This window comes from Nocardia sp. GCM10030253, assembly GCF_042675075.1.
Classification (GTDB): domain Bacteria; phylum Actinomycetota; class Actinomycetes; order Mycobacteriales; family Mycobacteriaceae; genus Nocardia.
This window is the reverse complement of the sequence record NZ_JBHTDL010000012.1, coordinates 113,089-168,602: the sequence shown is the minus strand read 5'-3', so window position 1 is coordinate 168,602 and position 55,514 is coordinate 113,089. Positions and strand designations below refer to the sequence as shown.

The 55,514-nt window shown below is 66.1% G+C and carries 56 protein-coding genes and 4 tRNA genes (2 of these 60 only partly in view); 36 read left to right on the top strand and 24 right to left on the bottom strand.

The features are described 5' to 3' along the window. From ACFQZZ_RS27055 to ACFQZZ_RS27045, 3 genes are all read left to right on the top strand, one after another. On the top strand, positions 1-479 hold the 3' portion of the coding sequence (locus ACFQZZ_RS27055) for a hypothetical protein (protein WP_378686393.1). Its footprint begins 352 nt before the window's first position; only the last 479 of its 831 coding nucleotides appear in the window; its start codon lies beyond the left edge, outside the window; it ends in the stop codon at positions 477-479. A 200-nt stretch (positions 480-679) separates the two neighbouring features. Continuing rightward, positions 680-1,630 (top strand): ATP-binding cassette domain-containing protein, encoded by a 951-nt coding sequence (locus tag ACFQZZ_RS27050; RefSeq protein ID WP_378686391.1) that lies wholly within the window; start codon positions 680-682, stop codon positions 1,628-1,630. Further along, complete coding sequence (locus ACFQZZ_RS27045) at positions 1,627-2,418, top strand: ABC transporter permease (protein WP_378686389.1); 792 nt, start codon at positions 1,627-1,629, stop codon at positions 2,416-2,418. Before ACFQZZ_RS27050 ends, ACFQZZ_RS27045 begins: the two co-directional genes overlap by 4 nt. Positions 2,419-2,431: 13 nt before the next feature. On the opposite strand, the gene ACFQZZ_RS27040 is transcribed toward ACFQZZ_RS27045, so the two are convergent. After that, positions 2,432-5,584 (bottom strand): BTAD domain-containing putative transcriptional regulator, encoded by a 3,153-nt coding sequence (locus ACFQZZ_RS27040; protein ID WP_378686387.1) that lies wholly within the window; start codon positions 5,582-5,584, stop codon positions 2,432-2,434. 62 nt (positions 5,585-5,646) lie between these two features. Then, on the bottom strand, positions 5,647-6,423 hold the full coding sequence (locus ACFQZZ_RS27035) for a hypothetical protein (RefSeq protein WP_378686386.1): 777 nt from the start codon (positions 6,421-6,423) through the stop codon (positions 5,647-5,649). A 170-nt stretch (positions 6,424-6,593) separates the two neighbouring features. Between ACFQZZ_RS27035 and ACFQZZ_RS27030 the strand changes: the two genes are divergently transcribed. Continuing rightward, positions 6,594-7,202 (top strand): hypothetical protein, encoded by a 609-nt coding sequence (locus ACFQZZ_RS27030; RefSeq protein WP_378686384.1) that lies wholly within the window; start codon positions 6,594-6,596, stop codon positions 7,200-7,202. 103 nt (positions 7,203-7,305) lie between these two features. Here ACFQZZ_RS27030 and ACFQZZ_RS27025 read toward each other — a convergent pair whose 3' ends face one another. Both ACFQZZ_RS27025 and ACFQZZ_RS27020 read right to left on the bottom strand, forming a co-directional pair. Beyond that, the gene (locus ACFQZZ_RS27025; RefSeq protein ID WP_378686383.1) at positions 7,306-7,515 is read right to left on the bottom strand and encodes a hypothetical protein; all 210 of its coding nucleotides are present in this window, start codon (positions 7,513-7,515) and stop codon (positions 7,306-7,308) included. 144 nt (positions 7,516-7,659) lie between these two features. Beyond that, positions 7,660-7,869 carry a BldC family transcriptional regulator gene (locus ACFQZZ_RS27020; RefSeq protein WP_378686382.1) on the bottom strand — a complete coding sequence of 70 codons (210 nt, stop codon included), beginning with the start codon at positions 7,867-7,869 and terminating at the stop codon, positions 7,660-7,662. 180 nt (positions 7,870-8,049) lie between these two features. On the opposite strand from ACFQZZ_RS27020, the gene ACFQZZ_RS27015 reads away from it, so the two are divergent. The 5 genes from ACFQZZ_RS27015 (at position 8,050) to ACFQZZ_RS26995 (ending at position 10,901) form a co-directional block, all read left to right on the top strand. Continuing rightward, positions 8,050-8,406, top strand: a complete 357-nt coding sequence (locus tag ACFQZZ_RS27015) for a DUF4229 domain-containing protein (protein ID WP_378686380.1) — start codon at positions 8,050-8,052, stop codon at positions 8,404-8,406. Next, on the top strand, positions 8,403-9,488 hold the full coding sequence (locus ACFQZZ_RS27010) for a PLP-dependent cysteine synthase family protein (RefSeq protein WP_378686378.1): 1,086 nt from the start codon (positions 8,403-8,405) through the stop codon (positions 9,486-9,488). The genes ACFQZZ_RS27015 and ACFQZZ_RS27010 overlap by 4 nt, the downstream gene beginning before the upstream one ends. A gap of 146 nt (positions 9,489-9,634) precedes the next feature. After that, positions 9,635-9,856 carry a helix-turn-helix domain-containing protein gene (locus ACFQZZ_RS27005; protein WP_328406601.1) on the top strand — a complete coding sequence of 74 codons (222 nt, stop codon included), beginning with the start codon at positions 9,635-9,637 and terminating at the stop codon, positions 9,854-9,856. Further along, positions 9,856-10,440: a Clp protease N-terminal domain-containing protein gene (locus ACFQZZ_RS27000; RefSeq protein ID WP_378686376.1), complete on the top strand. Its 585-nt coding sequence runs from the start codon at positions 9,856-9,858 to the stop codon at positions 10,438-10,440. The genes ACFQZZ_RS27005 and ACFQZZ_RS27000 overlap by 1 nt, the downstream gene beginning before the upstream one ends. Before the next feature lie 77 nt (positions 10,441-10,517). Then, positions 10,518-10,901 carry a phage holin family protein gene (locus ACFQZZ_RS26995; RefSeq protein ID WP_378686374.1) on the top strand — a complete coding sequence of 128 codons (384 nt, stop codon included), beginning with the start codon at positions 10,518-10,520 and terminating at the stop codon, positions 10,899-10,901. Between the two features lie 66 nt (positions 10,902-10,967). Here ACFQZZ_RS26995 and ACFQZZ_RS26990 read toward each other — a convergent pair whose 3' ends face one another. Then, a complete protein-coding gene (locus tag ACFQZZ_RS26990; RefSeq protein ID WP_378686372.1) occupies positions 10,968-11,840 on the bottom strand; it encodes a 1,4-dihydroxy-2-naphthoate polyprenyltransferase in 873 nt (290 codons plus the stop codon). Positions 11,841-11,918: 78 nt separating this feature from the next. Further along, the gene (locus tag ACFQZZ_RS26985; protein WP_378686371.1) at positions 11,919-12,374 is read right to left on the bottom strand and encodes an SRPBCC family protein; all 456 of its coding nucleotides are present in this window, start codon (positions 12,372-12,374) and stop codon (positions 11,919-11,921) included. A gap of 158 nt (positions 12,375-12,532) precedes the next feature. Here ACFQZZ_RS26985 and ACFQZZ_RS26980 point away from each other — a divergent pair, with 158 nt between their 5' ends. Then, the gene (locus ACFQZZ_RS26980; RefSeq protein ID WP_378686369.1) at positions 12,533-15,916 is read left to right on the top strand and encodes a BTAD domain-containing putative transcriptional regulator; all 3,384 of its coding nucleotides are present in this window, start codon (positions 12,533-12,535) and stop codon (positions 15,914-15,916) included. Positions 15,917-15,977: 61 nt separating this feature from the next. Here the strand turns inward: ACFQZZ_RS26980 and ACFQZZ_RS26975 are convergent, their stop codons facing one another. From ACFQZZ_RS26975 to ACFQZZ_RS26955, 5 genes are all read right to left on the bottom strand, one after another. Beyond that, positions 15,978-16,817, bottom strand: a complete 840-nt coding sequence (locus ACFQZZ_RS26975; protein WP_378686368.1) for an ABC transporter permease — start codon at positions 16,815-16,817, stop codon at positions 15,978-15,980. Further along, entirely contained in the window at positions 16,814-17,803 is a 990-nt protein-coding gene (locus ACFQZZ_RS26970; protein WP_378686366.1) for an ATP-binding cassette domain-containing protein, read from the bottom strand. The genes ACFQZZ_RS26975 and ACFQZZ_RS26970 overlap by 4 nt, the downstream gene beginning before the upstream one ends. A gap of 78 nt (positions 17,804-17,881) precedes the next feature. Further along, positions 17,882-19,018: an o-succinylbenzoate--CoA ligase gene (gene menE, locus ACFQZZ_RS26965; RefSeq protein WP_378687109.1), complete on the bottom strand. Its 1,137-nt coding sequence runs from the start codon at positions 19,016-19,018 to the stop codon at positions 17,882-17,884. A 361-nt stretch (positions 19,019-19,379) separates the two neighbouring features. Beyond that, positions 19,380-19,772 carry a VOC family protein gene (locus ACFQZZ_RS26960; RefSeq protein ID WP_378686364.1) on the bottom strand — a complete coding sequence of 131 codons (393 nt, stop codon included), beginning with the start codon at positions 19,770-19,772 and terminating at the stop codon, positions 19,380-19,382. Between the two features lie 46 nt (positions 19,773-19,818). Next, positions 19,819-20,712, bottom strand: coding sequence for a 1,4-dihydroxy-2-naphthoyl-CoA synthase (locus tag ACFQZZ_RS26955; RefSeq protein ID WP_328406592.1), 894 nt, complete (start codon positions 20,710-20,712; stop codon positions 19,819-19,821). Positions 20,713-20,826: 114 nt separating this feature from the next. Between ACFQZZ_RS26955 and ACFQZZ_RS26950 the strand changes: the two genes are divergently transcribed. The 3 genes from ACFQZZ_RS26950 to menD all read left to right on the top strand — a co-directional run bounded on the left by ACFQZZ_RS26950 (position 20,827) and on the right by menD (position 23,820). Then, on the top strand, positions 20,827-21,483 hold the full coding sequence (locus tag ACFQZZ_RS26950; RefSeq protein WP_378686362.1) for a PaaI family thioesterase: 657 nt from the start codon (positions 20,827-20,829) through the stop codon (positions 21,481-21,483). Positions 21,484-21,558: 75 nt separating this feature from the next. Then, positions 21,559-22,005 carry a DUF6918 family protein gene (locus tag ACFQZZ_RS26945; RefSeq protein ID WP_378686360.1) on the top strand — a complete coding sequence of 149 codons (447 nt, stop codon included), beginning with the start codon at positions 21,559-21,561 and terminating at the stop codon, positions 22,003-22,005. A 171-nt stretch (positions 22,006-22,176) separates the two neighbouring features. Further along, a complete protein-coding gene (gene menD / locus ACFQZZ_RS26940) occupies positions 22,177-23,820 on the top strand; it encodes a 2-succinyl-5-enolpyruvyl-6-hydroxy-3-cyclohexene-1-carboxylic-acid synthase (protein WP_378686358.1) in 1,644 nt (547 codons plus the stop codon). 33 nt (positions 23,821-23,853) lie between these two features. On the opposite strand, the gene ACFQZZ_RS26935 is transcribed toward menD, so the two are convergent. From ACFQZZ_RS26935 to ACFQZZ_RS26925, 3 genes are all read right to left on the bottom strand, one after another. After that, positions 23,854-24,078 (bottom strand): hypothetical protein, encoded by a 225-nt coding sequence (locus tag ACFQZZ_RS26935; RefSeq protein ID WP_378686356.1) that lies wholly within the window; start codon positions 24,076-24,078, stop codon positions 23,854-23,856. A 108-nt stretch (positions 24,079-24,186) separates the two neighbouring features. Then, entirely contained in the window at positions 24,187-24,423 is a 237-nt protein-coding gene (locus ACFQZZ_RS26930) for a hypothetical protein (RefSeq protein ID WP_378686355.1), read from the bottom strand. 96 nt (positions 24,424-24,519) lie between these two features. Next, complete coding sequence (locus ACFQZZ_RS26925; RefSeq protein WP_378686353.1) at positions 24,520-25,140, bottom strand: TetR/AcrR family transcriptional regulator; 621 nt, start codon at positions 25,138-25,140, stop codon at positions 24,520-24,522. Positions 25,141-25,222: 82 nt separating this feature from the next. Here ACFQZZ_RS26925 and ACFQZZ_RS26920 point away from each other — a divergent pair, with 82 nt between their 5' ends. Next, positions 25,223-26,257: an aldo/keto reductase gene (locus tag ACFQZZ_RS26920; protein WP_378686351.1), complete on the top strand. Its 1,035-nt coding sequence runs from the start codon at positions 25,223-25,225 to the stop codon at positions 26,255-26,257. Positions 26,258-26,314: 57 nt separating this feature from the next. Here ACFQZZ_RS26920 and ACFQZZ_RS26915 read toward each other — a convergent pair whose 3' ends face one another. From ACFQZZ_RS26915 to ACFQZZ_RS26900, 4 genes are all read right to left on the bottom strand, one after another. Next, entirely contained in the window at positions 26,315-30,604 is a 4,290-nt protein-coding gene (locus ACFQZZ_RS26915) for a molybdopterin-dependent oxidoreductase (RefSeq protein WP_378686350.1), read from the bottom strand. 246 nt (positions 30,605-30,850) lie between these two features. Further along, positions 30,851-31,561 carry a demethylmenaquinone methyltransferase gene (locus ACFQZZ_RS26910; protein WP_378686349.1) on the bottom strand — a complete coding sequence of 237 codons (711 nt, stop codon included), beginning with the start codon at positions 31,559-31,561 and terminating at the stop codon, positions 30,851-30,853. A gap of 88 nt (positions 31,562-31,649) precedes the next feature. Next, complete coding sequence (locus tag ACFQZZ_RS26905; protein ID WP_378687107.1) at positions 31,650-32,792, bottom strand: glycosyltransferase family 4 protein; 1,143 nt, start codon at positions 32,790-32,792, stop codon at positions 31,650-31,652. Positions 32,793-32,888: 96 nt separating this feature from the next. Beyond that, positions 32,889-33,317: a DUF3592 domain-containing protein gene (locus ACFQZZ_RS26900; RefSeq protein WP_378687105.1), complete on the bottom strand. Its 429-nt coding sequence runs from the start codon at positions 33,315-33,317 to the stop codon at positions 32,889-32,891. Positions 33,318-33,390: 73 nt separating this feature from the next. On the opposite strand from ACFQZZ_RS26900, the gene ACFQZZ_RS26895 reads away from it, so the two are divergent. Next, on the top strand, positions 33,391-33,897 hold the full coding sequence (locus tag ACFQZZ_RS26895) for a DUF2505 domain-containing protein (protein ID WP_378686347.1): 507 nt from the start codon (positions 33,391-33,393) through the stop codon (positions 33,895-33,897). A gap of 65 nt (positions 33,898-33,962) precedes the next feature. On the opposite strand, the gene ACFQZZ_RS26890 is transcribed toward ACFQZZ_RS26895, so the two are convergent. From ACFQZZ_RS26890 to ACFQZZ_RS26880, 3 genes are read right to left on the bottom strand one after another with little or no spacing between them, the layout of a single operon-like run. Continuing rightward, positions 33,963-34,400: a VOC family protein gene (locus tag ACFQZZ_RS26890; RefSeq protein ID WP_378686346.1), complete on the bottom strand. Its 438-nt coding sequence runs from the start codon at positions 34,398-34,400 to the stop codon at positions 33,963-33,965. Between the two features lie 56 nt (positions 34,401-34,456). Further along, entirely contained in the window at positions 34,457-34,870 is a 414-nt protein-coding gene (locus tag ACFQZZ_RS26885) for a helix-turn-helix transcriptional regulator (protein WP_378686344.1), read from the bottom strand. 4 nt (positions 34,871-34,874) lie between these two features. Then, positions 34,875-36,176, bottom strand: coding sequence for a geranylgeranyl reductase family protein (locus tag ACFQZZ_RS26880; protein ID WP_378686343.1), 1,302 nt, complete (start codon positions 36,174-36,176; stop codon positions 34,875-34,877). Between the two features lie 206 nt (positions 36,177-36,382). Here ACFQZZ_RS26880 and ACFQZZ_RS26875 point away from each other — a divergent pair, with 206 nt between their 5' ends. Together ACFQZZ_RS26875 and htpX are read left to right on the top strand one after the other, a co-directional pair. Further along, a complete protein-coding gene (locus tag ACFQZZ_RS26875; RefSeq protein ID WP_378686342.1) occupies positions 36,383-37,405 on the top strand; it encodes a polyprenyl synthetase family protein in 1,023 nt (340 codons plus the stop codon). 219 nt (positions 37,406-37,624) lie between these two features. Next, positions 37,625-38,500 (top strand): zinc metalloprotease HtpX, encoded by an 876-nt coding sequence (gene htpX, locus ACFQZZ_RS26870; RefSeq protein ID WP_378686340.1) that lies wholly within the window; start codon positions 37,625-37,627, stop codon positions 38,498-38,500. Between the two features lie 26 nt (positions 38,501-38,526). Here htpX and ACFQZZ_RS26865 read toward each other — a convergent pair whose 3' ends face one another. Next, complete coding sequence (locus ACFQZZ_RS26865; protein ID WP_378686338.1) at positions 38,527-38,997, bottom strand: MarR family winged helix-turn-helix transcriptional regulator; 471 nt, start codon at positions 38,995-38,997, stop codon at positions 38,527-38,529. A 123-nt stretch (positions 38,998-39,120) separates the two neighbouring features. Here ACFQZZ_RS26865 and ACFQZZ_RS26860 point away from each other — a divergent pair, with 123 nt between their 5' ends. Continuing rightward, complete coding sequence (locus ACFQZZ_RS26860) at positions 39,121-40,137, top strand: nitroreductase/quinone reductase family protein (protein ID WP_378686336.1); 1,017 nt, start codon at positions 39,121-39,123, stop codon at positions 40,135-40,137. Here the strand turns inward: ACFQZZ_RS26860 and ACFQZZ_RS26855 are convergent, their stop codons facing one another. Then, positions 40,138-40,629: a YajQ family cyclic di-GMP-binding protein gene (locus ACFQZZ_RS26855; protein ID WP_378686335.1), complete on the bottom strand. Its 492-nt coding sequence runs from the start codon at positions 40,627-40,629 to the stop codon at positions 40,138-40,140. It lies immediately after the preceding gene. A 170-nt stretch (positions 40,630-40,799) separates the two neighbouring features. On the opposite strand from ACFQZZ_RS26855, the gene ACFQZZ_RS26850 reads away from it, so the two are divergent. From ACFQZZ_RS26850 to rplA, 10 genes are all read left to right on the top strand, one after another. Further along, a tRNA-Tyr gene (locus ACFQZZ_RS26850) sits at positions 40,800-40,882 on the top strand. 211 nt (positions 40,883-41,093) lie between these two features. Then, positions 41,094-41,166: transfer RNA gene (locus ACFQZZ_RS26845), tRNA-Thr, on the top strand. A gap of 71 nt (positions 41,167-41,237) precedes the next feature. Beyond that, positions 41,238-41,313, top strand: a tRNA-Met gene (locus ACFQZZ_RS26840). Between the two features lie 42 nt (positions 41,314-41,355). Then, entirely contained in the window at positions 41,356-41,526 is a 171-nt protein-coding gene (rpmG, locus tag ACFQZZ_RS26835) for a 50S ribosomal protein L33 (RefSeq protein ID WP_378686333.1), read from the top strand. A 268-nt stretch (positions 41,527-41,794) separates the two neighbouring features. Further along, positions 41,795-42,862 (top strand): fused (3R)-hydroxyacyl-ACP dehydratase subunits HadA/HadB, encoded by a 1,068-nt coding sequence (locus tag ACFQZZ_RS26830; RefSeq protein ID WP_378687103.1) that lies wholly within the window; start codon positions 41,795-41,797, stop codon positions 42,860-42,862. Between the two features lie 237 nt (positions 42,863-43,099). Then, positions 43,100-43,172 (top strand) — tRNA-Trp (locus tag ACFQZZ_RS26825). 29 nt (positions 43,173-43,201) lie between these two features. Beyond that, positions 43,202-43,591, top strand: coding sequence for a preprotein translocase subunit SecE (gene secE, locus ACFQZZ_RS26820; protein WP_378686331.1), 390 nt, complete (start codon positions 43,202-43,204; stop codon positions 43,589-43,591). A 150-nt stretch (positions 43,592-43,741) separates the two neighbouring features. Continuing rightward, complete coding sequence (gene nusG, locus ACFQZZ_RS26815; RefSeq protein ID WP_378687101.1) at positions 43,742-44,539, top strand: transcription termination/antitermination protein NusG; 798 nt, start codon at positions 43,742-43,744, stop codon at positions 44,537-44,539. Between the two features lie 53 nt (positions 44,540-44,592). Next, the gene (gene rplK / locus ACFQZZ_RS26810; protein ID WP_328406571.1) at positions 44,593-45,027 is read left to right on the top strand and encodes a 50S ribosomal protein L11; all 435 of its coding nucleotides are present in this window, start codon (positions 44,593-44,595) and stop codon (positions 45,025-45,027) included. 82 nt (positions 45,028-45,109) lie between these two features. Then, entirely contained in the window at positions 45,110-45,823 is a 714-nt protein-coding gene (gene rplA / locus ACFQZZ_RS26805) for a 50S ribosomal protein L1 (RefSeq protein WP_328406570.1), read from the top strand. A gap of 170 nt (positions 45,824-45,993) precedes the next feature. Here the strand turns inward: rplA and ACFQZZ_RS26800 are convergent, their stop codons facing one another. Further along, positions 45,994-47,616, bottom strand: coding sequence for an MFS transporter (locus ACFQZZ_RS26800; RefSeq protein WP_378686329.1), 1,623 nt, complete (start codon positions 47,614-47,616; stop codon positions 45,994-45,996). A gap of 441 nt (positions 47,617-48,057) precedes the next feature. Here ACFQZZ_RS26800 and rplJ point away from each other — a divergent pair, with 441 nt between their 5' ends. From rplJ to ACFQZZ_RS26760, 8 genes are all read left to right on the top strand, one after another. Beyond that, positions 48,058-48,603 (top strand): 50S ribosomal protein L10, encoded by a 546-nt coding sequence (gene rplJ, locus ACFQZZ_RS26795; RefSeq protein WP_378686327.1) that lies wholly within the window; start codon positions 48,058-48,060, stop codon positions 48,601-48,603. 65 nt (positions 48,604-48,668) lie between these two features. After that, complete coding sequence (gene rplL / locus ACFQZZ_RS26790) at positions 48,669-49,043, top strand: 50S ribosomal protein L7/L12 (RefSeq protein WP_378686325.1); 375 nt, start codon at positions 48,669-48,671, stop codon at positions 49,041-49,043. A gap of 276 nt (positions 49,044-49,319) precedes the next feature. Beyond that, a complete protein-coding gene (locus ACFQZZ_RS26785) occupies positions 49,320-50,396 on the top strand; it encodes an ABC transporter ATP-binding protein (protein ID WP_378686323.1) in 1,077 nt (358 codons plus the stop codon). Positions 50,397-50,428: 32 nt separating this feature from the next. Beyond that, positions 50,429-51,202 carry an MlaE family ABC transporter permease gene (locus ACFQZZ_RS26780; protein WP_378686321.1) on the top strand — a complete coding sequence of 258 codons (774 nt, stop codon included), beginning with the start codon at positions 50,429-50,431 and terminating at the stop codon, positions 51,200-51,202. A gap of 69 nt (positions 51,203-51,271) precedes the next feature. Beyond that, positions 51,272-52,072: an MlaE family ABC transporter permease gene (locus ACFQZZ_RS26775; protein WP_378687099.1), complete on the top strand. Its 801-nt coding sequence runs from the start codon at positions 51,272-51,274 to the stop codon at positions 52,070-52,072. 72 nt (positions 52,073-52,144) lie between these two features. Continuing rightward, on the top strand, positions 52,145-53,485 hold the full coding sequence (locus ACFQZZ_RS26770; protein WP_378686319.1) for an MCE family protein: 1,341 nt from the start codon (positions 52,145-52,147) through the stop codon (positions 53,483-53,485). Then, on the top strand, positions 53,482-54,558 hold the full coding sequence (locus tag ACFQZZ_RS26765; RefSeq protein WP_378686317.1) for an MCE family protein: 1,077 nt from the start codon (positions 53,482-53,484) through the stop codon (positions 54,556-54,558). The genes ACFQZZ_RS26770 and ACFQZZ_RS26765 overlap by 4 nt, the downstream gene beginning before the upstream one ends. Continuing rightward, positions 54,559-55,514: the 5' portion of an MCE family protein gene (locus tag ACFQZZ_RS26760; RefSeq protein WP_378686315.1), read on the top strand. The gene runs 64 nt beyond the window's last position; the window shows 956 of its 1,020 coding nt (coding positions 1-956); it begins with the start codon at positions 54,559-54,561; its stop codon lies off the right edge, out of view. It abuts the gene before it with no gap.

The following is a 55,514-nucleotide window of genomic DNA, read 5'->3' as shown; positions in this document are numbered from 1 at the left end:
TTCCGTCCGGAAAATTCGGGGAATGGAGCCACATCGTTCCCGTCGGCGGCGGGAGACTCTTCTTTTACAACGTCCAGAGCGGGGGAGCTGCAACGGGCGAGATCGATGGCTCGGGTGACTACACCAATCTGAAGGACTTTCCGCCCGGACACTTCGGGCCCTGGTGGCTTATCACGCCCGTCGGTGGCGGCCGGCTCTTCTTCTACAACGGGTACCTGGAACCTTGGGCCGCGTTCGGTGAAATCGACGCTGCCGGCGACTACACCAACCTGAAGGACTTTCCGCCCGGACAATTCGGGCACTGGACCCATGTTGTTTCCGTCGACGGCAACCGACTCTTCTTCTACAACAATGGCAACTCTGATCAGCAGCTACGGGGGGCTGGCGCATCCGGCGAGCTCGATGCCGCCGGTGACTATGTCAATCTGCGGGACTTCCCTCCCGGACACTTCGGGAAATGGCACTTGATCGTGGGCTGAGAATCGTCATGTTGCCGGCCGATTGGCTGGGGCACGGGCGTTGGGTTCTCGGGGTTGCACTCTTCCGGGTTTCACCGGGCCCGGTTCGCGGTGCTGACCAGCGCAACCTCATGAAACCGTGATGCAACCGCGGTGAATCCGGGGGCCCGCACTCTTTATCTCGACAGCGACCACAGGGTCGCGGATTCGAGGAGAGAGACATGATGACCAGCCCCCGCCCACCGGCGATCACGGCGACCGCACTGCGCAAGTCCTATGGTGATCACCAGGTGCTCGACGGCATAGATCTGAATGTGCCCGCCGGGACGATCTTTTCGCTGCTCGGCCCGAACGGTGCCGGGAAAACCACCACGGTGCAGATCCTTTCGACATTGATCGGCGCCGACGAGGGCGAACTGCGGGTCGCAGGCCACGACGTCACCCGGGAACCCGATGCGGTCCGCGCCGCCATCGGCGTCACCGGTCAGTTCGCCGCGGTGGACAACCTCCTCACCGGCGAGGAGAACCTGGCCATGATGGCGACACTGCACCATCTCGGCCGGGCCGAGCGCAAACTCCGAATCGCCACGCTGATCGAGCAATTCGACCTGGTGGACGCCGCGAAGAAACCGGCATCGACCTACTCCGGCGGCATGCGCCGCCGGCTCGACATCGCGATGGGCCTGGTCGGCGACCCGCAGGTGCTCTTCCTCGACGAGCCGACCACCGGGCTCGACCCGCGTAGTCGGCGCGCGGTCTGGCGGTTGGTCCGCGAGCTGGTCGCGGGCGGCACCACCGTCTTCCTCACCACGCAGTATCTGGAGGAGGCCGACCAGCTGGCCGACCGGATCGCGCTGATCGATGGCGGCAAGGTGGTCGCCGAAGGCACCCCGGAGGAGCTCAAGCGCCTGGTCCCGGGCGGCCACATCAACCTGCGGTTCACCGAGCCACGTGCCCTTGACCTCGCCGCGCAGATGTTCGGCGAGGTCGCCCGCGACGAGGACGAGCTGACGCTGCAGGTGCCGAGCGATGGCGGCGTCGACTCGCTGCACGCCCTGCTGGACAAGCTGAAGGCCGCGTCGATCCAGGCGGCCGAACTCTCTGTACACACCCCCGATCTCGATGATGTTTTCCTCGCCCTCACCGGCAAGCCGAAGGAGTCCGTGCGATGAGCACCACCATGAAGTACGCCGTGACCGACTCGATGATGATGGTGCGTCGCAGCCTGCTGCACATCGTGCGCTATCCGTCGATGACCTTGCCGCTGATCATCTCGCCGGTCGTGTTCCTACTGCTGTTCGTCTATGTCTTCGGCGGAACCCTCGGCGCCGGACTCGGTAGCTCGGGAGGTCGCGCCGACTACGTCAACTACGTGACCCCTGGCATCCTGCTGCTGACCGTGGCGGGTGCGGCGACGGCCACCGCGGTGTCGGTCTGCACCGATATGACCCAGGGCATCGTGGCGAGGTTCCGCACCATGGCCATCTTCCGGCCATCCCTGCTGACCGGGCATGTCATCGGCAGCGTGGTGCAGTCCCTGCTCAGCGTCGCGACGGTCATCGCGGTCGCCGTGGTCATCGGCTTCCGCCCCACCGCGAACCCGGCCGAATGGCTTGCCGCGGTGGGCATCCTGTCCCTGCTGATCATGGCGATCACCTGGGTCGCCGTCCTCATGGGCCTGGTCAGCGACAGCGTGGAGACCGCGAGCAACTTGCCGATGCTGCTCATGCTGCTGCCCTTCTTCGGCAGCGGGTTCGTCCCCACCGACTCGATGCCGACCTGGCTGGGCTGGATCGCGGAGCATCAGCCGTTCACCCCCGTCATGGAGTCGCTGCGCGGCCTGCTGATGGGCACGGCGATCGGCAACAGCGCGTGGATCGCTATCGCCTGGTGCCTGGCCATCACCGCCGCGAGCTTCTTCGGCGCGAAGCGGCTGCTGAACCGCGAGCCCGGCCGCTAAGCGGCTGTGCTCATCAGGCCACCCGCTTCCGCAGTGCGGCAAGGGCTGCGGAACGCAAGCCGAATACGTCCAGGGCGGCGTATGTCGAGACACCCTCGGCATACGCCGCCTCGTCCGCGTTTTCGGCGCACTCCCTGGCTCGCTTACTGGACATAGTCGGATGGATCTGCCGCGGCGGATCGAACCGTTCGGCCAGTGCGATCAGGCGGGCGCCGTCCGCAGCCAGGCCGCGGTTGATATCCACCATGGCCAATGCCAAAAGAACTGCGCCACAGGCCGTCAGCTCCGCCAGATAGCCGCCCGGCTGGGTCGCCGGATGTTCCAGTAACGCTGTCACCTGCCAGGGCAGGTCCTCGACGAGATCGGCGACCAGATCCAGCCGGCCGTGGTAGGCGTGTGCTAGGACCATCGCCGACCGAGCCTCCAACGCCCACACCTGCACACCGCGCGGGTCGGGACGGTAGAAGGGATGTGAGGTGCTCACCACGAGCTCGGCAATCTCCCGCCAGCGCCGCAGGCCATCGTCGATATCGCCGCGGGCGAGCCGAATCTCGGCATCGGCGATCACCTTGTATGGCTGCGCGAACGGGTCGGTAGGGTCCGCAACCTGCGCCAACCACTGCTCGGCGCCCTCGATATCCCCGAGTTGCAGGGACGCCATGACCAGTCCGACGATCAGATCGACGCGATCCGGCCTCGGCCCGTGGTCCACGAGCTGCCGCAGCGCTCGTTCCACCTGCTGCCGCGCCAACTCCCCCTGCTCCGACAGCAGCGCGAGTTTGCCGATCCGGCAACGCGCCTGGAACTGCATCCAAGTGTTCGACGTGCGCTCGAAGGCCGCGAGCATCCGCCGGGTGGCCGCGAGCGCCCCATCGCGGTCACCTGTCTGCTCCGCGCGGAAACTCGCTACGAGGTGGGCAACGCCGGCAAGCAGCGGTTGATCGCTGGCGCACAACCGATCCAGCGCGGCGGAGTCGGGACCGAGCAGCTCGGGTCCAGCGCGGAAAATCACCGCAACGGCGCGCACCAGCGTGTCCGGCGGCGCCGCGGGCAGGCGGCGCAACACGAGCATCGATCGCAGCTCGAAACCACTCTGGGTGACGGCACTCAACGCGCAGACGGTCGCCGCCGTTCGGGTTACCTCCACATAGGCGGGGTCGGGCCGGTAGTGCGAGAGCACCCAGGCACATTCACCCACCAGCTCCGCGATCCGCGCGTAGTGGGATCCGACGTACCACCAGGGACCCAACGCCGCCCAGGTGGCGGCAACCGTCGGCCCGTCCGACCGATCCAGCCCGTGCCGCAGGGCTCGCACCAGGTTGTCCTGCTCGGCGCGCACGGGGTTCTTCTCCCCTTGGTCGGTGAAGGCGGTCTCGTTGGCGCCGACACCGAATTCGCGTGCCCAGGCGAGGAACCCGGCCAACGCACGGTCGTCCTCACCCGCCTCGGCCCGCCGGGCCGCGCCGAAATCCCTTACGGTCTCCAGCATCCGGAACCGGGTGCCCGAGCCGACCTCGGTGACCTGGATCAACGAATGGTCGACCAGATGCTCGAGCATCTCCAATGTCTCGTCCAGACGTCCTGCTTCGCCCGAGTCGTCGCCGAGCAGTCGGTTCGCGGCCCCGGCAGTGAATCCGTTGGGAAAGACGGATAACAACCGCATCGCCGCCTGCGCGTGCTCGTCGAGCAGGTTCCAGCTCCAATCGACCACCGCGTGCAGCGTCCGATGACGTTGTGGCGCATCGCGGGAGCCGCTGCGCAGCAGCGCGAACCGGTCAACCAATCGGCCCGAGATCTCGGCGACCGACATCACCCGTAACCGCGCCGCCGCCAGCTCGATGGCCAATGGCAGCCCGTCCAGCTGGGCGCACAGTGCCGCCACCTCGCCCGGCGGCAACGCCACGTCCGGCCGCACCGCGCGGGCGCGCTGTCCGAACAACTCGGCCGCTGTCGCAGGCGCCAGTTCGGGAAGGAGATGGACCGCCTCCGAGGTCAATCCCAGCGGCGCCCGGCTGGTAACGAGGACGCGCAGGTCTGCCGTCAGTGACACCAGCGGACCGACCAGTGCGCTGACTCCCTCGAGGACTTGCTCGCAGTTGTCCAGTATCAGCAGAGCGGGACCGGATCCCAACGACTTGGCGATGGCGGAGATGACGCTGTTGCCAGTCCACGGCCCGGCCTGCGACGCATCACCTGCCCCCAGCGCACCGGCCACCTCGGCGGCGACCATGCCGTCGTCCTCGACACCGGCGAGCGGGACCAAGTGCACCATCCGCTGCTCGGCCAGCCTGCCGACGGCATGGGCCATGCGAGTCTTGCCCAGGCCGCCGGGGCCGACGAGGGAAACGACCCGCGCGGACCGCAACAGCGTGGTCACCGCCGCGATGTCTGTCTCGCGGCCGAGCAACGGGTTCGGATCGTGCAGGATGCCGTGGCGCACCACGGGTTCGTTCGCCCGCAGCAGCTGTTTGTGGATCGTCTGGAGCGCGGGACCCGGATCCGCGCCGAGCTCGTCGCGCAGCGCCCGCCGGTAGTCGTCGTAGCGGGCGAGCGCGGCAGCCGGACCCGCGGTGTCGGCCTCGGCCCGCAATAGCTCGGCCAGCACCTCCTCGTTGCGTGGCTCGCCCGCCGCGGCCTCGGTCAGCGGCCCGACTGCCTGGGCGTACCTGCCCAACCGGGACAACGCCAGCGCGAACACGATCAGCAGGGTTCGGTACGCGGGCTGCTTGGCAATGCGCAACTCGGACAACGGATCCGCGCCCGACGTGTACTCGACGACCCCGTTCCACAGCGCGAGTCCCGCCTCCGCCTGGCCAAGGGCCGCAACGTGGTCGCTTGCCCTGGCATGGCGTTCTGCTGCCGCCGCGTGCACTTCCAGCGCGGTCGCGTCGACCTGCTCCGGACTCAGCGTCAGCCGATAACCGGTAGGCGTGCTCGCGATAAGATCGGCTCCCAGCTGCGATCGCGTCCGCGACACCAGCACCTGCAAAGCCTTGGCCGGATTCTCGGGCGGGTCCTCCGGCCACACCCCCGCGATCAGCCGCGCGGCGCTGGACCCGCTGCGTAAATCCATTGCCAGCAGGGCGAGCAACCCGCGCGTTCGTGCCCCGCTGATCTCCCGATCACGCAGCGTCACTCCCGACAACAAGGTCATCTCGATACCCACTCGCACACCGTAGTCGTCGGTGCGGTGGGTGGCTCCTCGGGCAAATCCGGACGTGCGCGTCCTCAGAGACTCGCTACGCAGACGACGAACTTGCGCTCTTGGTAGACGATTCCGCTGTCACCCTTCGAGCAGGTGTTGACGTCGATGGTGTTCGGCTTGATTTCCACGACTCGGGCTCCGTGCGGGGTGCCTCGCGTGGCGCAGTCGATGCGCTTCGGGTCGTGGGGGGTGAGTTCCATGCAGCCGCCTACCACCCAGTCGATGTCCAGGCAGAGTGTGGACTCCGGTGTTTGTTGGTGGGTGCGGTCGGCGTCGCTCGCACAATGAGCGGCCCTGTCGATGATCTTGTAGGTGGAACTCCCACTGCCGCAGGCTGCCTTACCGAGGATTGGGGTGTCGCCTGCACTGGTGAATTCCACGCAGTCACCCGCATTGAATTGCAGCCGGATGATCTGTTTGCCGGTCGCGCCGCGAGCTCCGGCGGTGGTGGGCGGCGGCGGTGTCGGCAGCGACTCTTCGGTCGTCGTCGGTGACTCCGACGTGGTTGCCGTGCTGTTGCTCTCGTTGGCCTGTTCCTTGACGTCGGCCTTCGGGCCGTTCATCGATAGCGCGATCACGCCGACTAGGACTGCTGACATCGCGGTCGCAGTAACGAAGGCCGTCAGAATGACAGCGGCACGGATGCGTTGGCGCGACACGGGGATCCTCCAGAGCTGTTGCGCTTCGAACTTACCCCACCCGAGGTTCGAAGTTATGAAACTTCCTGTTTGCAGATCACGCAATGCATACACTATGTGGTCGGTGCGCGTCGAGTCGTTGTCCGGCAGCGCATTTCGCACAGCCCGCTGTCGTCGCCCCGCCCCGGTTCCAGGTCATATGACCAGGTCACAATAGGGCAACGATGGCCCGTGGGGTGCATGTATGTTGCCATGTCTGGCAACAAGATACTGTCGCTGTACACGTCATCCGGCCGCACGAGCCGGAGGTCTCGTGAGAAGGAAACACCTGAATGAAGCTCGGCATGTTCGCCGCCACGGCTGTTTTAGCTGTCGCTGCTGTGGGAATCACCGCGGGAACCGTTAATGCGAAGCCTGCGGAGGTCGTCAAAGAGATTTCGGCGTCAGGCGTCGAGCAGGGAATCGGCTACCGCACTGTGGTCTCCGACGTCGCCGGAGTGATCACCACGGCTGTCGACGGCGGGACATTCGAAGTCATCGACAGTGGCGCCAAAGTAGCGCTCAAGTCTGCCAGTGGCGCCGTGGTCACCGAAGTGCCGCTGACCTTCGATATATCCGGAAGCCGGATGTCGGTGGCACACGAGATCAGCGACAACGGTCGGAAGCTCGCACTCACGCCGCAGGTGGACGCCAAGAATATCGGCGAGATGCAGCCCATCAGCTCCATGGCCCGGCTCGTCACCGAACTCAACAAGAACGTCGTCGGAGTGGTCGCCGGAGGCGTGCTCGGTGGACTCATCGGGGCCGTGGTCGGCCTCGGCTTCTTCAGCATCATCACCGGCCCGATCGGCCTGCTGGTCGGCGCGATCGCGGGTGGCTACGTCATGGGTGGGCAGTCGTTCTTGGATGCCATGAACGCAGTCGTCAGGGGCGAGCCCTGATCGATCTCGGCCCGACGCGCCAGATGTGTCGAGCTATGTGAAGTAGCGTTCGAGAGTGACGTACATCACTCCTGAAGCGATGGGTCACTAGGCCGGAAACGCCTCAGCGCTCGGTAGAACCCGAGTCGCCGTCGCGGTGCTGGCGCGACAGCCGCCAGAGGAAATCGGGGTCGTCATCGGGACCCATGATGTGTTTGCGCTGTGGTGACCGCACAGGTGGGGTGGTCGGACCTGCCGACCTCTCCGGACCGAACGCCTTCCAGCACAACACCGCGACCGCCGCGACCGCGATGAGTGCCAACAGGTACGTCACGTCGCTCACCTCCTGATATCGAGGGTAGCCGCGTACGCAGTCTTCGGACACTGGAGACACGAAATTGTTGAGACGGCCTTGCACGGGCCCCCTGAACGGCGGGCCCGCGCGGGCCTACGGGTCAGCGCGCGGTGACCGCTTTATTCAGCGAGCAGTCGCCTCTGTAGTGAGGGACCTGAGTAGCTGCAGAACTTCGGACTCACGGAACCGGCGATGTCCGCCCGGGGTGCGTAGCGACCCGAGACGCCCGGCGTGGGCCCAGCGGGTGACGGTCTTCGGATCGACGTGGAACATGGCGGCCACTTGGCCTGGCGTCAGCAGGGTGTCCTGGCCGCCGACGGTAAGCGCAGTCATAGCAAACCTCTCCGTTCTCGACAGTTCCCTCATCAGTGGCGCCATCGTTGCACTGCGACCCCTATGTAGTCGAACCACCTACAGTTGGTAAAGGGGAAGTAATAGACAAATCGGATACGCCGCCCTCTCGGCCCGAGGTCTCGCCCAAGGCGGCCGAGAGCTTCGCATAGGCTGATCGACGTGAGTGACGCAACTCCTCCGGAACGTGCAACCGGACAGCAAACCGCAGGCGCGGGCCGGCGGCTGGCCCGCAACCTGGCGTTCTACACCCTCGCCAGGCTCGGCTTGGTCGTCGTCATCACGGTGGTGATCATCGTCGTCGCCCGGCTGGTGTCGGTGGATATTCCACTGGTGGTCGCGGCCCTGTTCGCGCTGCTCATCGCGATGCCGCTGTCGCTGACGTTGTTCAAAAAGCTGCGCACCCGCGTCAACGAGGACATCGCGGTGGTGGACGAGAAGCGTCGGCAGGACAAGGCGCAGTTGCGGGCCAGGTTGCGCGGCGAGAAACCGGACGGAGACGGGGGAGCGTCCGCATGAAGCAGTGCGACCGCAGCATCCCGCGCGACTGGGTCGACAACGCGGTGCGGCTGATCGACGCGGACACCCAGCGCAGCGCCGACACCCATCTGCTGCGCTATCCGCTGCCCGGCGAATGGAACGTCCAGCTGTATCTGAAGGACGAATCCACCCACATCACCGGCAGTCTCAAGCACCGGCTCGCCAGATCTCTTTTCCTGTACGCGATTTGCAACGGCTGGGTCACCGATGGCACCACGGTGGTGGAGGCGTCGTCCGGTTCGACCGCGGTCAGCGAGGCGTATTTCGCGAAGCTGCTCGGCCTGGACTTTGTCGCGGTGATGCCCGCGAGCACCTCGCCGCAGAAGATCGCGCTCATCGAAGCTCAGGGCGGCCGTTGCCATTTCGTGCAGCGACCGCCGGACATGTACACCGAGGCGGCCCGGCTTGCCGCCGAATGCGGTGGCCACTACATGGACCAGTTCACCCACGCCGAGCGGGCGACCGACTGGCGCGGCAACAACAACATTGCCGAATCCGTCTTCGAGCAGATGGCTTTGGAGACCCACCCGGTGCCGGACTGGATCGTCGTCGGCGCGGGCACCGGCGGCACCAGCGCCACCATCGGCCGCTATATCCGCTACCGCAGGCATGCGACGAAGCTGGCCGTTGTCGACCCGGAGAACTCCGCCTTCTACGGCGGCTACGAAACCGGTGACGCGGGCTACGAGACCGGAATGTCTTCGCGTATAGAGGGAATCGGCCGTCCTCGGGTCGAGCCGTCGTTCGTCGGCCAAGTGGTCGACCGCATGATCGAGGTTCCCGATATCGGGTCCATCGCGGCCGCACGGCACGCGAGCGGCGTAATCGGCCGCCGCGTCGGCGGTTCCACCGGTACGAACCTGTGGGGTGCGTTCGCGCTCATCGCCGAGATGATCGCCGCGGGCCGTCCCGGCAGCGTGGTGACGCTGCTCTGCGACGGCGGAGATCGTTATGCCGGAACGTACTTCAACGATGACTGGGTCGCGGCGCAGGGGATGAGCCTGACCGAACCCGCGTCGATCCTGGACAAGTTCCACAGCACCGGCACCTGGGTCGGTTAGCGGCACCTCCGTCCGTCTGTTTTCACCCCGTCGTCCCGGCTCCCGGGGCAGCGGGGTGTTTGTTTTCTCCAGTGGCGAACGGCCGTCCTCGATCTGTCGTCAATTTTTGTTGACAGACTTCGCCATCGTCAATAAAAATTGACGACATGACTGAAGCAACCACATTGGCGGCCGCCGCGGGCAGCCCCGACCCCAAGGTCGGGCTACGCGCGGTGCTCGCACTGCGTCGGCTGCTCGAGCGTCTGGAAGCGATCCAAGTGGCCAATGCCAGGGGACAGGGCTGGTCATGGCAGCAGATCGCGGAGGCGCTCGAGGTCAGCAAGCAGGCGGTCCATCACAAACACTCTCGGAGAGGCGGGAACCGCTGATGTTCGAACGGTTCAGCAAGACGGCGAAAACGACCATCGTCATGGCTCAGGAGGACGCGCGGGAACTGCGGTCGTCGAACATCGAAGTCGAGCATGTGCTGCTCGGCCTGCTGTCGCAGGGCGAACAAGAGTTGAAAACACTGCTGGCCGACGCCGGAATCACCCATGAGGGCGTGCTGGAGAGTCTGGCTCAGGCGGGCAAGGGACAGCCCCTCGGCGAAGAGGACGCCGAGGCATTGCGCTCCATCGGCATCGATCTCGACGCGGTGCGGGAGAGTCTGGAGGCCAACTTCGGCGAGGACGCGCTAGACCGGGCGGCACCGGAGCAAGAGCGCCGTGGACCGTTCGGCTGGGGTCGCGGCGGCAACTTCGGGCACATCCCCTTCGCTCGCGACGCGAAGAAGGTCGTGGAACTGTCACTGCGGGAAGCGCTCGCACGCAAGGAAAAGACCATCGAGTCCGCCCATCTGCTGCTCGCGATCCTGCGCGCCCCCAATGCCACCACCGCCCGCCTGCTCGGCGGCTCCGAGGCGATCGCCGAGCTGCGCCCGAAGGTGCACGCCCTGCTCGATCGCGCCGCCTGACCCGGTGCGCGGGTGCTGCCACCATGATTCGTGTTTTGTGGCAGCACGCGCGCACCGGTCGGGCCTAGCATTGGGCCATGCAGCTACTGATTCGGTTGATCATCAACGGCGTTGCCATCTGGCTGGCCGCCTTATGGGTCGACAAGATCGAGATCCTAAGTCCCGACAACAGTACGGCGCAGAAGGTCATCACCGTGCTGGTGATCGCCGCGATCTTCACCGTGATAAACGCACTCGTCAAGCCGATCGTCAAATTACTGTCGCTGCCGCTGGTGATCGTGACCCTCGGCCTGTTCCTGCTGGTGATCAACGCACTGATGCTGTGGATCACCGCGAAGATCACCGAAATCACCGAGTACGGCCTGCGCGTCGACGGCTTCTGGGCCGCGGTCTGGGGCGGCGTCATCATCTCGGTGGTCAACTGGGTACTGGGAATCCTGGTCCCGGACGGCGACGATTAGGCCGGTGGGCTGAACCCTCGCCGAAGGCTGGGCGCGGCCGGGCACGCACGGAGACGAGGTCGCCGCCTAGGCCGCGATCCCAAGGGCGAGAGCGGTTGCCGCGGACCAGACGAGCAGCGCGAGGCCCGAATCGCGGAGGGCGGGAATGAGTTCCAGCCCGCCCTTGCCGGAGCGGACCGGGGCGTTGGCGCGCACCGCGAGCGGGATCGCGACCAGGCCGACCAGCGCCCACGGTGTCCTTGCCACCAGGATCACGGTGGCAAGGAACGGGATCGCCAGCATGGCCAGGTGCAGGGTGCGGGTGCGCGGGTCGCCCAGTTTGACCGCCAGCGTCACCTTCCCGGATTCGGTGTCGGTCGGGATATCGCGCAGGTTGTTCGCGACCAGCACCGCGCTGGAGAACGACCCGACGGCGACGGCGAGCACCACACCGGCCCAGTCGATCTTGTCGGCCTGCACGAACTGGGTGCCGAGCACACCGATCAGACCGAAGAATACGAAGACCGCGATCTCGCCGAAGCCGCTGTAGCCGTAGGGCTTGCTGCCGCCGGTGTAGTACCACGCGCCCGCCAGGCAGGCGGCGCCGACAAGGATCAGCCACCACGCCGTCAGCGCGACCAGCACCAGACCGAACACCGCGCCGATGGCGAGGCTGATGATCGCGGCGTTCTTGACCGCGGCGGGGGAGGCGAGCTTCTGTCCGACCAGTCGCAGCGGACCGACCCGTACGTCATCGGTGCCACGGATGCCGTCGGAGTAGTCGTTGGCGTAGTTCACCCCGATGATCAGCGCCAGCGAAACCAGCAGCGCGAGAACCGCTTTCCACCACACCGCGCCATCGATGGACGCGGCGGCGCCGGTTCCGGCAAGGACAGGGGCGATCGCGTTCGGCAGGGTACGGGGCCGTGCGCCCTCGATCCATTGCGCTGCAGTAGCCATGCTCGCAGCCTAATGTGCGGCCCAGGCCGCCGCCTGACCAGCGGGGGCGTTTCCGGCTGCCGAGGTCGCTCGGTCCGCCTACGTCTCGGCGACCGCCTTCAGCCGACCGAGCCCCTTCTCGAAGTCTTTGCCGATCATGTTGTCGATCGGGAACACCTTCCCGACGATCCCCATCAGGCCCTGGTGCTGACCGGTCATCCGCCACACCACCTCGGTGCCACCCTCGACCGGGTTCAGCATGAAGGTGGTCTGGTTGGTGGCTTTGAACGGCTTCTCGAAGGCGAGACGGATGCCGATTTCGCGATCGTCGCTAGAGGTGATCTCCATGCTGCCGCGCCCGGCTTTGCGGTTGCCGTCCCAGGCATACTTGGCGCCGACACCGGCGTCCGCCCCGGTATAGCTCCGCTGCAGCTGCGGATCGATGTCTTCCCACGGCGACCACTTGGTCCACTCGTGGAAATTGTCGATCAGACCATGAATACGCGAAGGCTCAGCCGTGATCACGGCCTGCCGAACTATTTCGAACTCAGCCATGCGCTCAGCGTATGCGACCGACCCGCCGGAACGAGGAAAAACGCATGTCAGCCTGGTCGGCACCGCTCGCATACGATAACGCCGGGATGTTTTCGGATCAGAGCGGCCCGAATGGCCGAAGTCCAAGCTCGACGACGCCCGCAGGCGAATCTGTCGTAGTGGGCCTGCTGGGCGAAATCGCGCTACGCCGAGACGGCGCACTGACGGCACTACCAGGAGCCAGATCGCGGCTGCTGCTCGCGGCACTGGCCTTGCGCCCGGGCCGCAGCCGCAGCGCACAGGCACTGATCGATGACGTGTGGGGCGAGCAGCCGCCGCGCGCCCCGATGAACGCGCTGCACACCCAGGTGTCGAGGTTGCGGTCCGCATTGCCGGACGCGGCGCTGGAGATCGGCCCGGCGGGCTACCGGCTCACACTGACCGCGGCGCAGGTCGATCTGACGTTGGCGGACGAACTGGTGCGCGAGGCCCGCCGCAGACAAGCCGACGGCGACGGCGACGCTTGCCTGGATGCGGTGGCGCGGGCCAGATCGCTGTGGCGCGGGGAGCCCGGCGCCGACCTGCCCGCGGGCGAGGTCTCCGACGAGCTGCGAGCCGTGGCCGCGCATCGACTGTCCGAACTGGCGGCCATCGAGGTCGCGGCACGGGTCGCGGGTGGTGATCTCGATGGCGCGGTGGCGATCACCCGGCGAACCACCGCGGCCAACCCGTTGGACGAGGCTGCCCATGCCACCTTGATGCGGCTGCTCGCGGCGGCGGGGCGGCCGAACGAAGCCTTGGATGTATTCGCCTCGATCCGGGGACGGCTGATCGAAGAACTCGGCGCCGACCCGGGACCGGCACTGGTGGAACTGAATACGGCCATCCTGCGCGGTGATCCGGTGTCCGGCCGCGCGCCGCGGCCGGATCAGGCGGGTAATTCGGCGGTATCGCGGGTGCGGGATTCAGCTGAGCCGGTGCCGGTTTGGGTGGCGGCCCCACCGCCGAGTGTGCTCGCGCCCATCGGGCTGCGCGCGGCCCCCAACGTGCTGCTCGGTCGTGCCGCCGACCTGGACGCGCTGGCGGAATTGCTGCACCGGTCCCGGGTGACGACGGTGCTCGGTCCTGGCGGCACCGGAAAGACCAGAGTCGCCAACGAACTGGGTGCTCGAGTGGCGCGCGCCGAGTCCGTGATTCTGGTGGAGCTGGCCTCGGTCCGGGCCGATCCGAGCGCCGACGCCGATCCGAGGGCCGATATCGAGGCCGCGATCAGCACAACGCTCGGCCTGGGTGAGATCGTCCGTGAGTCGACGCTGATGCGTCCCGCGCGCCCGGTGGATGCCGGTCGCAGGCTTAGGGACGCGCTCTCGGCTCGCCCGATGCTGTTGATACTGGACAACTGTGAGCACCTGATCGATGCGGTGGCCGAGGTGGTCGCCGATCTGGTCGGCAGCTGTGACCAGCTCAGCGTGCTCACCACCAGCCGGGCGCCGCTGGCGATCACCGCAGAAACGGTATATCCGTTGGCGCCCTTGGCGATCGATGCGGCCGGATCGCCTGCCACCGATCTTTTTATGGCGAGAGCTCGCGCAGTGCGGCCGACAGTGCGGTTGGATCCGGACGCGGTCGCCCGGCTGTGCGCCACGCTGGACGGCTTGCCGCTGGCGATCGAACTGGCGGCCGCCCGAGTGCGGACCATGAGTGTCGAGGAGATCGAAACCCGGCTGGAGCATCGATTCGCCTTGCTGCGCAGTGGCGATCGCTCGTCCCCGGAACGGCACCGCACCCTGCACGCTGTGATCGCGTGGAGCTGGAACTTGCTCGAAGAGCCGCAACAGGTTGCCCTGCGCAGGCTGTGCCGGTTCCCGGCCGGGTTCACGCTCGCGGCCGCGGAGGTGGTGGCGGGTGGCGTTGATGTCGACGACGTGCCGACGGCCGTCGACGGGCTGGTGAGTCAGTCGCTGCTCACCGTGCTGGACGACGACGAAGGCTTGATCGGAACGCGTTATCGGATGTTGGAGACGGTCCGTGAATTCGGCGAGGAACAGCTCGCGCTGACCGGATCCGATGCAGTGGCCGGGATTCCGAGCGCGATCGACGATCGCCCGCTGGTGATGGATCGAATGTCGCGCTGGGCTCGTGACTTCTCGATCACGCAGGCGCAGCGGTACCAGTCCGACGAGCAGGTCTCCACGGTGCTGTCGGTCGCCGCGGACCTGGACAATCTGGTTGCGGTGCTGCGCTATGCGCTCGAGCGCAGGGACGCCCGCACCGTATACCGGGTGTTCCCGGTGGTAGCGACGCTCTGGGTGATGCGCGGCGCCCATATGGAGCTGAGTGGTTGGGCGCGCCGGGTTATTACTCTCGCGCCCGAACCGGGGCCGGTGCGCGGCAAGGTCGCCGACCTGCAGATGCTCGCGCATCTGGTGAGCGGTCTGCACATAGCGTACGTGGGCAACGACCTGCGTCGATTGGGGACCGCCCGGGCGCGGATACGGCGATTGCTCAGCACCGCTGTCGATCTCAATGGCAGAATGCGATTTCTCGGCGCAGTGGCCTGCGCGGATTCCTCCGGTTCGGGGACGGCCAGATTGTTCGCCGATGCCGCGCGGTCGACGGACTCGGAGGTCCGCGCCGCGGCGTTCTTCATGCGCGCGAATGTGCGGGAGAACGCGGGCCAGGTCCATGGCTCTACCCGGGATGCGTTGGCCGCCTTGCGCATCATGGAGGACAGCGACATCTGGGGAACGGCGATGATCACCCAGCATCTCGGTCAACTCGCGGGGCAGACCGCGCGCTACGCCGATTCGGTGGGGTACTACCGCCGGGCCGCGGATCTCTTGCGGGAGCTGCGCGCTCACGAGGAAGCCGTGGAGATGCGCAGCTTCCTCGCGGTGTCGCTGATCGGCACGGGCAGGCTTGGGGAGGCCAGACAGGAACTCGGGTTTGCTCTCGGGTTTTCGGAGGGTGATCCGGCATTTGGTTCGCCGATCGACGACCCGAGTATCCGACGTAACCACCGCTTGGCGCCCGTGGTCTCCGGGATAGCGGAACTGGAATTGGCGGAGGGCGATATCGACGCCGGCCTACGACATTACCGTCGGGCGCTTGACCTCTATGGTTGGCCGGACGAGGAACCGGCGCCGGGACCGGGCATTTTGATGACCGCGAGCTCGGCGGTCGATGCCCATGTCTTGCACGGGCGACCGGAGTCGGCGGCGGATCTTGTCGGTATCCTGACCCGTCACGCGGCGGGCCGACTCGGTCAGTTCTACGACCTGCCGCAGATCGGCGCGGTAGCCAATGCGGTCGGTTCGTACCATCTTGCGACCGGGCAGGATGTGCGTGTCGGCCTGGAATTGCTCGTGCTGTCCACCAAAGTCGTCGCGCGGCAGGACAATCCTTCGGCGGAATTGCACCGCCACTTTCAACTGCACCGGGCTGCGATCGGGGACGAGCGGATAGACGCAGCGCTCGGCCGGGTGGTCGGACTGCGGCGGCGCGCCGCGGCGGAGCGGATCCTGCGACTGTTGCGCGAATTGTCCGGCATCGCCGACGATTGAGAATGCCGAAGTCGCGGTGGGTGACTTATCGTCTCCCACCGCGACATTCAGTGTGCGGCGGTCACGCTCTGCGCATGTAGGCCTTGATGCTCAGCGGGGCGAAGATCGCCACCACAACCACCGCGCCGACCAGCGAGTAGACCAGGTCGCTGCCATAGACGTTGCCGTTCATCAGCGCTCGGGCCGCGTTCACCATGTAGTACACGGGGTTCACGTGGTTGATCGCCTGCAACCAGCCCGGCATCGTGCTTGTCAGCGCGAAGGCGCCGGACATGAAGGTCAGCGGGAACATCACCATCATCGAGATGCCCTGCACGCCTGCGGCACTCTTGCCGGTGACACCGACAAGAGCCCAGATCCAGCTGACCGCGAACGAGCAGATCACGATGACCAGACCGGCGACCACGACGCCGACGACGCCCCCCTCGGGGCGGTAGCCGATGGCAAGGCCGACCAGGATGGTCAGGGTGGTCGCCAGAGCGTAGCGCACCATGTCCGCGATCAGTGCGCCCGCCAACGGCGAGATACGGGCGATGGGAAGGGATTTGAATCGATCGAAGACCCCCTTGTCCATGTCCTCACGCAACTGGGTGCCGGTCACGACCGAGGTCAGGATTACGGTCTGCACCAGGATGCCGGGGATGAGGGTAGGCAGATAGTTCGACACGCTGCCGCCGATGGCGCCGCCGAAGATGTACGCGAACAGCGCGGTGAACAGGATCGGCTGAATCGTCACATCGAAGAGCTGCTCGGGGTTGTGCTTGATCTTGAGGATGCCGCGGTAGGCCATCGTCAGCGACGTCGACGCGGTCTGCCGGAGGCTGATTTTATTGCTGACCTCGGGGATCGAGGTGGGCGCCGCATGCCGCGCGGCGGGGCTCGGTGCGGTAATGGTGGTCATGCCGCGCTCCGTTCTGCATCGCTGTCGTCGTCGGCCGGATGGCCGGTGATGGTGAGGAAGACCTCGTCGAGACTGGGCTTACTGACAGTGATTTCGTCGACCGCGATCTCCCACTCGCGCAGGCGAATCAGCAGATCGGCCGTCATCCCGGCGTCTGCGAGCGGTGCCGTGAGCCGGCCGGCCTCCGGCGTGATCTGCGCCTCGGCACCGAGGAAGTCGCCGACGATGCGGCGGGCCTCTTCGAGCTGAGCCCGATCGACCAGGGTCAAGTGCAGCGCGGACCCGCCGACCGACGCCTTGAGCTCGTCGGCGGTGCCGTCGGCGATCACCCTGCCGTGGTCGATGACGGCGATCCGGTCGGCCAGCTGATCGGCCTCGTCGAGGTACTGCGTGGTGAGCAGCACCGTCGCGCCCGCGCGGACCAGGCGGCGGATGGTCTCCCACATCTGGGCGCGGGTGCGCGGGTCGAGGCCGGTGGTCGGCTCGTCGAGAAACAGCAGCGGCGGCGTCGCGATCAGGCTTGCGGCCAGATCGAGGCGTCGGCGCATGCCGCCGGAGAAGTTCTTCAGCGGCTTGTTCGCCGCCTCGATGAGGTCGAACTCCTCGAGCAGTTCGGCGGCCTTGCGGCGGGAGTCGATCCGGCTCAGGCCGAGTAGGCGGGAAAAGAGGATCAGGTTCTCGGTGGCCGAGAGGTCTTCGTCGACCGAGGCGTACTGCCCGGTGACGCCGACGAGGGAACGGACGGCCGTCGGTTCTGCAACGACGTCATGGCCGAAGATGCGGGCGCTGCCGCCGTCCGGCCGCAGCAGGGTGGCCAGCATCTTGATGGTGGTGGTCTTGCCTGCGCCGTTCGGTCCGAGCACGCCGTATACCGAGCCCTGCGGAACCGCCAGGCTCACACCGTCGACGGCGCGCTGTTCCCCGAACACCTTGACCAGGCCGTCCGCCTCTACGGCGAGCGCTGAAGTTGGTGCGAAAGAAGTCATGCGTAAGACTTTGGGGGCCCGGTCTTGCATGGCCCTTGCACGACGATGTCGTGCGCACTTGCAGCGGCATGCGTCGCCCTACTGGTGCGTCGACTCCGCCAGCAGATATTCGCGGAGCTTGGTCCGATTCGGCTTGCCCGGTCCGATCAGCGGCAGCTCGTCCAGCAGTGCCAATTCGCGGGGAGCCGCGATGGAGTCCAGCTCACGCACGACGTGCTCGCGCAGTTCCTCCAGAGTCGGCGTGGCTCCCGCGGCAGGTACGACCACGACGGCGACGCGTTGCCCGAGCCGTTCGTCCGGCAGGCCGAGCACCACGCATTCGCTGATCGAGGGATGTGTCCCGAGCACGGCCTCCACCACCTGCGGAATCACCAGCAGGCCGCCGGTCATGATCGCCTCGTCGAGGCGGCCGCTGACGCTGAGCACGCCGTCGTCGAAGGTGCCTGCGTCCTCGGTGCGGAACCAGCCCGGCTCTGCGAACGCGGGGTGATCCGGCTGGTTGCGGTAGCCCGCGGCGATCATGGCTCCGCCGAGCAGCACGCGGCCGTCCTCGATGCGTACCTGGGTGCCCGCGAGCGGAACACCGTCGTACACGCATCCGCCGCAGGTTTCGCTCATGCCGTAGGTGCGAACGACGTTGATACCGGCGGCTTTCGCGCGCTCGTAGAGCGGCAGCGGGGTCGCCGCGCCGCCGACGAGCACCGCGTCCAGTTCGGCCAATGCGGCGGCGGCGGTGGGTGTGTCGAGCGCTTTGACCAGTTGGGTCGGCACCAGCGCGGTGTACCGGCGTGGCCCGCGCATGCTGGAGACGGCGCCCGCCAATGCTTCGGGCAGGAACCCGCCGGAGACGTCGAGGACAGTGGGTTCGGTGCCCGCCTGGATGCTGCGCAGCAGCACCTGGATGCCCGCGATGTGGTGGGTCGGCAGGGCAAGCAGCCAGCTGCCCGGCCCACCCAGCCGGTCGTGCGTAGCCGCGCCGCTGGCGAGCAACGCGGACGCGCCGAGCATGGCGCCCTTCGGCACACCGGTGGTGCCCGAGGTGGTCACCACGAGTGCGACGCCGTCCTCGATCGGCTCGCCGGGCGACAGCGCGTCACTGAGCCGCTGGGCCTCGCGGCGATCACTGGTGGGAATCGGCAACCACGCGGGGCCGTTCCCTTCCAACGCTTCTCGCAAATGTGGCAGCACGTCGCCGACACGAGATCCGGTCGGCATCGGCAAAGTCCGCAAGGTAATCACGACCCCACCTCGCCGACGCTCGGTTCCGTCGTGCCCAGAGGCGCTGTGCCCATGGCTCGCTCGCTCCGCTCCCTCACGAGTCTGATCGTGTCATGCCCGCGACGCCACACGCGGAACGGGTCGGTTTGCTGGATCGACGCGCAAGGGGTGCGATCGCTGCGCGGGAAAGGGGTTCGGGTACGCCTGGCATCGAGACTGCGATTCTCTCGTCGGACGGGGTACACAGCGGCGGCGCCCGGACATCGGCGGTCGGGCAGCCATCCGAGCGCTATCGTCCTCGCCGGGCTCGGCATTGGCAACTCGGGCCACCGGTCTCCTGCCGCGCCCTATGCGGTCCTCAGTCCGGTGACCAGCGCGAATCACGCCGGATCGGATGCTCGGCAGGCACCTCGACCAGCACGATCGGCACCCCGTCCGGGTCGTGCACCCACATTTCGATCAGGCCCCACGGCTCGCGGACCGGCGGGCGTTCGATCGGGATCCCCTTCAGCGCAAGCTCGGCGGCGGCATCGGAGATATCGCGGACCTGCAGCCAGATCGCGCCGCTGAAGGTGGTCGATTTCCCGGATCCGCCGTGCGCCGCCACCTCTACCAGCGACTGTCCAGCGAAGAAAACCGTGCCGCCCGGGTACTCCCTGGCAATGGCCAGCTCGAGGCCATCCCGATAGAACGCGAGCGTTGCCGCGTGGTCGGCCGGGCGCAGGATTATCCGGCTGCTCAGAATGTCCATTTCACCCTATCTGTCCTATTAGTCCGATAAGCGCGACCGGTGGTGGTCAGAAGTACCAGGGGTACGGCGTCCAGTCCGGCTTCCGCTTTTCCAGGAACGCATCGCGGCCCTCGACGGCCTCGTCGGTCATGTAGGCCATGCGGGTGGCTTCACCGGCGAAGAGCTGCTGGCCGACCAGGCCGTCGTCGAGCAGGTTGAAGGCGTATTTCAGCATGCGCTGGGCCTGCGGGGATTTGCCGTTGATATCGGCAGTCCATTCCAGTGCAACGTTTTCCAGCTCGGCGTGATCGACGACCTTGTTCACCGCACCCATCTGATGCATTTCCTCGGCGGTGTACGGGCGGCCGAGGAAGAAGATCTCTCGCGCGAATTTCTGACCGACCATTTTTGCCAGATAGGCGCTGCCGTAACCGCCGTCGAAGCTGCCGACATCGGCGTCGGTCTGCTTGAACTGGGCATGCTCGCGACTGGCCAGCGTCAGGTCACAGACCACGTGCAGACTGTGCCCTCCGCCCGCGGCCCAGCCGTTGACCAGGGCGATAACCACTTTCGGCATGAAACGGATCAGCCGCTGCACCTCGAGGATGTGCAGCCGGCCCGCGCGGGCCTGGTCCACCGTGTCGGCGGTTTCGCCGCTGGCGTACTGGTAACCGTTACGGCCGCGGATGCGCTGGTCGCCGCCGGAGCAGAAGGCCCAGACGCCGTCCTTCGGGGCAGGTCCGTTACCGGTGATCAGCACAGCGCCGACGTCCGGGGTCATCCTGGCGTGGTCGAGCGCGCGATAGAGCTCGTCGACCGTGTTCGGCCGGAACGCATTGCGCACCTCCGGGCGATCGAACGCGACGCGGACCGTGCCCTGTTCGATATGCCGGTGGTAGGTGATGTCGGTCAGATTCTCGAACCCAGGAACGGGCCGCCACAGCTTCGGATTGAACGTCACGTCAGTGATTATTGCCCCCGCCCCCGCGCTCGGTGCCAGCGACTTCCCACGCCGGGAGTCCGGTCACCGGATTCTTCGACTTGACGGTGTAAAACGACGCGTTACCGTGCAGGTATGAGCGAGCGAGTGAAACCGGTTATCGACCGGAGCGCGGTGGACGAATCCCGGTACGAGAAGCACGGGGGCTTCCCCAAGGTCTCCCGCGCGCAGATCGGGGCCAATTTCGGGCCGTTCGTCGAGGCGATGCGCACGCTGCAGGATCTGGCCGTCTCCGTCGACGCGACCGACGAAGTCTTCGGCGAAGCACTCCGACAGGCGCGGCAGCTGATCGATCTGCTGGAACCGCATCGCGCACCGGAACTCCAGGGGCCAGCGGGCCGCGCGGTCGAATTGCCAGGGCGCGGCAGCCTTTTGCTGCTGCCGTGGCAGGTGGCCGAGGCCGGACCCGACGGCATCCGGATGACCGGCGAGTTTCGCCGCTTCCATCTCGGCGGCAACGGCGCGGCACACGGGGGCGTGCTGCCGCTGCTGTTCGACGACCTGCTCGGCATGATCGTGCACTACGCGGGCCGGCCGATAAGCCGAACCGCATATCTGCACGTCAACTACCGGAAAATCACTCCACTGGAGACGCCGCTGACCGTGCGTGGCCGGGTCGATCGGATCGAGGGACGCAAGACTTTCATCACCGCGGAGCTGCTCGATGAGCAGGGCGAGGTGCTCGCGGATTGTGAAGGACTCATGGTGCAGTTGCTGCCGTGGCAGCCTTGAGCCGTGTGACCTTACGCACCAGTGCGTATAGTTGCCAGCGCTCGTTCATCGACATCGATCCGGAGGAACCTGAAAGTGGTTGCTGCACTGTCTGAATCCCTGCTCGACGACGCCAAGCGTACGGCCTTCCTTGCCGACGCCAAGGAGGTTCTGGACGCCGAGGTGTCGGACAAGGGTGGTGCGTCTGGCCTGGCAGTCAAGGGTGGCTACGCGGCGGTCAAGAAGATCAGCCCGTCCATCGTGCCTGATGCGCTGGAGTCGTTGGCGCCCAAGCTCGTCGCGCAATTGGAGCCGTTCTGGCAGGAGTACACGGCCACCGGTTCCGGCAAGTTCGCCGATCTGTTGGTCGCCAAGTCCGACGAGGTCGCCGAGGCGTTGCTCACGGTCACCGACGAGCGTGCCGACTCCTCGACCCGGCCCGCGCTGAAGAAGGTCTACTCTTCGATGCGTTCCTCGGCGAAGAAGAACGTCATCGAGGCCCTGCCTCGGCTCGGCGATCTGGTTCAGAAGCACGCCAACTGATTTCGGCGACGCGCGTCGCACTCCACGGGCGGTGACGCCGATCACGGGGTGTGCACGCATCTGCGCCGCCCGCGTCCGGTGGTGGACGCGGGCGGCGAAAACCCCACTCGAACACACGTGTGTGAGCAGGGTGACGGAGACGTCAGGGCAACTGTCTGAGAGGCTGGAGTCGTGAATCCGTCTACAGCACAAGCGCAGGTGGTCGTCGACGAACTCGCGCGCGGGGGTGTGCGAGACGTTGTTCTGTGTCCTGGGTCGCGCAACGCGCCGCTGGCCTTCGCGCTCCAGGCGGCCGATGCGGCGGGCCGGCTCCGGCTGCACATGCGCATCGACGAACGGACCGCCGGATTCCTCGCGGTCGGACTCGCGGTCGCGAGCAGGCTGCCGGTGCCGGTTGTGATGACTTCGGGAACCGCGGTGGCCAATCTCGGTCCGGCGGTGCTCGAGGCCAACTACGCACGGGTGCCCCTGGTGGTGCTCAGCGCCAACCGGCCCTACGAGATGCTCGGCTCCGGCGCCAACCAGACGGTGGAACAGCTCGGCCTGTTCGGTAGCCAGGTCCGCGCCACCATCAGCCTGGGCCTGGCCGAGGACGAGTCAGCCGCCGCCGACTGCGCGCCCTACGGGCACCAGAACAGCCTGTGGCGCTCGGCGGTATGTCGTGTCCTCGCCGCGGCCCGTGGCACCCGCTCCGGCAATGCGGGCCCGGTGCATTTCGATATCCCGCTGCGTGAGCCGCTGGTGCCCGATCTCGCGCCGGGTGAGTCCGCGCCCGAGGGCCGCGCGGCCGGACGCGCCTGGACGCTCACCCAGTACGCGACGCTCGACGTGCCGCTGGACATCGACCTGACTCCCGACACCGTCGTCATCTCCGGACACGGCGCCGGGCTGCGACCGGAACTGGCCGCGCTGCCGACCGTCGCCGAGCCGACCGCCCCCATGCACGGCCCCGCACTGCACCCGCTCGCGCTGCCGCTGCTGAAGCCGCAACAGGCCATCATCACCGGGCGGCCGACCCTGCACCGACAGGTCGCGCGGGTGCTCGCCGACCCGGATGTCACCGTGTTCGCCTTGACCACCGGACCACGCTGGCCCGATGTCTCAGGCAATGTCGTCGGCACCGGCACGCGCGCGCTGGTCACGGGCACACCGCGCCCTGAATGGCTGGCGCACTGCCGGGAACTCGACGCGCGGGCGAACGAAGTGGTGCGTGCCGAACTCGCCGTGCACCCGAAGCCGACCGGCCTGCATGTGGCCGCGGTGGTGATGGACGCGCTGCGCGAGGGCGATCAGCTACTGCTCGGCGCGTCCAACCCGGTCCGCGACGCCGCACTCGTCTCCCATCCGCGCCCCGGTGTCCGAGTGCTGTCCAACCGCGGTGTCGCGGGCATCGACGGCACTGTGTCCGCCGCGGTCGGCGCCGCCCTGCACCACGAAGGCCGGACTATCGCACTGATGGGCGACCTCACCTTTCTGCACGACGCCTCCGGCCTGCTGATCGGACGCGGCGAACCGCGCCCCGCCGACCTCACCATCGTGGTCGCCAACGACGACGGCGGCGGCATCTTCGAACTGCTCGAACAGGGCGATCCTCAGTACGCCGGAGTATTCGAGCGGGTTTTCGGCACCCCACACGGGATGGATCTCGCCGCGCTGTGCGCCGCGTATCGCATTCCGCACCGCCAGGTCGATCCGGAGCAGTTAGCCGTCGAGCTGACCGGGCAGGCACACGGAACGCGGGTGCTGGAGGTAGTGACCGAACGGTCCAGCCTGCGCGAGCTGCATGCCACCGTGCGCGCCAAGATCGCGCCATGAAGTTCTGACAGCGCTGTGGATTCCGGCATTGCGTCAGTAGGCGGGGCCGGTGTCGTGATCGTCGTCGAACGGCACCGCGATCGATTGTTCGACCACGTCGGCCGGATCGGCGCTGAACGCGTCCCGGTCGACTGCCGCGGCAATCGCCTGTTCGTCGGTCTCCTCGACGGCATCGTCGGGATAGGCCGACACGGATTGTTCTACGAGATCGGCTTCCGGAACCACGTCCATGGCGCGGGACGTGCTGCGATCGGTCATGCGTTCGCTCCTCTCCGCTGATGCCTCTGCATGGTTTACCCACGACGGAGTAGGACAACAGTCGGACAGGGTCGAGAATGCTCCGCTTCGTGCGATGCGGCAACCCCACTACTCACCCTCGACCGGACCGGCTCCGTTCGCCGGGAATTCCACCCCTGCCAGCGTCCGGCCCGCCATGAACCGCGCGGTGCGAACCGCGACCCCGGTCCTGGTCACTTCACTGACCTCGACAACGCCTCGCGCGATGCGAACTTCGACTCGCCGCCCCGCCCGCGTCGCGACCACTTCGTAGCTTCGAGACCCGTCGCCGAAGTCGACGACTATCTCTACACGATCACCCTTCATCTCCCAATTATCCGCTTTTCCAGCACTTTTCGCCGCTACGACTTGGTTGCGACAGTCCGCGGAAGGTGCGAGGGGAGCAGCTCGTCGCACGCCGAATTACCGCGCGACGGTCACGAAGAGGCCTGCCGCTGCGGCGCTTGCGGCGGCTCGGGCTGCCGTAGTTGCCGCGGTGTCGTCGATGGGGTCCCCTGAGGCAAGTAGGCGGTAGTAGAGAGGTGCTGAGACCGCGGACAGGACCGCGCGGGCGTCGGTGCCCTCGGGTGCCTCACCGCGGGTGATCGCGGCGTGCACACACGGGGCCCACTCGGTGAGCCGGATGTCGTAGAAGCGGTGCAGGGCGGTGGCGGCGGTGTCGTCGCAGGCGGCAGCGGAGATGACGGCCTGGAACAGCCGGCCCTGGCGCGGGTCGGTCAGTGTCTTGGCCACCAGCCGGGCGTTGGCGGTGAGGTCGCCGAGCAGGGAGCCGGTATCGGCGTGCGGCAGTGACTGTTCGGCCATGTCCGCGAGCAGGTCGATGACCAGGCCGGTCGGGGTGCGCCAGCGCCGATAGGTGGTGGTCTTGCCGACCTCCGCCCGTGCCGCGACCTCGGCCAGGTCGAGGTGGGCGAAACCGCGTTCGGCCAGTAGATCGCCTGCCGCTTCCAGCACGGCCTCACGCACCCGTGCGGTACGCCCACCAGGGCGAACCGAGCCGGGAGTTGCCTCTTCGAATGTCATAACGGGACTCCAGTTTCATTTATGGCGCGACGGGTGTACTGTTCCAAGCATTAACGGAACTATAGACCCTTTAGGAGTCATCATGGAGTACCGGCGGCTCGGCGCATCAGGTTTGCTCGTCCCGGCCTTGAGCTTCGGCGCGGGCACCTTCGGTGGTCGAGGAGAACTCTTCAGCGCCTGGGGCGATACCGATGCCGAACAGGCAAGGCGCCTGGTGGACATCAGCCTGGAGGCGGGCGTCACCATGTTCGATACAGCCGATGTCTACTCCGACGGCGCCTCCGAGGAGGTGCTCGGCGCGGCCATCAAGGGGCGGCGCGATCAGCTGCTGCTGTCGACAAAGGCGAGCCTGCCGACGGGTCAAGGCCCCTATGACGCGGGTTCCGGCCGGGCCCGGCTCATCAGCGCGGTCGAGGGTTCCCTGCGCAGGCTCGGCACCGACTACATCGACCTGTTCCAGCTGCACGCCTTCGACGCGCACACCCCGGTCGAGGAAGTCCTTGCCGCACTGGACGATCTGGTGCGTGCGGGCAAGATCCGCTATCTCGGCGCCTCCAACTTCGCGGGCTGGCAGCTGATGAAATCCCTTGCCGCGGCGGACCGGCACGGCCTGACCCGCTACGTCGCGCACCAGGTGTACTACTCGCTGGTCGGCCGCGACTACGAATGGGAGCTGATGCCCCTCGGCAAGGACCAGGGTGTCGGCGCGGTGGTGTGGAGCCCGCTCGGCTGGGGCAGGTTGACCGGCAAAATCCGTCGCGGACAGCCGCTTCCGGACGGCAGCCGACTGCATCAGACAGCAGAGGCGGGCCCGCCGGTCGACGACGAGCTGCTCTACAACGTCGTCGACGTTCTCGACGAGCTCGCCGCGGAAACCGGCAAGACGGTCCCGCAGATCGCGCTCAATTGGCTGCTGAGCCGCCCCACCGTGTCGACCGTCATCGTCGGCGCCCGCAACGAGGAACAGCTGCGCCAGAATCTCGGCGCCGTCGGCTGGAAACTCTCGGCCGACCAGATCGCCAGGCTCGACAAGGTCAGCGCCACCACGCCGCCTTACCCGTACTACCCCTACTACCGCCTGCCGGACTTCGCCCGGCTCAACCCGCCCGCGGTGTAAGCGAGGTCGCTGTTTCGGGGCGCCGACCGAACCGGTGCCCCGACGACCTCATGGCACTCAGTAAACGTCGCGGACGTAGCGCCTTTCGGCGACGAGCTGCTTCTTGAAGGCCAGCGCGCCGTCTTCGTCGAGCTTGCCGTGGATCCGGGCGATGCGCAGCAGGGCGTCGTCGACGTCCTTGGCCATCCTGGCGGCATCGCCGCAGACGTAGAAGTGGGCGCCGTCGCGCAGCCAGGACCACAGCTCCGCGCCGTGCTCGATCATCCGGTGCTGCACGTAGATTCGCTCGCGCTGATCACGGGAGAAGGCGAGATCCAGGCGGGTGAGGAAGCCGGAGCGGAACATGTCCTCCAACTCGGCGCGATAGTAGAAGTTCTTGGCGGCGTGCTGTTCGCCGAAGAACAGCCAGTTGCGGCCGGTGCAGCCGAGTGCGCGCCGCTCCTGCAGGAAGCCGCGGAACGGAGCGATACCGGTGCCTGGGCCGACCATGATCATCGGCGCCGTCGGGTCGAGTGGTGGGCGGAAGTGCGGTGACCGGTGCAGGAAGATCGGCACGGCGTTGTCGAGATCGCTCTCGGCGCCGACCCGGTCGGCGAGGAACGTAGAGCACACCCCGCCGCGGCGGGCCGCCGATCCGGTCGCCGCCGGGTCGCCGTAGCGAACGACCCCGACGGTGAGCTGCACCTCCTCCGGGCTGACCAGCGGGCTGGAGGAAATCGAATACTGGCGCGGCTGCAGTTTTTTCATGGTGCCGAGCCAGTCGACCAGATCGGCCTGCACCGGGAAGTCGCGCAGCACATCGACGGCCTGCCGGTCCCACAGGTAGTTGTCGAGTTCGTTGCGGTTGTCGCGGCGCAGCAGCTTCGCGAGCCGGATGCTCGGGTTGCGCGAGGCGATGAAGCCGAGCAGGTCCTGGCTGACCTTGGTGATGTCGTAGCGGGTCCGCAGCGCCTCGGCCAACGGAACTTCCCGGTCGTCGACTTCGATGATCCTGCGGCCGTCGAGCCCGGTGGTATCGAGCCATTCGGCGACAAGCGACTCGCAGTTGGCCGGCCACACACCCAGCGAATCGCCGACCTCGTAACCGGCTTCCACATCGCGCAGGTCGAACCCGAACTGCCGCACCTCTTTCGGTGATCCGGCACGGGAGAGTAGTTCGTTGCGCACCAGCGGCGCGGCGACGGGCGCGTTGCGGGTGAACGGCGCCGGTTCGGTGCGCTGGTTGCGGCCGAGCGCGGGAGCGGCGGCACGGGTCAGCACCATCGTGCCGGTACTGCCGGAGCGAACCGGCGTCCGAGCCGGTGGGGGCGCGCTCGGTCCCGGTGTCGGCGGTGTGTCCGTCTCGGGCGCATCGCCAATCGACGAACCACCGAGCGCGGCAAGGACATCGTCGAGCCAGCGCGCCGCGGGCTCTTCGTAGTCGGGTTCGCTGTCGACCCGCGAAAGCAGCCGTGTCGCACCACGTTCGGCGAACTTCTCGTCCAGTTTGCGCCCGTGCCCACAGAAGTCGTCGTAGGAGGAGTCACCGAGCGCGAGCACCGCGTACCGCACGCCGGTCAGTCGGACCGCACTGTCGTCGAGGCGGCTCCAAAAATCGGCGCCGTTGTCGGGCGGACCGCCGTCGCCGAAGGTGCTGGTAATCACCAGCACGTCACCGGCAAGCCTGGTCAGCTCGCACGAGTCCATATCCAGCAGCCTCGGGAGGTAGCCGTATTCGGCTAGGCGGGCGGCCGCCGTCGCCGCGAATTCCTCGGCATTGCCGGTCTGCGAGGCCCACAGGATCGTGATCGGAAGCTCGGCGGTGAGGTCGGCGGCCGGTGCGGCGTCGGCGGCGGCGCGGGAGTACATGCCCGCGAGCAGTCCGTCGATCCAGAGTCGACTGTGCACAGACAACGGTGCGGACTCGGGCAGCACCGGCTGTCCGGTCACCGGAATCGATTGCAGTGCGCAGAGGTATCCGGCGAGGTAGATCCGCTCGTTTTCGGTGAGCGTCGGCGTCGCGGCAGCGTCGAGTCCGAGTAGACCGGCCAGTGGATGGGCGATCGCGGCCGGGCCACTCGAAGCGGCTTCGAGCATGCTGGACGCGGCGAGCGAACGCGGCGAACTGAAAGCATCGAGGGCGGCTGGAGACTCGGGTGCGGCAGGCGCCTGGGAACTCGGCACCGGCGCGACCCGGCGCAACGACACCGCGCAGGCCTTGAATTCCGGTTGCAGCGACGCGGGGTCGACGGCGTCGTTGGTGACCGCATTGATGGTCAGGTACTCGCCCTGTTCGTCGTTCCAGTGGAACGGCGCGAAGCAGTCGCCCGGGCGCACCCGGTCACTGATCTGTGCGGGCAGCACCGCTCGCCCACGGCGCGAGGCGATTTCGAGTTGATCGCCTGCTTGAATGCCGAGCCGCTCCGCGTCCGCCGGATGCACCTCGACGAACGGCTGTGCATTCAGCTTGGTCAATTTCGCGATCTTGCCGGTCTTGGTCATGGTGTGCCACTGATGCTGTAACCGGCCGGTATTGAGCACGAACGGGTAGTCGTCGTCGGGCATCTCCGCGGGGGCCAGGTGCGGGCGCGGCCAGAACACCGCGCGACGGCTCGGCGTCGCGAAGGCCAGCCGCGGCTGATTGCCGGCCTCGTCGACGAAAAGCTGTTGGCTGACACCGTCGTTGAGGTAGCGGATCGGGTTGCGCCGCAGGCCGGGCTCGGCGCACGGCCACTGCATCGGCCCCGCACGCAGCTCGTCGAAGCTCATGCCGCGCAGGTCGTATCCGGTGGCGGGATTGGCGAACCGGCGGATCTCGGCGAAAACCTCTTCGCTGGAGGTGAAGTCGAAACCGTCGAATCCCATCGCGGTGGCCACTTGCGCGATCAGCAGCCAGTCCGGCCGTGCCTCGCCGATCGGATCGACCGACCGTTGCATCAGCGTGACGTTGCGTTCCGAATTCACCATCACCGCATCGGCTTCGGCCCAGAGCGTGGCGGGCAAAAGCAGATCGGCATAGGCATTGGTCGCGGTCTCGGTGTACGCGTCCTGGGCGATCACCAGCTCGGCCGCCTCCAGTCCCGCGATCACCGTCTTCCGATTAGCCACGGTGGCAACGGGATTGGTGCAGATGATCCACGCGGCCCTGATTCGGCCCTCGGACAACTGCCGGAACATCTCGATGGTGCCCGGCCCCGCCTCGGTGCGCAGGGTACCCGGTTCGACACCCCACGCGGTTTCCATGAAGGCCCGATCGGCGGGCACGAGCAGGCTGCGCTGGCCGGGCAATCCCGGACCCATGTAACCCATTTCGCGCCCGCCCATGGCGTTCGGCTGACCGGTGAGCGAGAACGGACCGCTGCCCGGTCGGCAGATGGCGCCGGTTGCCAGGTGCAGATTGCAGATCGCGTTGGTATTCCAGGTGCCGTGGGTGGACTGGTTGAGTCCCATCGTCCACAGCGTCATCCATTCGCCGGCCTCGCCGATCCAGCGTGCGGCGGTACGGATGTCGTCCGCGGCAAGGCCGGTGATCTCGGCGACCTTCTCGGGGGTGTAGTCGGCGAGGAATTCAGGCATCGCCGCCCAGCCCTCGGTGTGCTCGGCGATGAAGTCCTCATCGATGTCACCGTTTTCGACGAGCAGATGCAGCAGCCCGTTCATCAGCGCCAGATCGGTCCCCGGCGCGAGCTGGAGGAACAGGTCGGCCCTCGCTGTTGTGTCGGTGCGCCGCGGATCGACAACGATCAGCTTCGCACCCGCCTTGAGCCGGTCGACCATCCGCAGATACAGGATCGGGTGGCAGTCGGCCATATTCGCGCCGATCACGAAGAACAGATCGGCCTGCTCGAAGTCGTCGTAGGATCCGGGCGGCCCGTCGGCGCCGAGGGACTGTTTGTACCCGGTTCCGGCACTGGCCATGCACAGTCGCGAATTGGCCTCGATATGCACGGTCCGCAGGTACCCCTTGGCCAGCTTGGTCGCCAGGTACTGCGCTTCCAGTGACATCTGTCCGGACACGTACAGCGCGATCGCGTCCGGTCCGTGCTCGTCCAGGATGGCCCGCAGCCGCGCCGCCGCCTCGTGCACGGCCTCGTCGACCGAAACCGGCACCGGTGCCTGGTCTCGCTCGGGCCGACGGTAGGCGGTCTCCATCCGCCCCGGTGTCTGCATCAGATCCAGGTGGGTGGCGCCCTTGGTGCACAGCCTGCCCGCGTTCGCGGGGTGCAGTTTGTCGCCGCTCACCTTCGCGATCACCGTCGCACCGGTCGCGTCGGTTCGCGTCTGCACCGTGATACCGCAGCCGACGCCGCAGTACGAGCACGCCGTCCTGGCCGTGCCCGGCGCGCTACCCGTCACTGCATCCGACATGCCTTCGATCATGGCGAACACCGGTTGCGGTGCATTTACCCAGCGTTATCGCCAGGTGACAATTTTCCTCACCGCTGGAGTCGACGCCGGTGAGGTCCGCGTGTCATCGGCCGTCCGCCTGTCCGTCGTCAGGTCCTCTACCTGGGTAAACGTCAAAAATCGCCGACGATCGCGAGCTGACGACACCCGAACTCGGACCGTAATCGGCGCGGCCGAGATGTGGGTGATTGTGGTCACCCGAGGTGGTCAGAGCTTGTACCCGCGATGCAATGCGACGATGCCACCGGACAGATTGCGCCACTTGACCGACGACCAGCCGGACTCGGCGACCCGCAGCGCCAGCTGCCGCTGATTCGACCACGCACGAATGGACTCGGCCAGATAGACGTAGGCATCGGGATTGCTGCTGACCGCCCGCGCCACTCGAGGTAGCGCCTTCATCAGATACTCCAGGTAGACGGTGCGCAACCCGGGCACCACCGGGGTGGAGAACTCGCACACCACCAGCCGCCCGCCCGGCTTGGTGACCCGCAGCATCTCGCGCATCGCCAGATCGATGTCGGCGACATTGCGCAGCCCGAAGGAGATCGTCACCGCGTCGAACGAATTGTCGGCGAACGGCAGCGCCATCGCGTCGCCCGCGACCATCGGCACATTGCGGAACCGGCCCGCCGCGAGCATGCCCTTGGAGAAGTCGGCCGCCACGCACCAGGCGCCGGACTTGCCGAGTTCTAGCGTCGACACCCCGGTGCCGGCCGCCAGATCGAGCACCCGCTCGCCCGGCCGGGGCGCGAGCGCCTTGCGCGTCGCCCAGCGCCAGTACCGGTCCTGGCCCGCGGAGATGACGGTGTTGGTGATGTCGTACCGCTTCGCGACCCCGTCGAACATCGACGCGACCTCGTGCGGCTGCTTGTCCAGCGAGGCCCGAACCGATTCCCGCTGCTCTGTTTTCGCCACCCCCCGACAGTAACGCCCGTCCAGTCCGCCCTGACCATGATCCCGGGCACAACTGCCCCCGACAATGAGCGCGGCCGGTCCTGGCAGGTCAGGCCGTGTGCGGCAGTCGGATCTGTGTGCCGGTCACGTCGGCGTAATGGCCCATCAATTCGGTGCAGATCGCGGGCCAGGTGCGATGCAGCACCGACTTGCGGGCGGACGCGGCGAACCTGGTTCGCAGCGTCGGATCGTGCAGCGCGCCAATGGCACTTGGCAGCAGTTCGGTGAAGCGGTCGACCGGGAGCAGGTATCCGTTGCGGCAGTGCGCGATGAGGTCGCGCGGGCCGCCAGCGTCCGGACCGATCACCGGAACCCCGGCGGCCAGCGCCTCCTGCACGCCCTGGCAGAACGTCTCGTGTTCCCCCGCGTGCACCATGACGTCCAGGCCGGCGTAGGCCTGCGCCAGTTCGTCACCGCCCAGCTCGCCGGTGAACACCGCGGTCGGCATCATCCTGGCCAGACGCGCCCGCTCCGGACCGTCCCCCACGATCACGAGCTGGATGTTCCGATCGGCCGCAAGCACCGCGAGCCGTTCGACATGCTTCTCCGGAGCCAGCCGCCCGACGAACCCGACGATCAGCTTCCGCTGCCCCGAAAGCCAGGATTCCCGCAGCTCTTCGCGCCGCGCCGACGGTGTGAACCGAGCGATATCGACGCCGCGACCCCACCGATGCACGCGCGGAATGCCATGGCGGGCGAGATCTTCGACGGCCGCCCGCGACGGCGCCAGCGTGCGGGTGGCGCCCTCGTGGATGCGCCGTGTCCAGCCCCAGGCCGCCCGGCTGGCCAGCCCGAGCCCGTAGCTCTTGGCGAACCCGGCCACATCGGTCTGGTAGATGGCCACCGTCGGCAGGTCCAATCGCAGTGCCGCGGCGAGTCCTCCGGCGCCGAGCAGGAACGGCGAGGCCAGATGCACCACGTCCGCATCGAAATCGGCGATGGCGGCGGTAATGCCTGGTTGCGGCAGGCCGACGGGCAGTGAGCTGACCTTCGGCACCATCACCGCGGGGACCCGGTGCACCGGGAAGCGGCCGTAGAAGCGCGGTGCCGCTGGCAGCCCGCGCGGGGTATCGGGCGCGACGACGAGCGCCTCGTGGCCGTGCCGGTCCAGATGGTCCAGCACCCTGAGTACGGAATTCACGACGCCGTTCATATTCGGTAGGAACGACTCCGAAACGATGGCTACTCGCACCATCCAAGACTGACCGGCGCAACGCGCCGTGCCGTCACGCCGACGTGACAAGGACGGAAAGTTCCGGCGAACTGTCGGGGGCGCGGGCCGGGGAGTTCAGCGAGTCGTAACCGGTTTCGCCCTGCGGTGGCCGACCCGGAGCAGTATCCACAGCGCGGGCAGGGCGATCGACCACACCACCACGATCACCGAGAGTGCGGGCAGTACGGCGACGCTCGCGTCCCGTCCGGCCACCCGGACCAGGTCCGGATCCCTGCGGTTGTACTCCACATTGATCCGCTCGCCCGCGGTCAGATTGGTCGGATACAGCACGCCGACCTTCGGATTGTGCGTCTCCCCGTCCGGCGTGACGTACATGACCGCCGAGCGTAACCGGCCGGCGGAGAGCACTTCGGCGGTGGTCACGCCCTTGTCCGAGCTGATCAGATAGTCGTTGCGCCAGGCCGCGAGCACGAGCAATACGACGAGTGTGCTGATGACGATCGCGACCGTGAGGATGCTGATCCTGGCCCGCCGCAGGCGGATCGACCGCCTTTCAGACTGGCTGGTTTCCGACACCGCAACAGGCTACGTGTCGCCTCCGATACCGTGTGCGCCCATGTCCCGAAAATTCAGCTTCACCGTGCCCTACACCGTCCCGGTCGAAGATCTTCACCGGGCACTCACCACCGACGCCGTCTGGCAGTCTCGGTTCGCGGACGCCAAGACCGCCACACTCGAGCTTTCGCATCCCGGCGGTGCTGGCACGATCCGCATCCACATGACCGAAAAGGCAAGCAAGGACAAGGTTCCCAGCGTTGTCGGCAAGGTGCTCAAGAGCGAGCTCGTGCTCTCGCGCACCGACAACTGGCAGGCACTCGACGGCGAGATCGCCAAGGGCACTTTCGAAGGTTCCACCGGGGGCATCACTACCGAGATGTCGGGCAACTATGAACTTCGCCCCACCGCCGAGGGCTCGGAGATCGAGGTCGTCGGCACCGTGCGGGTCAAGGTGCCGCTGGTCGGCGGCGCCATCGAGCCGCTGGCCGAGCAGCTGTATCACCGGGTGCTCAACAGCGAACGCAAGTTCTTCGAGGAGTGGCTGGCCACCCAGGCCACCGCCTGACCCGACACCGACTTCGTCCGCCGTCGCCCCGGCGAAAGCCGGGGCCAGTCGGGCGGCGCCGTTGGTTATGCGAAGGCCTGCGGATCGAATTCCTTCGGCTCCACCAGCACCAGCCAGTTGCCGGAGTTATCGCGAATGATCGCCTCGGTCCCGTAGGGCCGTTCCGCGGGCGGCTGGATGAACTCGACGCCCTTGCCGGTGAGCTCTTCGAAGGCCTTCTGACAATTCTCGGTCTTCAGACCGAGCGCGCCGTGGGTGCCGTTGGCAAGCGCCCGCCTGATCGCATCGGCGAGGTTGTCGTCCAGCGGCGGGCCTGGAACCATCAGCGTCACCTCGAGCTCGGTGTGATCCGGGTGCGCGACGCTGACCCAGCGAAAGCCGTTCTCACCCATGGTCACGTCGCTGATCTCGACGAATCCCAGCTTGTCGATGTACCACTGCTTTGCTGCGTCCTGGTCGGTGACGTACACGGTGACCAGTGAGACGTTCGAAATACTTGTCATGAGCACAGGCTATTGCCGCAGCACACCGCGTGGCTTCTCCGAAATTGCGGTGCTCGTCAGTTCGGCGGTTTGCGATCGGACAGCCCGTGCATGAACACGTAGCACCCCGGAATCCGCGGCGCCCCGTCGGCGAATTCGGCCTGATACTCCGACGGTGTCACCCCCACCAGCTGGCGGAACTTGCTGCTGAAAGACCCGAGACTGCTATAGCCGACCAGCATGCACACCTCGGTCACCGTCAGATTCGTCGCACGCAGCAGATCCTGCGCCCGCTCGATCCGCCGCTCCGCCAGATACGCAGCGGGCGTCTTGCCATACACCGCCGCGAACGCCCGCAAGAAATGAAACTTGGAAACCCCTGCCGCGGCGGCCAATTCATCGAGATTCAACGGATCGGCATAATTCCGATCCACGAGGTCACGCGCCCGCCGCAAATGCGGCAGCAGATACAGCGCGGGCAATCCGGTCATGGCGTCAGCTGAACGGCGCGAGTTCGTCGAAGCGCATGGAGGCCCGGCCGGCGGCGCGCCAGGCCCGTGCCGTCATGTCCACGTCCTCGTCGGTGACCAGGTTTCCCATCACGCGAACCGCGGTGCGCTGCAGGTACTTCGACCGCATCACCGGCGGCCCGCCCACCGGCACCATGCGTGGATGGGTGGCGAGCCCGGCGATCCGCCGCGCCACCGAGAAGGTCCGCCCGTAGCGCGCACGCAGCAGTTCCGGCCAGACCCGGGTGAGATCCGGCTCGTCCAGCAGTTCGGCGAGCATGTGCCCGCCCTCCAGGCCGTAGTCGATGCCCTCACCGTTGAGCGGATTCACGCAGCCCGCCGCATCGCCGATCAGCACCCAGTTGGGTCCCGCGACATTCGAGACCGCGCCGCCCATCGGCAGCAGCGCCGAGGCGACGGCCCGCAGTGAACCTTCGAACTGCCATTCGTCGCGCCGCAGCGAGGTGTAGTGCTCCAGCAGCGGTTTCAGCGCGATATGCGAAGGCCGTTTCTCGGTGGCCAGCGATCCGACGCCGATATTCACCTCGCCATTGCCGAGCGGGAACACCCACCCGTAGCCAGGGACCAGCTCGTTGTTCGCGTCGCGCAGTTCCAGATGCGAGGTGATCCACTGGTCGTCGCTGCGGGCGGACTTGATGTACGCGCGGGCCGCGACGCCGTAGGCGTACTCCCGATGCCAGGTACGGCCGAGCAGCTTGCCGATCGGCGAACGCACACCGTCTGCGACGATCAGCGTGCGGCAGCCGATCGACCGGGTGCCCTCGGCTGTCTTGACCGTCACAGCGGTGACCCGGTCGCCCGCACGGGTGACATCGACCACTTTCGTGCCGTCCAGCATTCTCGCTCCGGACTTGACCGCGGTCTCGCGCAGCTTGTCGTCGAGTTCGGTTCGGGGAACGGCACTTCCGTAGGTGGGGAAGGAGCCGCTCGGCCACGGCAGCAGCGCCTCGCGACCGAAGCCGGTCATCCGCAGACCGTGGTTCACCGTATGCGCGCGCAACCAGTCGCCGAGCCCGAGGTGTTCCAGCTCCGCCGTCGCACGTGGGGTCAAGCCATCACCGCAGGTCTTGTCGCGCGGGAAGACGGCGGAGTCGGTGAGCAGCACGTCACGGCCCGCCCGCGCGGCCCACGCGGCGGCCGCCGACCCGGCCGGTCCCGCACCGACCACGAGCACTTCGGTCCTCGCGGGCAGCGCGCTCGGCACATCTGCGTGACCGGCCCGAGCATCCCCGTCGCGGCCTGCGGGTGTGACATCCGGTGAACCCATGCGCTCAATACTTACAGGGCAGTCTTGTAGGTGTCGACGGTGCCCACGTCACTACGGAACCTCAGCTGGGACGATGCGGTCGTCATCCATGGAAAACAATGTGCGAAAGTGTCTGATACGCCGCATAGTGACGGTGTTCATGGGCCATTCGGCGGGGACACGCTAGGTTCTTTACCGTGGGGTCGGACGCATCGCTGGGAGAAGAAATGAGCGCAATTGCTGTGAGCGGCGAGAGCACGGTGGTGGCTGGGGTCGATCTCGGTGATACCGAGCTCGCCTCGACGGTGCGTAACGGCCTGGAAAACGTCGAAAAACTCCTGATCGACGAGCTGTCCGACGGTGAGATCTTCCTACAGGAAGCAGCGCTGCATCTGGCCAAGGCAGGCGGCAAGCGGTTCCGCCCGCTGTTCACCATTCTGACCGGTCAACTCGGCCCACGCCCGACCGATCCCGCACTGATCACCGCAGGCACCGTCGTCGAGCTGGTGCATCTGGCGACCCTGTACCACGACGACGTGATGGACGAGGCCTCGATGCGCCGCGGCGCTCCGAGCGTGAATTCGCGCTGGGGCAACAACATCGCCATCCTGGCAGGCGACTATCTCTTCGCGCACGCGTCACGGCTCACCTCCACCCTCGGACCCGACGCGGTGCGGATCATCGCCGAAACCTTCGCCGAACTGGTGACCGGCCAGATGCGCGAGACCATGGGCGCACAGGATTCCCAGGACCCGGTCGAGCACTACCTGCGCGTGGTGTGGGAGAAGACCGGCTCCTTGATCGCCGCCGCCGGCCGTTTCGGCGGTACCTTCTCCGGTGCCGACGACGAACACGTCGAGCGGCTGGCCCGCCTGGGTGACGCGGTCGGCACCGCCTTCCAGATCTCCGACGACATCATCGACATATCCTCGGCCTCCGAGCAGTCCGGCAAGACGCCGGGCACCGACCTGCGCGAGGGCGTGCACACCCTGCCGGTGCTCTACGCGCTGCGCGACGAGGGCGCCGAAGGCGACCGCCTGCGCAAGCTGCTTGCGCACCCGCTGGAGACCGACGGCGAGGTCGAGGAGGCGCTCGGCTTGCTCGCACGCTCGCGCGGCATGGTGCTCGCCAAGGAAAAGCTGCAGGGCTACGCCGACATCGCCCACGCCGAACTGTCCGCACTGCCCACGGGTCCCGCCAACGACGCACTCGAGCGTCTGGTCCGCTACACCATCGAACGCGTCGGTTAGAACGACCCGAACCCGGCAAGGTCACATTTCCATCAGGAACCTTTGCCCGGACCTCATCGTTGGCCTGGTGTAATGCAATCAGTGACGCGGTGGCGGCAACTGATTTCGTGAGCACATGGGTAACTCGCCGGATGCGCCAAGAACCCCGACCAGGCACTCGACGTAGGACCAAGTCTCGCGGCGCTGACTCGTATGGCCTGAATACGCGGAGAGGCGGAAATGCACGGGTATGCGAATGGTTTGAAGACGTTCGGGCTCATGGTCGGCCTTTCGGCCCTGATCGTGTTCGCCGGGGCGATGTTCCGCAGCCCGACGATCCTGATCCTGGCGATTGTGCTGGCCGTGGGTATGAACGCCTACGCGTACTTCAACAGCGACAAGCTCGCGTTGAAGGCCATGCACGCGCAGCCGGTCAGCGAGCTCGAAGCCCCGGTGATCTATCGCATCGTGCGCGAGCTCGCGACCACCGCGCGCCAGCCGATGCCACGGCTCTACATCAGCCCGACGAATGCCCCCAACGCGTTCGCCACCGGCCGCAGTCCCCGGCACGCGGCGGTCTGCTGTACCAGCGGCATCCTGCAGATCCTCGACGAACGCGAACTGCGTGCCGTGCTCGGCCACGAGCTGTCGCACGTCTACAACCGCGACATTCTGATCTCCTCGGTCGCAGGCGCGCTCGCCGCGGCCATCTCCGGCCTGGCCAACCTTGCCTTCTTCGCGTCGATGTTCGGCGGCAATCGCAATGGCGGTGGCCCCAACATGCTCGGCGTACTGCTGATTTCGCTGCTCGGCCCGATCGCGGCGACCCTGGTCAAACTGGCCGTCTCCCGCTCTCGCGAATACCAGGCCGACCAATCCGGCGCCGAACTGACCGGCGACCCATTGGCGCTCGCGTCGGCACTGCGCAAGCTGGAGCGCGGCGTACAGGCCGCTCCGCTGCCCCCTGAGCCGCAGCTGACGGCCCAGTCGCACCTGATGATCGCCAACCCCTTCCGCGCAGGCGAGAAGGCAGCTCGCTGGTTCTCCACCCACCCGCCGATGGCCGACCGCATCGCCCGCCTCGAGGAAATGGCAGGCGGGCCGCGGAACTACTGACGGGCATCGCGTCGGGACCGGCGCGGTCAGTCGTGCTCGGCCGTGAGCTCCTGCTCGTACGCGCGAAAGGTGTCGACGAACGTCTGCCGTTGCTCGGCCGTCAACGGTTCCAGCACCTTGCGCCAGGCTCGCGCGCTGCCGCCGAGCCAGTCGTTGACCGATTTCTCGTGCGCCGCAGCGATTCCCACTATGGTGCGGCGCCGGTCGGCTTCGTCGGGGTTGCGCTCCAGCACGCCGTGCCTGCTCAGCTCGCTCACCATCAGGCTCACGGTGGTCGGCGCCACTTCCAGCCGCGCGGCGAGCGCGTTCACCGTCATCGGCCCTTCGAAAACCAGGTTGGCCAGCAGCGATAAATGTCGAGGCGCGAGCGAGAAGGACCGCAATTCGTCGGGAACTCCGAGCCGTTTGGCACGCCCGACCACGCGTGGCATGAGCAGTAAAAGCGCGCGGATCCCGTCGTCGACCTCGAGCCCGGCCGTCCGCTCATCGGTTGACATCGTCGACACCTCTCAATAGCCTTTGGTTGCAAAGTAATTTTGCTTGCAAAGCAAAGTCGATCCTCTCGAACCAGGCTAATACCAGCGGTCGCCGGCCTCCACCGGCGATCCGAAAGGGTGACCATGAGCGACGCGCAGCCGACATCGGCGGGCAGCTTCAACGACGCGATCATCGAGGAGTTCCGCGAAAACGCTGGGCAGGTCGGCGGAATGTTCGCGGGCGCGCCCCTCGTCCTGCTGACCACGACCGGGGCAAAAAGCGGGCGGCGCCACACGACGCCCGCCGTCTACTTCCGTGACGGGGACCGGATCCTGGTGTTCGGATCCAATGCCGGCGCCGATACCCATCCAGCCTGGTTTCACAATCTGCGGGCAAACCCAGAGGTGACGGTGGAGATCGGGCGTGACGGCGCCGTCGAGACCTACCAGGCGAGCGCGGTCGTGCTCGAGGGCGAGGAGCGGGATCGCCACTACGCCGAGCAGGTCGAGCGTGATCCCGCCTTCGCGGCCTACCAGGCGGGGACGACGCGGATCATTCCCGTTGTCGCCCTCGGTCGTCACCGGCGGTCATCGATCGGTCGACGGGGCGTCCTGCTCGGCGCGGTCGTCACGGCGACCGTCGCGGCAGGTGTCTCGGCGGCAGTCATCGAATCGGGCTCCAGCGCGCCGAAAAGTCCTGCCGCACAACGTGTTTCCGCAATCGGCGACCACCTGCGCAACGTCCACGGACAACTGCGCCGCGATCTCGCCGCGGTCCGCGCCGAATTCGACGCGTACCTGGACGCGCCGGGAGCGACGGCGATGCCGAGCCTGCCGAACGAGCTGCGCGGGCACTGCGTCGCGTTCTGTGGTGCGCTGCACGAGCACCACACCAACGAGGACGGCGTGTTTCCCGCGCTGGCCCGGCAGCATCCCGAATTGGCTCCGGTCGTGGAGCGCCTGCAACGCGAACACGGCGTCGTCGCCCGTGTGCTGAGTGAATTGCAAGGTCTGCTCGACCGGGGCGACGCTCGCGACGCGGCCCGGTTGCGCGCCGAATTCGGCCGTCTCGCAGGCGATTTGGAAACCCACTTCGCCTACGAAGAAGACACCCTGGTCGAGACCTTGAATGCGACGGACCCGGCTACGTTGCGGCGGTGACTATCGGTAGTTGACGAACTGCAGCGCGATACCGAAATCCTCGCCCTTCAGCAGGGCGATGATCGCCTGGAGATCGTCGCGCTTCTTGCTGCTCACGCGTAGTTCGTCGCCCTGGATCTGCGCCTTGACGCCCTTGGGGCCCTCGTCGCGGATCTTCTTGGAGATCTTCTTCGCGTGCTCGGTGTCGATGCCCTGCACCAGCGTCCCGGTGATCTTGTAGGTCTTGCCGGAGGCGACGGGCTCGCCCGTCTCGAACGCCTTGAGCGAGATGTCGCGGCGGATCAGTTTCTCTTTGAATACATCGAGCGCGGCCTTGACCCGCTCCTCGGCTTCGGCGGTCAGCACGATCTTGTCCTCACCGGACCACTCGATGGTCGCGCCGGTGCCGCGGAAGTCGTAGCGGGTGTTCAGCTCCTTCTCCGCCTGATGCAGCGCGTTGTCGACCTCCTGTCGGTCGACCTTGCTGACAACATCGAAAGACGAATCGGCCACACTTCGCTCCTTGTCCTGGCGGGTCCTACGGCTCACGGTGACCGGTTGACCGGTCACCGTTAGTTCTACCCCGGAGCGTGACCGTAGTCCCGTCGCATGGCCGATGGCCAGCCGGTTTGCATTCGGGGTGCGGGTTCGTTGTATTCTGCTCTGCGCACCGAGAAGTGCATGGCAGATTGCCCGAGCGGCCAATGGGAGCAGACTGTAAATCTGTCGGTGAAAGCCTACGTAGGTTCGAATCCTACATCTGCCACCGAAACCCCCCGTGGATCGAGATCGATCCGCGGGGGGTTTTGCTTTGCCCAGAGTGTTTTGTGGTTCAGTAGCGCTCATCGCCACGGCGGCCGCTCGCAAAAATGCCTCTGACCACACGGTTTGGTGGTGAGAGCTCTGAGTGTGTAATCTCGTTCAAGACTTCGCCGCGCCGGGGTTGCGATCCAAGATCTTGGTGCGGATGTAGTCATGCCCCCTTAGCTCAGTCGGCAGAGCGTTTCCATGGTAAGGAAAAGGTCAACGGTTCGATTCCGTTAGGGGGCTCGCCGGATTGCCGGTGGTGACCGACTCGGCATCTCCAAGGTTGGGCGCGGCACCAGGCAATGCGACCCCGTGGCGGTGTAGCTCAGTCGGTAGAGCAAACGACTCATAATCGTTGTGTCGCCGGTTCAAGTCCGGCCATCGCTACCAAAACCGATCAGACCATCTGGTTGACCCGAAAGAAGGAATATCGTGGCCGCGAAGTCCACCGATGTCCGGCCAAAGATCACCTTGGCCTGCGAGCAGTGCAAGCACCGCAACTACATCACCAAGAAGAACCGGCGCAATGACCCGGATCGGCTGGAACTGAAGAAGTTCTGCCCGAACTGCGGCACACACCGGGCACACAAAGAATCCCGCTAGTCCGCCACGCGTGCCGCTGCCGCGTGGATCGACTCCGGGAGATCGAGTCCCGGTTACTCGGGCTGTGACAACTGCGAGGGCCGGACGTATGTCCGGCCCTGACGCATTTTCACGGTGTCGAGTGCGGTGGGGTGAGTGAGCATGCGAGCGAACCGATCGACACAGCCGCCAATGCGGTCACGACGGCGCAGAGCCTCAGCGAGGCGTAGTCGTGAACGCTCCGCCGACTCCGGCAGCGGGGTCAGATAGGTACAGTCCTCCCGTGACAATCAATACCGGTACAGACGAAGCGGTCGCAATGGATGAGACTTTCGATCCGGCGGCGCACGCGGCGGCCATGGTCGGTCACCACTACCGCGTCGACGACTACTACGAGGTCGGCCGCGAGAAGGTCCGCGAATACGCCCGCGCCGTGCAGGACTATCACCCGCTGCACTGGGAAGAGGATGTCGCGCAGGAGTACGGCTATGACGGCCTGCTCGCCCCGCTGACCTTCATCTCCCTGGTCGGCATCCTGGCGCAGCGCAAGCTGTTCGAGCAGATCGTCACAGGCTATGACCTGAGCCAGATCATGCAGACCGACCAGATCCTGGAATTCCATCGGCCGATCAAGGTCGGCGACCAGCTGACCTGTGACGTCTTCCTGCACTCGTTCCGGCAGGCGTTCGGTGGCGACATCATCGTCACCAAGAACATCGTCACCGCGCAGGACGACGAGGTGGTGCTCACCACCTACACCACCCTGATCGGGCGTAGCGGTGGCGACATCGACCCGAACCTGCAGGGCGCGGTCCGCAACGTGCTGATGCACGGCATCGGCGAGGACGCTCCCGACCACCACCCGCGCACCCCGGCTCCGGATGCCCCGGCGCCCGTGCCGGTGACCACGATTCCCGACACCGCACCGAGCAAGCACGCGCTGGTGTTCGACGAGGTGTCCGTCGGCGATGAGCTGCCGCCACGCACCGTCCGGCTGACCCGTGGCGACCTGGTGAACTACGCGGGCGTCTCCGGCGACGCGAACCCGATCCACTGGAGTGACGAGGTCGTCAAGCTCGTCGGTCTGGACAACGTGGTCGCGCACGGCATGCTCACCATGGGCCTCGGTGGCGGTTTCGTCACCTCGTGGCTCGGCGATCCCGGCGCGGTCAAGGAGTACAACGTCCGCTTCACCAGCCCGGTCTACGTGGGTTCCGACGAGCCTGCCGAGATCGAGTACACGGGTAAGGTGAAGTCGGTGGATCCGGAGACGCGGACCGCGGTCATCGCCATCGTGGCGAAGTCGGTCGGCCGCAAGATCTTCGGCCGCGCGACCGCCACGGTGCAACTGGTCTGACCTGGTCGGCTCGCCCTGATTGGCAAATGGCGCGGACGGTAACGTACACTCAGGTTTCTGGGGTCACCAGCCGTTGCGCGCTGCTCTGTAGGGCTGGTTCCAGGCGATCCGGAGGAATTACTCCGAAGGATCGCCGACGGGGCCGGCAACTGCTGGAGCGGCGCGCGTGTTGTGTGACACCAGAACTGCACAACTGAATACCGAACAGTGGTTGGACAGCCAACACCGTCCAATCAAAGGGGCGTAGCTCAACTGGCAGAGCAGCGGTCTCCAAAACCGCAGGTTGCAGGTTCAAGTCCTGTCGCCCCTGCCCTGGATGCCAGCGACGAAAGGATCGACGTGAGCGACGAGCGGGATACTCGCCACGGCGCGCATGCGGCCGACGATGGCGATGACACCGCCGCGGTGAGTCGGCCGAGCGGCAAGCGGTCCGCCCGGCGGTCTCGCAACGCGTCCGATACGGGCACGGTCGCCACCATCGAGCGGCCGTCGCTGAACAAGGCAGCCAAGAAGACCGATCGGGCCGAGCGCAAAACGGGTAACCCGTTCAAGCGCTTGATCAAGTTCCTCCGCGAAGTGGTCGCGGAACTGCGCAAGGTGATCTGGCCCAACCGGAAGCAGATGGTCACCTATACGAGCGTTGTTCTGGTGTTCGTGATTTTCATGGTCGCGTTCATCAGCGGGTTGGATCTGGCGTTCATCAAGGGTGTCAACTGGCTGTTCGGCTAGCTGAACGTCGCTAGCGACTGCTTGCAGGTCGCTCGAAACGATCGGCCGGTAGCCTATCCCGGGGCGGACACTGGCGGAGTGATATTCCGTCACGCGCCCGGCCCCGGCACGCAGAGGATGTACGTGACGACACAGGAAGCGAGTGCCCCAGTGAGCACCCCGGAGAACGACACAACCAACGAGTTCCCGGTCGACGACGCGGTGGTCGAGGCCACCGACTCCGTCGAGGAATCCGCGACCGTCGAAGAGTCTGTGGTCGACGAATCCGAGCCCGCTGATAACGAGCCCGCCGCCGAAACCGCCCCCATCGATGCCGAGCCCGCCGATCCCGTCGCCGAGATGAAGGCCGCGCTGCGTCGCGCCCCTGGCGACTGGTACGTCATCCACTCGTACGCGGGCTACGAGAACAAGGTCAAGGCCAACCTCGAGACCCGTGTGCAGAACTTGGACCTGGAGGAGTACATCTTCCAGGTCGAGGTGCCGACCGAAGAAGTCACCGAGATCAAGAACGGCCAGCGTAAGCACGTCAATCGCAAGGTGCTGCCCGGCTACATCCTGGTCCGGATGGAACTCAACGACGAGTCGTGGGGCGCGGTGCGCAACACCCCCGGTGTCACCGGATTCGTCGGCGCGACCTCGCGCCCGTCGCCGCTTTCCATCGACGACGTGGTGAAGTTCCTGGTCCCGGCCGCGCAGCAGCAGAAGAAGCCCGCTGCCGCCGCTGCCGCGGGCGCCGAGGGTGGCGCCACCGATGTCGTCTCCAAGCCGACCATCGAGGTCGACTTCGAGGTCGGCGAATCGGTGACCGTGATGGACGGCCCGTTCGCGACGCTGCCCGCCAGTATCTCCGAGGTCAACGCCGAGCAGCAGAAGCTCAAGGTGCTCGTGTCGATCTTCGGCCGCGAGACTCCGGTCGAGCTGGCGTTCACTCAGGTCGCGAAGATCTAAGACCACCCCAAAACTTGCAAAGAGCAAGGAAAACAGACACCTAGGAAAGAAAGATGCCCCCCAAGAAGAAGAAGCTCGCCGGGATCATCAAGCTTCAGATCCAGGCCGGCCAGGCGAACCCCGCCCCCCCGGTGGGCCCCGCGCTCGGTCAGCACGGCGTCAACATCATGGAGTTCTGCAAGGCGTACAACGCCGCGACCGAGTCGCAGCGTGGCAACGTCATTCCGGTCGAGATCTCGGTGTACGAGGACCGGTCGTTCGACTTCAAGCTGAAGACCCCGCCCGCTGCCCGGTTGCTGCTCAAGGCCGCCGGTATCCAGAAGGGTTCGGCCGAGCCGCACAAGACCAAGGTCGCGAAGATCACCATGGACCAGGTCCGGGAGATCGCCAAGACCAAGGCGGAAGATCTCAACGCGACTGACATCGATCAGGCGGCGAAGATCATCGCGGGTACCGCTCGCTCGATGGGCATCACCGTCGAGGGCTGAGCGAACTCGCTCCTCCACCCCGGGTGGGAGGGCCGGCCAGGCCCGATAAACCACTTCTGAACCAGAACAAGGACAGAGAATCATGGCAAAACGAAGCAAGGCGTATCTCGCCGCGGCCGAGAAGGTCGATCGCGATCAGCTGTACTCCCCGCTCGCCGCCGCGCGGCTGGCCAAGGAGACCGCCACCACCAAGACCGACGCGACCGTCGAGGTTGCCGTTCGTCTCGGCGTGGATCCCCGTAAGGCCGACCAGATGGTCCGCGGCACGGTCAACCTGCCGCACGGCACCGGTAAGACCGCCCGCGTCATCGTGTTCGCGGCCGGCGAGAAGGCCGCCGAGGCCGAGGCTGCCGGTGCGGACGCCGTTGGCGCCGAGGACCTGATCGAGCGGATCCAGGGCGGCTGGCTCGATTTCGACGCCGCGATCGCCACCCCGGACCAGATGGCGAAGGTCGGCCGGATCGCGCGTGTCCTCGGACCGCGTGGCCTGATGCCGAACCCGAAGACGGGCACGGTCACCAACGATGTGACCAAGGCCGTCAACGACATCAAGGGCGGCAAGATCAACTTCCGCGTCGACAAGCAGGCCAACCTGCACTTCGTCATCGGCAAGGCGTCGTTCGACGACACCAAGCTGGTGGAGAACTACGGCGCCGCGCTCGACGAGATCCTGCGCGCCAAGCCGTCGACCGCCAAGGGCCGCTACGTCAAGAAGGTGACGGTGTCGACGAACACCGGACCGGGCATCCCGGTGGACCCGAACCGCACCCGCAACCTCCTCGACGAGGATGCGTAAGTAGCACCAGGCATTACACCGCAACGGCGGGAACGCGAATCGCGTTCCCGCCGTTGCGCGTTTCCTGGGAGTGCGCGGCCGGACTAATCCACACGCGATGGTCGTTGCTTCTCGGGAAGGAGCCGCCGCGACCCTGGTGACTGTTCTGGGCTATGTGGTGAGCGAGTTGCCTAGTCGGATGAATCTTCTTGATTTCCCGCCGTTTTCCGCCACCCGAGCAGCACCGACTCGCCTTCTTGCGCGCCCCACGGCAGGAAGAGCGCGACGATCACCGCGCAAACGACCACCGCACTGGCGGCCACCAGGGACGCCGCGTGCGAACCTTGCAGCGCGGCGGTCTTCATCGCCGTGATCAGATTCTCGCGCTGTGCTTCGAAGAATGGGGCCAACTCCCGTTTGCGCATTTCCAGCACGCTGAGCGGACTTGCCTTCACCAGACTCCGCTCGTTGGCGTCCATCATCCCGGCGGGTACGCGGTCGATGAGCGGCGAAACGCGAGTTGTGTAATACGACGCCACAATTGAGCCCAGCACCGCGACACCGAGGGTGCCGCCGATCTCGCGGGTGGTGTCGTTGACCGCCGAACCCGCGCCCGCCTCGTCGAGCGGCAGTGACGACATGATCGATTCGGTGGCCGGGCCCTGCACGATGGCCAAGCCGAGCGCCATCGACACCATGGACGGCAGCACATCGGTGAGGTACGGACTGTCGACTGTCACCTGACCGCCCAGGTAGAGGCCGAGACCGGTGAGCAGCAGGCCGAACACGATTACGGGCGTGCTGCCGAGGCGCTGGGCGAGCAGCGTCGCGATCGGGGCTCCCACCGCCACCGAGAAAGCGAACGGCAGTGAGGCGATGCCGAATTCGAGCGGTGTGTATTCACGCACCCCTTGGAAATACTGGGTAATGAGGAACAAGAACCCGAACATCGAGAAGTAGCCGATCGCAATCGACAAGGCGGGCAGCGAGAATCGGCGATTGCGGAACAGCGTCATATCGAGAATCGGTGCGCTGGTACGCAGTTCCCATGCGACGAACGCGGCAAGCAGTGCGACGCCAAGTGCGCCGGTGCCGAGCGTGGTCACCGACGTCCAGCCGAAGCGCGGCGCCTCGATGATCGACCAGACCAGCAGCGTGATGCCCGCGATGGACAACCCGATTCCTGCCGGATCCAGCCGCCCTACCTGCGAGGATCGTGATTCGGGCACCCAGATCAGCGTGGCGACCAGGGCGACGAGCGCCACCGGAACGTTGATCCAGAACACCGAATGCCACGAAAAGTGTTCCAGCAGCCAGCCTCCCGAGATAGGGCCGATGGCAATCGCGAATCCGGCCATGGCGGTCCATGCGGCGATGGCAAGGGCTCGTTCGCGTCGATCGGTGAAGATATTGATGATGAGTGCGAGCGTCGCGGGGAAGACCGCGGCGGCGAACACACCCATGGCGGCGCGGGCGGCGATGACGCTGCCCATGGAGTCCGACAGTGCGCCGGCGATCGACATGACGGCCACGCCGACCAGGCCGATCATCATCACGCGCCGCCGCCCGTAGCGGTCGCCGAGATTGCCGAAGGCAAGCAGCAGCCCGGCAAAGGTCAGCGTGTACGCGTCGACGACCCATTGCAGGCCGCTGACGCCCGTGGCGAGTTCGACCCCGATCGACGGCAGGGCCACATTGACGATGGTGTTGTCGAGGACGACCAGCAGTTCGGCGAGGCAGATCACGGCGAGCGCGGCGAAGCGGTGCGCGCGTCTTTCCAGCAGCGCCGGTGGATCGACTATGGAGGTTGCCATAGTTCAGCAGTCAAGCAGTAACTGTCACCGTTGGTAACACTTTTCTAGGGCGATATCGGCCACACTGCGGCATGAAATGTGATCCGGCACACAACAATTCGGGACGAAATTGGGCTCGATTCGGCGGTCGAGGGGGCCGTTTTGGCAGATGGCGACCCTTGCAGGTACTCTGGGCGACAGTTATCGACGAGTTCGATCGCTACCCAATCCGTTCTACCGAAGACCGTTGGTCGCCGTTCCCGTCTGGGTTCGGTCGAAGGTCCGGCAATAGCCGGCGGCCCACGCAGGGAGATCTGAGGCTGGGAATTGGTCCGAGTATTACTCGGGTCGATCCTCTATTACGCCCCGGAACGCTCTGCGTTCGGGGCGTTCGCTTTATCGCTGGCCCCTGGTGCTTGGTAGTTCGTATATACGAACCGACATCCAGAGAGGAGGCGAAGTATGGCAAAACCCGAGAAGGTCACTGCGGTCGAAGAGATCGCGGAGCAGTTCAAGAGCTCGACCGCCACCGTTGTCACGGAATACCGTGGTCTTTCGGTCGGCAAGCTCACTGATCTGCGTCGCGCGCTCGGCGCGGGCGCCACGTACTCCGTCGCCAAGAACACCCTGGTCAAGCGTGCGGCCGCGGAAGCGGGCGTCGTGGGCCTGGACGACTTGTTCGTCGGACCGACCGCCATCGCCTTCATTCAGGGCGAGCCGGTCGACGCAGCGAAGGCCATCAAGACCTTCGCCAAGGACAACAAGGCGCTCATCATCAAGGGCGGGTACATGGACGGCAATGCGCTGTCCGTTGCCGAGGTCGAGAAGATCGCCGACCTCGAGTCCCGCGAGGTGCTGCTGGCCAAGCTGGCCGGCGCGATGAAGGGCAACATGGCGAAGGCCGCTGGTCTGTTCAACGCTCCCGCTTCGCAGGTGGCCCGTCTGGCCGCCGCGCTCGTGGAGAAGAAGCAGGCCGAATCCGGTAGCGAAGCCGCTGCCGCTGAATAACCCCATGCGGGTGATTCGCGTGCGGCTCGCCCTCATAGACATCAACTACCGAAAGGAACAACATCATGGCCAACGTTGACGAACTGCTCGAGACCTTCGGCAGCATGACCCTGCTCGAGCTGTCGGACTTCGTGAAGAAGTTCGAAGAGAAGTTCGAGGTCACCGCCGCTGCTCCCGTCGCCGTCGCCGCTGTCGGCGCCGCGCCGGTCGAGGCCGCTGAGGAGCAGGACGAGTTCGACGTCATCCTCGAGGGTGCGGGCGACAAGAAGATCCAGGTCATCAAGGTGGTCCGTGAGATCGTCTCGGGCCTGGGCCTGAAGGAAGCCAAGGACCTGGTCGAGGGCGCCCCGAAGCCGATCCTGGAGAAGGTCGCCAAGGACGCCGCCGAGGCTGCCAAGGCGAAGCTGGAAGAGGCCGGCGCCAAGGTCTCCGTCAAGTAATACTCGCTGTTTCGAGCGACATGCGATTCAGTCGCTAGCGACTGAATCGCCGAACGGGCGGTCCCTATTGGGGGCCGCCTGTTTTGCTTTGTCCGGGCGCGCCCGGCCGTGTTGTGAATAGTGAGAGTGTTACGGGGTTACTCTTCGGTCAGGTTGGGGTGTGCCGCGTCTCGCCCATGGGTTACAGTGACCGAACCCACTGTGACGCGACACACCGCGACAGCCGAATTGCGTGGTACGCCGGTGGGCTGCTCGCTGAGAATTGTGGAGGTTGGCGTGGGCGTCGAGGTCAGGACCGAGGGTGTTACCAAGTCTTTCGGTTCGCAGCGAATTTGGCAGGATGTCTCTCTGACACTGCCCTCGGGTGAGGTCAGCGCCCTGCTCGGTCCCTCGGGTACCGGTAAGTCCGTCTTTCTGAAGTCTTTGATCGGTCTGCTGCGTCCGGAACGCGGCTCCATCTATATCGGCGGCACCGATATCACCACCTGCTCCAATAAGGAGCTCTACGAGATTCGCAAGCTCTTCGGGGTGCTGTTCCAGGACGGCGCGCTGTTCGGCTCCATGAATCTCTACGACAACATCGCCTTCCCATTGCGCGAGCACACCAAGAAGTCCGAGTCGGACATTCGCAAGGTCGTCATGGAGAAGCTGGAGCTGACCGGTCTGCTCGGGGCCGAGGGCAAGCTGCCCGGCGAGATCTCCGGCGGTATGCGCAAGCGTGCCGGCCTGGCCCGCGCCCTGGTGCTCGACCCGCAGATCATCCTGGTCGACGAGCCGGACTCCGGCCTCGACCCGGTCCGCACCTCGTACCTGAGCCAGCTGCTGCTCAATATCAATGCGCAGATCGACGCGACGATCCTGATCGTCACTCACAACATCAACTTGGCGCGGACAGTGCCGGACAACATCGGCATGTTGTTCCGCCGTCAGCTGGTCATGTTCGGCCCGCGCGAGGTGCTGCTCACCAGCGATGAGCCGGTGGTCAAGCAGTTCCTCAACGGCCGCATGATCGGCCCGATCGGCATGAGTGAGGAAAAGGACGAGGCGCAGATGGCGCGCGAGCAGGCGCTCGTCGACGCGGGCCACCACCATGGCGGCGCCGAAGAGGTCGAGGGCATCATTCCGCAGATGAAGGCCGAGCCCGGCATGCCTGTGCGACAGGCCGTGTTCCGCCGCAAGGAACGGGTCCGCGAGATCATGCACACCCTGCCGCACTCGGCACAGGTCGCGATTCGTGAGTCACTTGCGGAGAATGACGACACACAGGTGATGGCCTACAACAACGGTGACCTGGCAGGTTACCAAGGCGGCGCGCACGACACAACCGTGCGCCACAACACAACTAACGGGTAACATCTGCGATCGTGAACTCCACCCTGGCGCGAATGCGGACTCCATTGGAGTCGGGTTTTGCCCAGGCCGGCAACATCTTTGCGCTCTTCATCGACGTCGTGCGCAAGACGTTCAAGCGGCCTTTTCAGTTGCGCGAGTTCATCGAGCAGTCGTGGTTCATCGCGAGTGTCTCGATCTTGCCGAGCGCGCTGGTGGCAATCCCGTTCGGCGCGGTGGTCGCGCTGCAGACCGGTTCGCTGATCAAACAGCTCGGCGCCGAATCCTTCACCGGCGCAACCAGCGTGCTCGCCACCGTGCAGCAGGCCGCCCCGGTGGTGACCGCGTTGATCATCGCGGGCGCGGCCGGGTCGGCGGTGGCCGCCGACCTCGGCTCGCGCACCATCCGTGAGGAGATCGACGCGCTCGAGGTGCTCGGCGTCGATCCGGTGCAGAAGCTGGTCGTGCCGCGCGTGCTCGGTATGACCGTGGTTGCCCTTTTGCTCAACGGCCTGGTGTCGGTGGTCGGCATCGCCGGTGGCTACTTCTTCAACGTGCTGTTGCAAGGCGGCACGCCGGGTGCCTACCTGGCCTCGTTCTCCGCGCTCGCACAGCTACCCGACCTGTGGATCGGCGAAATCAAGGCATTGGTGTTCGGCCTGATCGCCGGCGTGATCGCCGCGTACAAGGGGTTGCATCCCAAGGGGGGCCCGAAAGGAGTCGGTGACGCGGTGAACCAATCGGTGGTGATCTCGTTCCTGGTGTTGTTTTTCGTGAACCTGGTTCTGACTCTGGTCTACCTCCAGGTTGTCCCCGCCAAGGGCGCCTGACCCGTGGCCACCCCTTACCGCAACCCGGTGCTGGCGAAGTCCGCCCGCCGGGTCACCGAAATCGCGCGCATGCCACTGAATGTGGTCGACCGGGCCGGCGAGCAGATGTCGTTCTACTCGCGCACCATCGCCTGGATACCGCGCACCGCACTGCATTACCGCAAGGAGGTCATGCGGCTGCTTGCCGAGGTGACCTTCGGCAGCGGCGCGCTGGCGGTGATCGGCGGCACCATCGGCGTCATCGTGTTCATGTCGGGCTCGGTCGGCGTTGTCGTCGGTCTGCAGGGCTTCAAGGCCCTCGACTCGATCGGCAGTTCCGCGCTGACCGGCTTCTTGACCGCCTACATCAATACCCGCGAAATCGCGCCGCTGGTGGCGGCGCTGGCGTTATCGGCAACGGTGGGTTGTGGTTTCACCGCCCAACTCGGTGCCATGCGCATTTCGGAGGAGATCGATGCGCTCGAGGTGATGGCGGTGCCCGGGGTGCCGTTCCTGGTCTCCACCCGGGTGATCGCCGGATTCCTCGCGGTGATCCCGCTGTATATCGTCGGCCTGCTCGGCACTTTCCTGGCGTCGCGGATGATCAGCATCTGGTTCAACGGGCAATCCAGCGGCGCTTATGACCATTATTTCAGTCTGTTCCTGCCACCTGAGGACGTCTTATATTCGTTCCTCAAAGTGCTGGTATTCGCGTTCGTGATCATCCTGGTGCACTGCTACTACGGCTTCCACGCCACCGGCGGACCCGCGGGCGTCGGCGTCGCGGTAGGCCGGGCGGTGCGCGCGGCCATCGTGCTCGTCAACGTGCTCGACTTCTTCCTCAGCCTCGCGATCTGGGGGACCACCACCACAGTGCGGGTCGCGGGATGAGCGGCATCCGTGGTGAGCGAAGCGAGGCTCGGTCATGAGCGGCATCCGTGGTGAGCGAAGCGAGGCTCGGTCATGAGCAGAGTGGAAACGTGGCGGTCCACCGAGAAGCTGCGCGTGCGGATCCTCGGCATTGTCTTCTTCGTGATCTGCGCGCTGTTCCTGTGGACAACCATCGCGATCTACAACAAGCAATTCGTGAAGACCGTCGACGTCGACCTGATCACCGATAGCGTGGGCAATGCGCTGACCCGCAATGCGGACGTGAAGGTCCGCGGCGTCACGGTCGGCGAGGTTCGGTCGAGTCGATCCGAGGGCGGCAAGGTGACCTTGGACCTGGCGATCGACCCGAGCAAGGCCGAGCAGATCCCGGTCAACGCGACGGCACGGCTGCTGCCCAAGACACTGTTCGGCGAGCGGTTCGTGGATCTGGTGATTCCCGACGATCCCAGCTCGCAGCACCTGACGAACGGTGTGACCCTGCACCAGGACACCAGCGGCAACGCGATCGAGATCAGCAAGCTGCTCGACGATCTGATGCCGTTGCTGCAGGCGATTCCACCGCAGGATCTCGCCGCCACCCTCGGCGCGCTGTCTCAGGCGCTGTCGGGCCAGGGGCTTGCCCTCGGTGAGACGGTCGACAAGCTGGACAACATCTTCCGCGAGATCAACGTGGTGATGCCCGATCTGCAACAGGATCTGGCCGACTTCGCCGATGTCGCGGCCACCTACTCGGACGCGGCGCCGCAGCTGGTCGACGCACTGAACAATCTGCGCACCACCAACGCGACCATCGTGCAGCGGCGCTCGCAGATCGACACCCTGCTGGCGACGCTGACCCCGACCGCGTCGACCACCGCGGACTTCTTCATCGCCAACCGCGACAACATCATCGACCTGGCCGCGGACTCCCGGCCCGCCCTGGAGCTGCTGGCGACCTACTCGCCGACCTACGCCTGTGCGATGGCGAACTTCGCGAAGATGAAGCCGCGCATCGACCGCCTCTTCGGTATGGGCACCGATCGGCCCGGCTCGCGGGTGACCATCGAACTGGTCAACACTCGCGGCAAGTACTTGCCCAACCAGGACGAGCCGCGCTGGCTGGACACCAGGGGACCGTGGTGTGTACCGGAATACCCGCAGGGCGTCGACCCAGGTCAGTACACGGGCGGACCGAACAACGACGGTTCCTACGCAGTGCCGAGCCGCAACCCGGGCGATCAGGTCGGCGGGCAGCTGTCCGCGCCGCAGTTCGGGGTGTACTCGGCGGGAAGCACCGCCGGATCGCCGATGGAACAGCAGACACTCGGCGCGATCTACGGTGCGGCGAACGGTGTTTCGCCGGAGCAGGTGCCCGGCTGGGTAACCAGGATCGGTGCGCCCGCATTCCGTGGAAGTGAGGTGAGCGTGCGATGAAAGAGAAGCTGCGCGGCGTGGGATCGCCGCTGACCAAGCTGATCATCTTCGTGGTGGTCACGCTCTTCGCGACCACGATTCTCGGCCTTTCCATCGCGAACTACAGCGGTGGCGGCACCGCGTTCAAGGCCCGCTTCATCGATGTCACCTCACTCAATCCCGGCGACGAGGTGCGCATCGCCGGCGTTCGAGTCGGCAAGGTCACCGATGTGTCGATCGTGGACAAGCGGTTGGCCGAGGTGAGATTCGAACTGAGCGACCGCAATTGGCTGCCCGCCTCCACCATCGCGACCATCCGCTACCGCAACCTCGTCGGGCAGCGCTACATCGCGTTGGAGCAGGGGACCGGTGAACAGGGCCGCAAGCTCAACAAGGGCGGAACCATCCCGCTGGAACGCACCCGTCCCGCGCTGAACCTGACCACCCTGTTCAACGGGTTCCGCCCGCTGTTCCACACGCTGACCGCCGACGACGTGAACAAGCTGTCCTACGAGATCATTCAGGTGTTCCAGGGTGAACAGGGCACCATCCACGATCTGGTCGCGAGCACCGCGAGTTTGACCAACAAGATCGCGGACAAGGACGCCGTCATCGGTGAACTCGTGAAGAACCTGACCGCGGTGCTCGAGACGATCAACCAGCGTGAGGACAACTTCGACCAGCTGATCGTGAATACCGAGGCGCTGGTCAGCGGGCTGGCCGCCGAGCGCGACACGATCGGCCGTTCGGTGAGCTCACTGGGCAACCTGGCCTCGGCTACTGCGGACCTGCTCGTCCCGACTCGCCCGTCGCTGCAGGGTTCGATCGCCGGGCTCAATCAGCTCACCGGCACCCTGAACGAGCGCGAGGACGATGTGAACCAGGTGCTGCACACCCTCCCGATCAAGATGGAAAAGCTCGGCCGCGTCGGCAGTTACGGCTCCTGGTTCCAGTTCTATCTCTGCGGTATCGACATCGTCGTCGGGCCTGGCGCGGTCGACGCGCCGCAGCTCAACCTCCCGGCTGGGATGCCGACGATCAACCAGCCGCTCTACACCAACGCCGCGCCGCGCTGCAACGGGAAGGGCCGCTGAATGGACGACCGGATCCTGCTCGGCAGGCGCAGCCCCGCGTTCATGGGCGTGCTCGGCCTCGCGATGGTGCTGCTGGTGACGATCTCCGCATTCTTCCTGGATCGGCTGCCGATCATCGGCGCGGGCACCAAGTACACCGCCGAGTTCTCCGAGGCGGCGGGCATCAAGAAGGGCAACGAGGTTCGCATCGCAGGTGTCAAGGTTGGCGCGGTGTCGGATGTGCGCCTGGCCGGTGACCGGGTGCTCGTCGACTTCCGCACCAAGGACGCCTGGGTCGGCAACGAGACCACCGCTTCCATCCAGATCAAGACGCTGCTCGGGCAGAAGTATCTGGCGCTGGATCCGAGGGGCTCGAAGCCTGCCGATCCGAGTCAACGAATTCCGTTGTCGCGCACGGTTTCTCCGTATGACGTGGTGGACGCGTTCAGTGATGCGGCGAGGAACATCGACCAGATCGACACCGCCCAGCTGGCCACCAGCATGCGGGTGCTTTCGGAGGCGTTCGCGACGACGCCGCCGGAGATCCGCGGCTCCATCGACGGCGTGGCCCGGCTCTCGGAGACCCTCGGCAAGCGCGACGAGGAATTGAAGCGGATGTTCGCGGCGACCAGGCAGACCACCCAGGTCCTCGCCGATCGCAACGCCCAGTTCGAGCGGCTGCTCGCCTCGGGTGGCGAGCTGCTGGCCGAGCTCAATATTCGCCAGCAGTCGATTTCGCAGCTGCTCACCGGAGCCAAGACGGTGGCGGCCGAGCTGAGTGCGCTGGTGCACGACAACGAGAAGCAGATCGGCCCGGCGTTGACCAACCTGTTGGCCTCCATCGACCTGCTGAATGCCAACCAGCAGAATATTTCCAAGACGCTGGAGCTCGCGGGGCCGTTCTACGGTTTGTACGCCAACGTGCTCGGCACCGGCCGGTGGTTCGACGCGGTGATCGTCAACCTGGTGCCGCCGGG

Bases quoted from the DNA above. Each gene is read 5' to 3' on its own strand.
- ACFQZZ_RS27050 (WP_378686391.1), top strand. From the start codon at position 680: ATGATGACCAGCCCCCGCCCACCGGCGATCACGGCGACCGCACTGCGC.
- ACFQZZ_RS27045 (WP_378686389.1), top strand. From the start codon at position 1,627: ATGAGCACCACCATGAAGTACGCCGTGACCGACTCGATGATGATGGTG.
- ACFQZZ_RS27030 (WP_378686384.1), top strand. From the start codon at position 6,594: ATGAAGCTCGGCATGTTCGCCGCCACGGCTGTTTTAGCTGTCGCTGCT.
- ACFQZZ_RS27020 (WP_378686382.1), bottom strand. From the start codon at position 7,869: ATGACTGCGCTTACCGTCGGCGGCCAGGACACCCTGCTGACGCCAGGC.
- ACFQZZ_RS27010 (WP_378686378.1), top strand. From the start codon at position 8,403: ATGAAGCAGTGCGACCGCAGCATCCCGCGCGACTGGGTCGACAACGCG.
- ACFQZZ_RS27005 (WP_328406601.1), top strand. From the start codon at position 9,635: ATGACTGAAGCAACCACATTGGCGGCCGCCGCGGGCAGCCCCGACCCC.
- ACFQZZ_RS27000 (WP_378686376.1), top strand. From the start codon at position 9,856: ATGTTCGAACGGTTCAGCAAGACGGCGAAAACGACCATCGTCATGGCT.
- ACFQZZ_RS26995 (WP_378686374.1), top strand. From the start codon at position 10,518: ATGCAGCTACTGATTCGGTTGATCATCAACGGCGTTGCCATCTGGCTG.
- ACFQZZ_RS26990 (WP_378686372.1), bottom strand. From the start codon at position 11,840: ATGGCTACTGCAGCGCAATGGATCGAGGGCGCACGGCCCCGTACCCTG.
- ACFQZZ_RS26985 (WP_378686371.1), bottom strand. From the start codon at position 12,374: ATGGCTGAGTTCGAAATAGTTCGGCAGGCCGTGATCACGGCTGAGCCT.
- ACFQZZ_RS26975 (WP_378686368.1), bottom strand. From the start codon at position 16,817: ATGACCACCATTACCGCACCGAGCCCCGCCGCGCGGCATGCGGCGCCC.
- ACFQZZ_RS26970 (WP_378686366.1), bottom strand. From the start codon at position 17,803: ATGACTTCTTTCGCACCAACTTCAGCGCTCGCCGTAGAGGCGGACGGC.
- menE (WP_378687109.1), bottom strand. From the start codon at position 19,018: ATGCCGACCGGATCTCGTGTCGGCGACGTGCTGCCACATTTGCGAGAA.
- ACFQZZ_RS26960 (WP_378686364.1), bottom strand. From the start codon at position 19,772: ATGGACATTCTGAGCAGCCGGATAATCCTGCGCCCGGCCGACCACGCG.
- ACFQZZ_RS26950 (WP_378686362.1), top strand. From the start codon at position 20,827: ATGAGCGAGCGAGTGAAACCGGTTATCGACCGGAGCGCGGTGGACGAA.
- ACFQZZ_RS26935 (WP_378686356.1), bottom strand. From the start codon at position 24,078: ATGACCGATCGCAGCACGTCCCGCGCCATGGACGTGGTTCCGGAAGCC.
- ACFQZZ_RS26930 (WP_378686355.1), bottom strand. From the start codon at position 24,423: ATGAAGGGTGATCGTGTAGAGATAGTCGTCGACTTCGGCGACGGGTCT.
- ACFQZZ_RS26925 (WP_378686353.1), bottom strand. From the start codon at position 25,140: ATGACATTCGAAGAGGCAACTCCCGGCTCGGTTCGCCCTGGTGGGCGT.
- ACFQZZ_RS26920 (WP_378686351.1), top strand. From the start codon at position 25,223: ATGGAGTACCGGCGGCTCGGCGCATCAGGTTTGCTCGTCCCGGCCTTG.
- ACFQZZ_RS26915 (WP_378686350.1), bottom strand. From the start codon at position 30,604: ATGTCGGATGCAGTGACGGGTAGCGCGCCGGGCACGGCCAGGACGGCG.
- ACFQZZ_RS26895 (WP_378686347.1), top strand. From the start codon at position 33,391: ATGTCCCGAAAATTCAGCTTCACCGTGCCCTACACCGTCCCGGTCGAA.
- ACFQZZ_RS26890 (WP_378686346.1), bottom strand. From the start codon at position 34,400: ATGACAAGTATTTCGAACGTCTCACTGGTCACCGTGTACGTCACCGAC.
- ACFQZZ_RS26885 (WP_378686344.1), bottom strand. From the start codon at position 34,870: ATGACCGGATTGCCCGCGCTGTATCTGCTGCCGCATTTGCGGCGGGCG.
- ACFQZZ_RS26880 (WP_378686343.1), bottom strand. From the start codon at position 36,176: ATGGGTTCACCGGATGTCACACCCGCAGGCCGCGACGGGGATGCTCGG.
- ACFQZZ_RS26875 (WP_378686342.1), top strand. From the start codon at position 36,383: ATGAGCGCAATTGCTGTGAGCGGCGAGAGCACGGTGGTGGCTGGGGTC.
- htpX (WP_378686340.1), top strand. From the start codon at position 37,625: ATGCACGGGTATGCGAATGGTTTGAAGACGTTCGGGCTCATGGTCGGC.
- ACFQZZ_RS26865 (WP_378686338.1), bottom strand. From the start codon at position 38,997: ATGTCAACCGATGAGCGGACGGCCGGGCTCGAGGTCGACGACGGGATC.
- ACFQZZ_RS26860 (WP_378686336.1), top strand. From the start codon at position 39,121: ATGAGCGACGCGCAGCCGACATCGGCGGGCAGCTTCAACGACGCGATC.
- rplK (WP_328406571.1), top strand. From the start codon at position 44,593: ATGCCCCCCAAGAAGAAGAAGCTCGCCGGGATCATCAAGCTTCAGATC.
- rplA (WP_328406570.1), top strand. From the start codon at position 45,110: ATGGCAAAACGAAGCAAGGCGTATCTCGCCGCGGCCGAGAAGGTCGAT.
- ACFQZZ_RS26800 (WP_378686329.1), bottom strand. From the start codon at position 47,616: ATGGCAACCTCCATAGTCGATCCACCGGCGCTGCTGGAAAGACGCGCG.
- rplJ (WP_378686327.1), top strand. From the start codon at position 48,058: ATGGCAAAACCCGAGAAGGTCACTGCGGTCGAAGAGATCGCGGAGCAG.
- rplL (WP_378686325.1), top strand. From the start codon at position 48,669: ATGGCCAACGTTGACGAACTGCTCGAGACCTTCGGCAGCATGACCCTG.
- ACFQZZ_RS26780 (WP_378686321.1), top strand. From the start codon at position 50,429: ATGCGGACTCCATTGGAGTCGGGTTTTGCCCAGGCCGGCAACATCTTT.
- ACFQZZ_RS26775 (WP_378687099.1), top strand. From the start codon at position 51,272: ATGCCACTGAATGTGGTCGACCGGGCCGGCGAGCAGATGTCGTTCTAC.
- ACFQZZ_RS26770 (WP_378686319.1), top strand. From the start codon at position 52,145: ATGAGCAGAGTGGAAACGTGGCGGTCCACCGAGAAGCTGCGCGTGCGG.
- ACFQZZ_RS26765 (WP_378686317.1), top strand. From the start codon at position 53,482: ATGAAAGAGAAGCTGCGCGGCGTGGGATCGCCGCTGACCAAGCTGATC.